Consider the following 56,481-nt stretch of genomic DNA (forward strand, 5'->3'; position numbering starts at 1 on the left):
GTTCCGTCAAAAACAGAGACTTAAGCTGCAGGTGCGCGCCAATCGTCAGCACCAGAGGTGCCGGAGACTGTGTGTTCCCACATAATTTTGCGGTAAGACAGTTCAATGGTGATCAGCTGAGTGAAGTCAGCATTCTTCGGATCCTGACAATGTGGCAGGCCGCACTCGATGTTGGTGATCAGCGCATCTTCAAAGGAGGTGGTGAAGAAATGCTCCTGCTTGCCGGAAGAATTGGTGCGGTACCATTTAACTTCACATTTAGGCAGCATCTCACCAGAGACCAGCGCATTATATAGCAGCGGGATGGACTTGTTCATGGAGCAGGTGAACTTGAACGGTGTGTGCACACGCTGACCAGCTGGCTGGCCGGACTGGATATCACGAGGAATGATGACGGTGTGATCAATGGCCTGCACCATGATCTCGTCTTCATGGCCTTCCTGCCACACGTTACCGACGGAATCTTCAGTAAACGCGCCCTGAGTGATTGGTCCCTGAGTTGACCCTTCAATGGTGATATAGGCTGGTGTTGGCATAAGCCGCTCCTTTAAAAAGACATAAATGAAACCCACTCAACGAGGGGCAGCACCAGCAAGCTCCCCTTGCCCGGCACTCGCCCAAACAAAAGCAAATCCTGTACCAGACAGGATAATTCTGAAAGAAAAACAGTGCCAAAAACGCCAAATCTTTGAAAGTGCAAGTGAAATAAAAATTCGAAAGGCGTGCTGCACTTACTATCAAAAGTTGATAAGGACACATAACGCAGCAGGAGATCTGGCCAAAAATGGCCAGATAAAACCGGAGCACTTTAAGAAATCACAGATAACCTATTGAAAAAAAACAATTAACAGGCTAGCCAAAAACAACCAACCTCAAGCCATTTTTGGCAAACCGTTGCAATATGAGGGATATTTCGAATATGCATCACACATACCCAGCAATCTAGAGCGGTAATTTTAAGGGTTTTCGGATTCCCTTCCTAGGCTCCAGGAAGGACAGCTTACAGCATACTTGAATCCACTTCACCGATTTGTGTGTGGGGGGCGGCGGGACAGAAGCATCATCAGCTGAAAAATACTGCTCAGCGGGTCTGATCCCCTGTTTTCATCAGCCTGCAAGTGCTTTCATGTGCAGCACCACACGTAATATATTGAAAACAACCGTAAGGCGTGGCTGTGAGAGGAGGTAAGAGATCCACAGAGAATGAATGTTCAGTAATGCTCTTCTTACTCATCTGAGTTCTCGCAGTCCAGCGTACGCATTCTCCGTCGAAGCTGTATGGACAGATCGGTTGATATGAGTGACTTCACTATGCCATTCCAGCTGCAGGAACACGGAAAGTTCGAGCTCAGACAGAAGGTGATGGGTTCTCTTCGATTTATGACCGAAGGCGCCATTTACTCTACCAAGAGACGGCAAGTCCCGAACAGTCAGCCAGGGTTTGTATTCAGAATACGCTCCGCTCCCTCGCCCTTCTTTGACCATTTTTGCAAACTTGGCGTCAGAAAACGCTATATTCTTACCTACCATGGAAAAACCGCCAGTCTACTGCTCGCAAAGCAAACAGTAGACTGGCGGTTTCAGTAGGCAACTTTATTACTCGCCGACAAAAACTGTGGGATGAAAATAAAGTATCATACTGAAACACAAAGAAGTTGGCACAAATCCGCCAACTCAAAATATGCTACAAATAATAAAGTATCATACTGAGGATCACTAAGTTCACACTCACTACCAAATTACGAGGAATAAAGTATCATACTCAACTGCATAGTATTTGTGTTTTTGATCTTAAATTTAGAGCACCATTGCATGTGGCTCAACGTACAGCCTTACGGGGTACAATCAGTCCTTGCGATGAATTTCAAAACTTCACCGCAAGCAGCTCCTCCCTCAAAAAAATCGCTTACGTACTTCCTTCAGTAAGCTCAAAAATCAAACCAGATCCCTGATGTTGGCTTGGGTCACTAAAGGTTTTGGCAGCTGAGTCATTAAAGATAACTTTTCCAACTTCAACATCTTTGTCTTCACCAGGTACCGTACAAGGTTTTGGTTTCTTGTCTGGCTTATACACAATACCTTTTGTAAAAAGAGTATCTAAAGCTTGCGGTTCAATGGCACGCGTCAGCTTATCCTTACTCGATTGATAGGCTTCATCAATTGCAGCTCGCACTTCCTTTAAAAACTCAAATCGGTGAACTGCATCAAATGCCAAGCGTGCTGATTTTTCCACTACAAGCACGCCATCCAGCTTGGTTCCCAACTCGACTAGCTCACGTTTGGAATTTGTGTAGTAAACCACGCATTTTATCGGAAACATTGTGGGCATAGTTTTTAACTCACCAACCCGCCCCAAGTCACTAAGTAATTTTTGCTGCAATGCAATCGCAGCATGTTCTTTCATCCGCGCCGGTAAGAAACACGGACCATCATCTGCTAACAATTTAGATAGGCTTTCTAAATCAATAGTTTCAATGTGTTTGAAGTCCCACTCAACGACCCCTCGTTTTGTCTCACCAAGATCCAAGACCGGTGTATTTTCTCCACCAGCAACTTGTTTAAAGTTCTGAACGTCAAGATCATAAAAAAGTCCTGCGAGTAACAGAACACGTTTAGCTTTTGGAGGTTCTCGGACAAGATCACAGGCAGGCGTCAACACTAGAAAGACACGCTCTCCATCCGCCTCAAAAATCGTGCCTTTTATAGCATTATCATCACCAGCTGCTGGCGATTTTGCAATCACATCGCCTAAGGAAACAGGATAACCTTCAACTGGATCAAGTTGTCGTCTTTTGTTGTGTGTGAAAAGTGTCTTACGAACCACCTCGAGTGTGTTCTTGCTTCCTGTGATGGTGTTCGGGGGAAATGTTGTTGCTCTAACGGAGTTAAGTGCAATTGCTGCATCTATCACACCTTGGTCAGCTTCCAGTTCGTGTGTCAGTACATCATCCATAATGTCGACCATGTAACCACCAAGCGGAACCCCTTCCGATGACAGCATTTGCTTTACATGAGACAGGTCTTCAAGATCCAATTTTCTCACTTGTTTTTGAGCCCTGTTTAGCGCATCAACAATTCCAGTTTCCCAAGATTTTAAAAATGCCCAAAGTTTCAGCGCATCTTCACGATGCTCAGTCAACTCAAAGAGTAATTGCTCTAAACGTCCTTCATCTACGATCTCGGACTTACGTATTGTTCTAAAACCTGACGCCAAAAGCCCAGTACCATCCCGAAATTCTTCACGAAGCACTAGTAGGTTATTATGCGCCGAGGTTAGGAGAACCAGAGGAGGTTTCTCTGGTCGGCGCCCTAAAACTTCTTTCAGACCTTCAATCGAACGTTTCTTATCTATATCTGCCTGTTCAGATCCAAGAAATAGATCAATGACAATCAAATCGGCATCACTTGCTGTGCTTACGAAATCTCGCCCAGATTCATTAACTTCCAAACCAAATGTAGTCAGTTTTTCCGATAACGCATCTATAAATTTTCGCACTTGCTCTTGATTTGCAAGAAACGCCTCAAATAATTTACCTATAGCTGCTTCCGAAAACTTCTCTCTATTCTCGAATATTAAAGTGACAAATGCTTGATCTTGCATGAGATCCTCGGCATCTTTAGACACATACTCTGGATAGATTTCGTTTAAAATCTCCTTGCGCCGGAAGCTTCCTAAGCGGGTATTTACCCACAGTGCAGCCGTACCTGTCTTCTAGCAACGTAAGCATTTCAAAGTAGCTCTTAAACTTGTTTAAATATAAGTGGGTATCGTCTGTTTGCTCTTTTAGGCTATCCCACTCCGCGCTGGGTAATGTGCCAAATGGCCCTTGCTCCTCGGTACTCACATTCGTGGAAGTATTTCCTAGTTGACTGTTATGCTCCCGACTTTCCCGCGCAAGTCTTGACTTCTTCGCAATCCTCGAAGTTGCCACCGCCCCTGCAAATTCAAACTCTGTCTTACTTACATTGAGGGTGATTGGTTTATTCTCCCGGCTCCCCTCTGCATTATCTTCTACATTATATTGCAGAGGCTCAGACATTGGTGAGGTAGGCTGTCCTCCTGCTCCATTGCCATTGGCGTAAAACTTGGGGCTAAAGAATTCGACCTGATCTGGAATGTTAGCGGGAATGTTCCTTACGCCAGTCACCTCGTAGACAAGCAATGTCTGGCTTTCCGGTTCAAAATTGCCCTTCACCGTTAAGCTAACATTTGTCAGCGGCGGCGGCTCAAAGTGAAAGGTCCATCGCCGATACTGCCCTATCTCACGACCACTGAGCAATTGGGATTGGCTTATGCTTTCATAGGAGCGCCTGGCCTCCTTATCCAGTAGCAACCAGGCAAGCATCCTGCGATATCCTGAGTCATTAAACACCTCCAAGGGACAATTGCAGGTTTGCAGCACATGGACGGTTGCCACACTTTTGAGCTCATCATACTTAACGGCAAACTCATTGCTGAGCACGTCATGAACCACAGATGAGCGAGCAAAATACCCATTATGGAAGAACAGAGCCCGCGCCAGTTCGAAGTGTGGAAGGAAAACCTGAATGCCATCATGTAGTTCAAAGACAAAGCAGTATTGCCGAAGCTCCTTTGATAAGCGCCGTTCAAGAGCCGGGCAACTTTCCAAGCGATCAATCCGCCATTCATTTGCTCTTTGAACTGTAAAAGTTTTTTCAAGCCTCTTGCGATAATTGCCCTTGGTTTGATTAATGAGTGTTTTGCGCACCAGCAAAGGCGCATTTGAAAGCGAAGTTGCGTCAGCCCCGTTTTGCCTGCTTGGGAATACACTCAGGCTTACGGCCCACCTAACCCCACCCTTTCGGCAAAACAGCTCTCCTATACCGTTGATCCAGGTATCTTCCTCAAACCCCTTGAGATGCACAATTCCATTCAATTTCTTAGCTCCCTCATAAGAAAACAACGAGCAGGTTCTGTGAGGCGTTCCTCACTTAATCCCGCTTCCCTTAGAACTCTCCATCGCTTCACTGAGGCGCCTTGATGTTTTAGCCCTAGGACGGTGCTTCTAATTCTTCTCATTTGATAGTCAGAAATGCTTTCACTATGACGCGCTAGAAAAGTCCGGCACTGTGGGAGTTGGTCTAAGTGCTTTTCAACGCTTGCCGCATGGTCTATTTTCCTTAGATACCAGTTCCGTGAGCGCCTTGGCCCATTCTGCTGGTTTTCAAACTGATTACGCAATCGGACCAAAGCCCGAAGGGTTTTGCTATCCCGCTTCGGCCACTCCACACGTGCTTTCCGCGTGGCCTCCGGTTTATGGTGCTTCTGATTTACCTTCATCAACCAGTCTTTGTCGTGACGATAGAGCCACGCATAGACGGCCCCAAAGCCAGAAAGCCTGGCCTGCCTTGCGCCATACTCATCAAGAGCAACAAGCCACTTGCCCCGGTGTGCGTTGATCTTATCCTGGCTCTGGACTGGCAAGCTCTTAACAGTAACCTTTGCTTCCTTGATCCGCGCAGCTTCAGTAACAATATCCTGCAACTTCCAACCAGGTTTTAAAAATGCATGAAGGACAATCAGATGTTCCAGGTAACTAAAAGCCTTGCGGTGTTTTCGAAACATGCTTTTTAGCCAGCTTTCACCGTCCCTAGCTGGCAAAAGAGAGTGTCCAGCAAGCCATTCTGCACCCCAGTACTCAATGACCCTTTCTTCGATACTCTGATGACGCACCTGCACTCCCCGATTGAAGTGCTTGTCAGCCGCCAAGTTTTTATAATAAATCCCCCACTGAGTTAGCTCAGGGATATGCCTCACACGAAGGCTCAGTAGCTCGTCTACACTCAAGGCCATCACTACGCTTTGCCAACTTCCAAGCTGCGCCTTTGCCAGCGGGCAAGTATCTGGGCCAGCAGCCTTAAACGAATGGCGTTGCACGTCGTGACGGAATATTTTTGCGTCAATTAGCTTGCCATGAACACGGCAACTATCTGCTCCTGCGACTTGCCAGGCCCGCCGCCAGTAACATTCTCCATACCTTTTAAATTGCTCGATTACACAATCAGGGCAATACCGAAGGTACTTCGGCTGCTTGACGCGCGATGCTGCAACGCCAGCCATCAGATGCACGGAGCTTTTTCGGCTCCCAGTAAGCTCATGAGTAAGAGCCTTACGTCGGGCTTTGCCGATAAAAGGTGCGTATAAGGGAAAGAGCGTATGCTTGTAGAGAAGATCCAATGGCGTAATGCCGAGCAGTTCAGGATAAAGCTCTGCTATCTTTTCTAAATGTCCAGGCAGGTCTGAAACTGCAATTATTTTGGTGTCGCCGAATACCTCAAACAGGAGTTCTTTGTGTGAAGTAATGCCGCTATGGACCCCATGCCTTGCAATCGTGCTGTAGATCAGTTCATCGCAATAAGGTAAAGGGAAGCCCAACATATCATCCCACGCTCTTTAACCAGCCAGAAACGTCGAACAGCTCCCTACCTGCTGCCAACTCATCATAAAGACGTCCCTGTTCCGCCTGAGAAAACTTATACCTAAAGTCATCCGAGGGCAGCGAGTGCCAGTTTGAAGGTCTGATTGTCTCAACTTTAGTTGTTTTCGGCTGTACCGGGTCAGAGTACCAGCCCAGAACGATCTGGACCAAGTCAGGTAAGGAAAGATTCGGATGTTTCTTGAAGGCACTTATTATTAAAGGCTGTAGCAACTTTGAATCGCATCCCATTGCCTGCAAAAAAGTAGACAGCTTCTTGGCCTTTTCATTGCCGTTGAATGCGTCTTCACTTTTTCTTTCTTCTTGCCGCTCATCGATCAACTTTCGCAACTCAAGAAGGCGCTTATCTATCGCAGGCATCTGTAAGTCAGAGTATTTGATAATTGCGTCAGGATCTCCCCTGCGCAGTGCATCTAACATCGGATGCACTGGCTTGAGTTCCTGCTCGTAGACTGTGCGGAGCAGCTTTACGGTTATTCGCTCCAAACCCGTGGAAATCGCCCGCAACTGAGCAAGGACAAACAGCTTAACCACGATATCAATCACACCCTGAGATAGCTCAAACCAGCAGTCGCGGATTTCCTCACTTATGATCTCATCGCGTTGAGAAAGCCATTGGAATCGCCACAGTTTGTCAGTAAAGGCCTGCCATTCTGTCCTTCTCTGCTTGCCTGTATTGGGATCTACTCTGACAGGGCCGCGCTGCATCGGTTCCCAAAACAGAGACCCAAAGCCTGCGCTGCGCCTGCCTGCCTGCAACTCCATTTCAAATATGGGTCTCGCCTTGGGAGTGCCGACCATGACCACAGGCACGCCAACCACGTTTACCAGCGCAACAAAAAATTCCAGCATGGCCTCCTTACTGATGGATCTCTTAAGCGTTAATCGCTGGATTTCATCAATGACCAGCACACCGACAGCCCTTTGCGTCGCAACTTGTCCCATCAGAGACAAAAGCACTTCGGTACTGTGGCGCTTGCGGGCATATTTTTCCTCATAGGCGGTACTCAGCGTGCGATCCACCTCACGGAAAAAATTCAGGCACAAGCTCTTTAAAGAGCCATCGGACGGGCATTCGATCCGAAGATAAGGCAGCTGAATGAAATTATATTGCTTGTGGTAGATGACCTACGGATAGGTTGCCAAAATCCGATTTATTGTCGAGCTTTTGCCGCTGCCAGAGCACCCGATCAGCGAGAAGCATTTAGCCGTGGACTTCGATTGAGCAAACTGAAAGTCATCTGCGGCGCCCGACATTATCCTCTGGTAGCCTTCCTGCATCCTCCTGTTCAGGGAACCATCCGCTATATTACGCCCGACATAGCCACCCCGGATCATAATCGAAATCTTTTCTTCCAACTGTTTATGCATAGACAAAGGCTGAAAGAAATCATCCAGAAGACCACTAATCTGATGGGCACGAATATGCCCTTTTTCGAAACAATCTTGCGGCCTGAAGGCGACCTTTCCAGCTAACTTCTTCTTAAGTGCTGAAAGGTCCATGATCGGCGGCAGCGCTTCAATCAATGGATTACCGCGATAGCGTTCCAGACCCGGGTCAGCATATACAGCCTCGACAAAGTTTTCCGGCAACCCCATCAGTCATCATCCTCAAACAATTCGTCAATGAAATCGGGATAATCCAGGTCCGTTTCGGGCTGAGCAAGGTGGACTATCTCACCTGACTTACGCTCACTTTCAGCTTCAGGACGATGTGCCTTCCTTGCGCGCTCCCTTGCCTTTTCATGACGCTTGTTCTCATTAATGGCACGGATCCTCTGCACTTTGGGCTCCGCCGCAGTATCGGACGCAGACTTTTCAGCATGCGAAATTTTCTCAATCACGAACTCTTCATGCTGGCGTTTTTTGGTTTTTAACTGCACCTTGGCAGTTGCTGACGTTTTCTTTTGCTCATCTCGAGCCTGCCACACATCCCAGAACGAACACCCGCGGAACTCGCGAGAGCGCTCTGAGAGATTACAGACCCAATATTTGTTGCTGCCTCTTTCTGGAAACAGGTAAATCCGGTCTGCAACCAACGGATCGTAAGCTGCTTCAATGCTCGCTGGACGTTTTACATTCCGACCACGGTGCGTCCATCCAAGTCGGAGGAACTCTGTTGATGTATAATAGACACCAAACAAGCAGGCCCCAAGCTCTGAAAGAGTCGCCTTTTTTCTGGGCAGTAAAGCGATGCGAAGTGCGTCTGGATCAGCCTGATGCAGGCGACCAGTCCTGTGCTGCAGTCCCCAGTTCCACAGATGGATTGGCGTGGCAGGAAGATCCGTCGGCATATCAGCGTCCCTGTCGTATTTCTCAAGTACAGCGTATTGGTTATGGCAGAGCACGGACGACAGGATAATTTGAGAAAAGTCCCTCACTGATAACTTAGCATCCAGCCGGTAATCCTTCCCGCCACGTTTCTTAACTGTGGTGCCGGATACATGGCCTGGCACAAAGGGGCCGAAAGAACTCTGAATTGTCTTGAAATTTCGTTCAACAATGCCTTTCGCATCACCTCTGTAGGGCGGCGTGTTCTCAATCCTGACTGAAAAGTTACTCTCTAGGTTTTCTATCTGGTGCCCAAGCAGTTCGCCCCTGTCAGCTAAGACAGCGTCGGGAACACCAACGCTTGGCCAATCATTGATATCAACATCGAACTCCATTTCCCTGCAGTAACTTGTCTTATCGGTTACCGCCATAAACAGAGCCTGTATCGCCGCCGCGTAGGAAGGTGTCTCGAAGCCGATATAGAAGCCAGCAACCATGCGGCTGAAGACATCAATCACCATGTACACCACGGGCCGGCCGACGATGTTGCCGCGCTCACTGTCGGAAACCAGATAAATGTCCGCTATAGTTGCGTCAATCTCGTAGCGGGAACCAGGCCCCAGCACCTGTGTATTGGCCGTGCCGCGTAAAGGTCTGACATCCTTATTATACTCGATGGCAGACACCCGTTTCCTCAGTGTCTCAGCCTGCCGGTACTCGCGCTTATAGAAATGCATCATCTGCCAGTTAGACGGCAGTTCTTCTGAGGGCGTATCTGGGAAGTAGTTCAGATACATATTCTCAAAGCGGCGGTGAGCATAAGGAAATGAGTGTCCCTTATCCTTGAGAAGATAACGATCAATGGCTATGCGGAACAAGCGTTCGGTAAATTCGTCTACCTTGGCACCAACACCTGGAGTGTATTTGCGCGGGCGCCCTAACTTCTTGTCCTTCGCAAGTCTGCGCTGCCCCTTTCCTCCCGAGTTCTTATAATCAGGCAACAAAGCGTTTGGAACCTGTCCCCGTTGCCAGTATCGCCGAGCTAACCTGTAGAGGGTTTGCTTGGTAGATCCGTTACTGGCAAGAATGGTGTTTATAGCAGCACCGCGGCTTTCCGGATCATAAAAGTCTGGCAAATCCACCAAGAGCTTGATGAGAGCGTAGTTGCTATCCCGTTTCGCTTTCACTGTGCTTCCTTCTGCCGGGTTCAGGAAAGTAAGCTCGCTAAAAGGATCTTGTACCCGATCAAGAACTTCGTCTTCGATGGCAGATCTGAGCTCATCAGTCGATGCGATCTCGGGAAAAGCCGACTTGTCATCTATATCGATCTACACCAAGTGCTCGCCCATCAGCTGCAAATGCGATAGCGGCGTTGATCAAAACTCAGCACTTCATTGATTTGAAACAAGATACACCTCCCGGATAAAACCCAGATCTCCTGCTTCCAGCTCTTTCGCCTTGAGCCTGGTGATTGGAACGAAGATGTCGAAGGTGAAGTATCGCTTAGCTAAAAGCTGTCTCATCTCTTGAAGGGACTGGCCAAGCGGCAGCCCATAGGCCACATCCAATTCCTTACAGATACTGATGAGCGTCTTATTTGGGTTCTTTTTAAAGTGGTGACCGTAGAGTTCCATCTGCTCTAGCGTTAGCTCAATACGGCCTTCTTCCTCCCGCATTGCCGGGTGGAGCCACTTTATGTTCTTGGTAACGACAGCTGGCACTTCGCGTTCCGTGATAAGGTACCACGGCAAACCCTTTGCCTGCCAGTATCGCCGCTCTAGCTCCAGCTTTTCAACCGTGCGAGCATCCTGCAGCGCATCTTTATACTTCGCTTGCAATACGAACTTAGGCCGCTGCTCATCGCTCGTGTCCACCAAGAAGTCGGAGGACATATACTGGTCAACACCAGCTAGACTAGGATGCTTGATCCCAGCTTCAAGCGCAAGCTTGCGGGTATCATCTCTTTCAAGGGGGAACTGCTCACGGATTTGAATAACTTCGCTATTCCATTCAAGCAGCAGGAACACGGAAAGTTCGAGATCAGACAGCAGGTGATGGGTTCTCTTCGATTTATGACCGAAGGCGCCATTTACTCTCCCAAGAGACGGCAAATCCCGAACGGTTAGCCAGGGCATGTATTCAGAATACTCACCACTGCCCCGTCCCTCTTTAATCATCTTTGCAAACTTGGCGTCAGAAAACGCTTTACTCTTACCTACCATGGAAAAACCGCCAGTCTACAGTTCGCAAAGCAAGCAGTAGACTGGCGGTTTCAGTAGGCAACTTCATTACTCGCCGACAACAGACCATCAGCGTATCTAAGTACTTATTCGACCGTAACAGACTTGGCTAGATTCCGTGGCTGATCCACGTCTGTGCCCATGAACACGGCGGTGTGGTAGGAAAGCATCTGCAGCGGCAGGGCGTAGATGAGTGGCGCGACGATTTCAGGGAGTTCTGGCAGAATAATCATCTGGTCAGCAGCAACACCTGCAGCCTCAGCGCCCTTTTCATCCGTAAACAGAGCAATCTCACCGCCACGAGCTGCTACTTCTTGCATATTGGAAACAGTCTTCTCGTAAACGCCATCAAACGGCGCCACAACCAGTACTGGCATATTCTCATCAATCAGTGCAATTGGACCATGCTTCAGCTCACCTGCTGCATAGCCTTCTGCATGAATGTAAGAAAGCTCCTTCAGCTTCAGCGCACCTTCTAGTGCCAATGGGAAGCTCGTCCCACGACCAAGGAACAACGCATGATGCTTCTTGGACATCCATGGTGCCAGCTTCTCAATCTCAGGCTCTAGCTTCAAAGCCTGCATCGCATGTGCTGGAAGCTCGGAAAGAGCACCAACCAGCTCTTTTTCCTGTGCCTCACTCAAGCTTCCACGCTGACGACCAGCAAGTACGGCAAGGCTGGCAAGCACAGCCAGCTGACACGTGAAGGCTTTCGTAGACGCGACGCCAATTTCAGGTCCTGCAAAGATTGGGAATACCAGATCAGCTTCACGTGCAATCGTGCTCTCTGGCACGTTAACCACCGCACCGATGGTCATGCCCTGCTCTTTACAATAGCGCAGCGATGCCAGCGTATCTGCCGTCTCACCAGACTGGGAAATGAACAGCGCCAGATCACCTTCTCCAAGCGGCATTTCGCGATAACGGAATTCCGAAGCGATATCGATATCTACCGGAAGGCGTGCATACTTTTCAAACCAATACTTCGCAGTCAGACCAGCGTAATACGCAGTACCACACGCTGAGATCACCAGTCGATTGATCTTGGAGAAGTCAAAATCATTGCCCTCAGGCAGGGTCACTTTACCTTCATTAAACTTCAGGTACTGGGAAATCGCATGACCCAGAACCTCTGGCTGCTCGTGGATTTCTTTTGCCATGAAGTGACGATAGTTGCCCTTGTCCATCATGGTTGAGCTGACGCTGGACGTCTGAACCACACGCTCAGCAGCAGAGTTGTTCTCGTCAAAGATCTGCGCCCCAGCGCGTGTCAAAACAACCCAGTCGCCCTCTTCAAGGTAGCTGATGCGGTCAGTAAACGGAGACAGGGCAATTGCGTCAGATCCGAGGAACATTTCGCCCTCGCCATATCCAACAGCAAGTGGTGACCCACGACGTGCACCAATCATCAGATCATCCTGATCGGCAAACACAATCGCAAGAGAAAAGGCACCTTTCAGGCGACCAAGAACGGCAGCAACAGCATCCTGCGGAGCTTTACCGCTTTTAACTTCGAGTGAAATCAGGTGTGCAACAACTTCAGAATCCGTTTCAGTGGAAAGTTTCACACCTGCACCGCGCACCTCTTCGCGCAGTTCAAGGAAGTTCTCGATGATACCATTGTGGACGACCATGACGCCATCAGAGGCGTGTGGATGCGCATTCTCAACAGTCGGAGCACCATGCGTCGCCCAACGGGTATGACCAATGCCGCTCACACCCCCAAGAGGGTTGTCTTCCAGCACAGCTTCCAGATTGCGCAGTTTCCCTTTCGCACGGCGGCGAACCAGCGCACCATCTTGGACAGTTGCAATACCAGCAGAGTCATATCCGCGATACTCAAGCCGTTTCAGCGCATCTACCAGCAATGGTGCAACAGGTGTCTGCCCCAAAATTCCGACAATACCGCACATATATGTTCTCCTTGAATTCCCACCTCGCAACTGGTGCGAGCATCAACTTTAGGCCAAGTCTTTAGCCCGATGCTCCTATGCGAGGGAAATCAATCCGTGTTTCGTTTCGTTACAGCTTGAGGATAATTGGCAAGCGCACCGCTAGCCTCAGCAGTGTGCACCAATATTACTCAGCCCTTTCTTGAAGCTTTAGCCGCAGCAAGCTTTTCACGCATTGCAGCGGCACGACCTTCTTTGTTGACCTGCTGACCTCGGCCAATCGCCAGTGCGTCCGCTGGCACATCAAAGGTCACCACAGACCCAGCAGCAACAAAAGCGCCGTCTCCCAGCGTCACAGGCGCAACAAGCACACTGTCTGAGCCAACAAAACTGCCTGCACCGATATCTGTGTGATGCTTCAGATAACCATCATAGTTGCAGGTGATTGTACCCGCTCCGATATTGGACTTCGCACCAATGCGTGCATCACCAATGTAGGAAAGATGATTGACTTTGGCACCAGCCTCGATCGTCGCGTTCTTGATCTCAACAAAGTTGCCGATGTGAGCCCCCTCGCCAATCTCAGCGCCAGGACGCAGCCGAGCATATGGCCCCACAGTTGCATCAACACCCACATGCGCATTCTCCAGATGGGAGAACGCGCGGACGCGGGCTCCACCGTCAACATGCACGCCCGGACCAAACACCACGTTTGGCTCCACAATCACATCCGGTTCAATCTCAGTATCAAATGAGAAATAGACCGTCTCTGGTGCACGCAATGTCACACCGTTTTCCATAAAGGTTTCGCGCTGCACTTGCTGGAAGACAGCTTCACAGGAAGCAAGTTGGGCCCGGTTATTGATACCCTGAACTTCCTTCTCATCAGCAAGTTCAGAAACAACCTTCATCCCTTTGCTGCGCGCAACCTCGACAGCATCGGTCAGATAGTACTCGCCCTTCGCATTGTCGTTTTTGATTTCCGCAATCAAATCAGGCAGAGCCTTGCCCTTGAACGCCATGATACCCGCATTGCAAAGAGTGACTCTGCGTTCTTCATCTGTTGCTTCTTTTTCTTCACGGATCGCAACAAGTTCGCCATCACTCTCAAGCAAGCGACCATAACCAAATGGATCGTCAGCCTCAAAGCCAAGCACGACAACATCCGCACCGCCAGACAAACGCGCCCGTAGACGATGCAGCGTATCAGCCTTCACAAGCGGGGTATCTCCGAAAAGAACGAGAACGTGATCAGAGGCATCTTTATAAGCTTCCTCGGCGGCCTTTACAGCATGCGCAGTACCCAATCGGTCCACCTGAACGTGACACGTTGCGCCAGGAACGCGCAGGGCAACATGCTCCTCCAGCTTCGCCATCTCAGGACCGACCACAACGGCGACATTGTCAGCCCCAGCATGCATAACGGAGTTGAGGACGTGCCCGACAAGCGGCAGCCCACCGATCTCATGCATCACCTTTGGCAGGGCCGAACGCATACGCGTTCCTAATCCAGCAGCCAGAACAATTGCCAAACAAGAACTATTGGACATGCAAACCCCTTGGGAGACTTAGAATTAAAAACTGACAGGCAAATTGCACGAGTGCTTTGACATTTCAAAGGACATCCCCGTGCTTTCACCAAGAAAATCAAAGCACCCATTAGAAGTAGCAGATAGTGTTTAATGCATCTTTTTCAGATTGCATTTGCACTTTGTTAACCATAAAAAACCAAGGTAATACATATAGTTAGGATTAGATTCGAATACGAGGCGACTGGAAGCTTTGAGACTTCCTCATAAAATCAACGAGTTACGACAGAAACCGGAAGTCCTGCGAGAACGTATTACCGTTCTTGCATGGGGTATTGCTGCGCTCTCGTGTGTCGCCCTCGCCGCCTCTGCTGTGCAGATGCCTGGCAAACTTGCCTCACAACAAGCACTTTACACGCAAGTAACGCTCCCTCTCCCTGCGCCCGGACCCGTTACAACAACCGCCTCTATTGGCAGTCAAACAGCACAAAACGCCTTTCAGGTATATAGCGATGCCCCCAGAAACGAATCACAACAGGGCCTGCAAAACTCAAAAGAGCTGCGCATTGTAAGGGAAGAAATTATATCTCTGCGCCGTTCCGTGCTGCGCCTTACCGAGCAAAATCGCAGACTATCCAGTCATGTAAACGCGCTTGATGAAGCAACCGCCCAAGAAACATCAAAAGCGGAAACCACCTCGGCTCCAGCCAAAATCTCAGTCAAGCCGAAGCAAGAGCCGACCACACCAATAGAAACCCTGCCAGCACCTGAACTCTTACAAATTTCAGCGCCAATCGCCACAGTAAGCCCGCTGCCAGACATCAAACTCTCTGAAGTCGGTACACTTGCCACCATCGCTTTGCCAACAACCACCGATCCAGAGACTGTTGCATCCATTACCAAAAATGCAGTGCCTCTCGATATGCCAGAGTTTCAAAAAACCCCGGCAGCAGGCAAGCTTCGCCAGTCGGGCACCCGCAGAATTCTGCGCACGTCCTTTGCCATTGAACTAGGTAATTTCGAAGACACAAACCTGCTGGAGAGCAAGTGGCTAAAGCTAAAAGACAATAACCCGCTGCTGCTTGGTGATCTGAAGACGCGCATCTCTGCTGCAAAAGTAGACGGCGCTACAAAGTATACTCTGACAGCTGGCCCGTTTTACAATGCAGCAGACACCGCTGTTGTGTGCGCAAGACTGGCGCGAGAAAAAGTCAATTGCATGCCTACCATTTTCCAATAAATTGCTCTCATCTTTTTGCACCTGAGCATTGGGGCATTCATCAGCAATGATGTAAGGGCATCCTTATGCGTGACAGGTCTTTTCGGAATACCATGCGTGTCTAACTCATCAACGAGCTCAAGTTGGGCCTCAACCTACGCCCTGTTGTTTCTCATGCCCATTTTCATGAGCTCCAACATCATAATTGCCAAACCTGCCATTGCTCATACCGAGCCATGGACCCTTGCATTTTTTAGATGGGGTCTTGCCTCGCTTATTCTTTTGCCGTTCACATATCGTGAGCTGAAAGCCAACATGCCGCTGATCCGGAAAAACCTGAAGCTTCTTAGCTTCATGGCCTTCCTTGCAATGTGGATCTGCGGAGCTATTGTCTATCTGGCACTGAAAGAAACCTCCGCTACCAATGGAACATTGATCTATTCAGCAGCCCCAGCTCTTATTTTGGCGCTTGAATGGCTCTTCCGCGGACGAGCCGTCGCAACAAGAGAGCTTGCAGGTATCTCGCTTGCTATCATTGGTGTCTTTGTGATTGTGACCAAAGGCTCGCTCGGCAATCTACTCAGCTTGCAACTTAACAGCGGTGACTTGTTGTTTGCCCTGTGCACGCTGAGCTGGGCAATTTACTCCGTACTCATCAAGAAAAGCCAATTACAGGCAATCTCAACGGCGCCTCTGTTTGCGATCCTCGCCATTCTCGGAACCATCATCCTCGCGCCATTCGCAGTCGCTGAAATGGCAATCACAGCTTCCGTACCCAATACAGGCGAAGTCTGGATGTCTATCGCAGGTGTCGCGCTAATCGCTTCTGTGGCCTCTTTCCTGACCTACCAGTTCAGTATCCGTCTGGTTGGCCCATCGATTGCTGGCATGTTCATGTATCTGATGACGCCATACGGTGTTGGCATGGCAGTTCTGTTTCTGGGAGAACAGCTCCAGATGTTCCATTATTTGGGCTTCATCCCAATCATGGCAGGGCTTCTGCTGGCAACCTTGCCCGCAAGCTTATTCCGGCGAAAAGCCAGCGCTTAGTATCTAAAGCAGCACTCCAAACACAAAAAAGCAGGCCTGAAGCCTGCCTTTTTTATATCAAAATCTGGAGCTGCCATTAGCCGATCTGCGAAAAGACCGGGAATGTTTCCAGCAACCAGAAAGAAAGCGCTTGAATGTACCCGGTTAAGAAGCCAACACCGGTGAGCACAAGAAATGCCCCCATAACCTTCTCAACCATACCCATGTGCTTACGAAAGCGCGCCATAAAGCCCATAAACGGCCCTGCAAACATCGCAGCAATCATGAACGGCACACCAATACCCAGCGCATAGGCAGCAAGCAGAATAACGCCCTGGTTAACTGAAGCCTGGGTACCTGCAATCAATAGAATACTCGCCAGAACTGGACCAATACACGGCGTCCAGCCAAAACCAAAGGCAAGCCCCATCAGATAAGCACCACCAAATCCACCTGGCTGACGGTCAATCTGCACACGCGCCTCGCGGTAAAGGAACCCAATTTTAAAGGCGCCAAGGAAATGCAGCCCCATGACAATGATCATGCCGCCAGCAAGATAAGCAAGGTACTGCGAATACTGCAGAACAAACTGGCCAAGGAACGACGCGCTTGCACCAAGCAATACAAACACAGTTGAGAAGCCAGCGACGAAACACATCGCAGCAATCATAACCCGGTTGCTCTGAGCGGCGCTCTTTTCCTCGCTCGTCACTTCTTCAATGGACAAGCCAGCAATATACCCAAGATATGGCGGCACCAGCGGCAAAACGCAGGGAGAAACAAAAGACAAAATGCCTGCGAAAAAAGCGCCCCAAAGGGTGATGTCTTGCAACATATAGCTATCCTAATTCCACTTGGAATGCATCTATAGGACCTGACGCTTGCACGCGTGGGAGCGTGACATCATCATAGTCTATCAATAGATCACCAAGGCTTATATATACAATTTTGCTGAAAGTTGGATGTGTTTCGTCAAACAGGCAAGAAAATCTGCGACACATTTTGGTGAACGGTAGGCAGGAACCACTACCTACCGTCGACCGTAAATATCAACTGTGACCTTTAGTTGTCACGAACAACCAGTACAGACTGGTTGGCATGGCGCACAACACGCGCCGCATTCGGTCCAAGCAGGAAGTCCTTTAGCTCAGGACGATGCGAAGACAGAACAATCAGATCAGTACCCAGCTTATCCGCCGCGCTTGTGATCTCTTCGTAAATTGTTCCGTGGGCGATATGCCCTTTTACATCCAGCTCCTCATCAGGAAGCTGCGTATCGAGAAACTCCTCAAGAGCCTCACGCGTACGCTCCAAAGCCTCAGTTTCAAACTCGCGAGCGAAATAACCACCAACGATAGATTTGCCAAAGTCTGGCAGAACCGTCACCACATGAAGCTGTGCTTTGTAATGACGAGCCAGATCAACAGCCACGGGAAGCGCAGTTTTCCAGCTGCTTTCTTCGTTCAAATCCAAAGGCAGCAAGATATTGGAGTACATTTCCCAACTCCTCAAAAATTATAGTTTTATGGCACAGCCCGCTTAAAAAGCGGGCTGTGTTTGGCGTCGACGTTGAAGTGCAACAACCAGCAAAAGCAGAAGCAAAGCCGGAATATAGAACAACTGTTTTGGCAGTCGCTCTGCATCCACCTGAGAGCTTACAATCACAACCGGAACATCTCCGTAAAAGTCAAAGCCCTGCAGTTTCTCAGCAAATGTCGTGCCTGGGAATGGTTCATCAAGCACCACAGCTCCATCATCCTGCATGGTAACCAGGCCAGATGCGTCAAGTCGTGCGTCAGCCCCCTGCTCCTCACCAATAGATAGAGGCAATGTCAGTGTCAGGATTTTATCCATGTCATCAAAATCCGGACCTGCGAGGTTAAGACGCACCATATCACCCGGCTGCGCATCACCAACCATCTCCATGATTTGCGGACCTGTGGCAGTTACGTACGGATCCTGCACCTGGTCGAGCCAGAAGCCCGGGCGGAACAGTGTAAACGCAATGAGAAGCAGCGTTACGGATTCCCACAGACGGGAGCGCGCAAAGAAGTACCCTTGCGTTGCCGCAGCAAACAACATCATCGCCACAACCGAGACGATAAAGACAAAGACAGCCTGAAGTGGCTCAACATCAATCAGAAGAAGATCAGTGTTGAAGATGAACAGGAACGGCAAAGCAGCAGTACGCAGAGAATAGATAAAGCCTTGAACACCGGTCTTGATCGGGTCACCACGACTGATCGCAGCTGCCGCAAAGGCGGCGAGTCCCACCGGAGGCGTCACATCCGCCATAATGCCGAAATAGAAGACAAAGAAGTGAACTGCGATCAACGGAACGATAAATCCGGTCTGCTCACCAAGGTCCACAACAACCAGTGCCATCAGAGAGGATACAACAAGGTAGTTCGCCGTCGTTGGCAGGCCCATACCCAGGATCAAACTCATCACCGCAACCAGCACCAGCATCAGCAACAGGTTACCGCCAGATAGGAACTCAACCAATGCAGCAATCATCTGGTGCATACCGGTCAGGGACACAGTACCCACGATGATACCCGCAGCAGCTGTCGCAACTGCAATGCCGATCATGTTGCGCGCGCCGCCGATCATACCTTCCACGAAGTCCACAATACCCTGCCATGTACGGCCGACCTGAGATTCTTTGCGGAAGAAAGCTTTCAACTGATGCTGGGTCACAACGATAAAGGTCATCGCCATTGTCGCGTAGAACGCAGACAGGGACGGTGAGAACCGCTCGACGAGAATACACCAGATCAGAACAACAATCGGCAGGATGAAGTAATAACCGGTACGGCCAACATCACCAGCAGCAGGCAACTCACTCACCGGCGCGTTTGGATCATCCACTTCAAGGTCTGGAACCTGCGCGGCGATATACACCAACCACAAATAGCCAGCAGCAAACAACGCAAGCACAACAGGGAACGTGAGTGCCGGGAACGCAGTCTTCGTCCAGCCCAGACCGTAATACACGGCTGCACCAACAAGAGTGATCCCGATAAAGCCTGTCAGAACGCCAATCAGGCGCTGCAAAATGGTTACATGAACCGGAGGCTTAGGCAGACCTTTCAGGTTCATCTTCAAAGCTTCAAGGTGCACGATGTACACCAGCGCGATGTAAGAAATCACGGCAGGAATGAAAGCGTGAATAACAACCTGATGGTAGCTGGTGCCGGTAAACTCAGCGATCAGGAAGGCTGCAGCACCCATCACAGGCGGCATCAACTGACCATTCACAGAGGAAGCCACTTCAACAGCACCTGCCTTTTCAGCAGGAAAGCCAGTCCGCTTCATCAATGGGATGGTGAACGTACCAGTGGTCACAACATTCGCAATGGAAGAACCAGAATAAAGACCACTCATCGCAGAGGCAAGCACCGCAGCTTTTGCTGGTCCACCACGCAGGTGGCCAAGCAGCGCAAACGCCGCTTTAATGAAGTAGTTCCCTGCCCCAGCCTTTTCCAGCAGTGAGCCAAACAGAACGAACAGGAAGATCATGGAAGCTGAAACGCCAACAGCAACACCAAAGACGCCCTCCTCCTGAATCCAGTAATGCCACATGGCTTTACCATAGGAAGCACCACGCCACTGAATGACGTCTGGCAGCCATGGCGAGTTGCCAAACATCGCGTAGCCGACAAACACTGCAGCGACAATAACGAGTGGCAGACCGAGGCTCCGGTACACCGCAATCGCAAGCACAGTCAGGCCAGTGGTGGCCACAATCAGATCCATCTGAGTTGGAAGACCGGCGCGATTAGCGATTTCAGAGCGCATAATCACAAGGTAGAGACAAGCCGCAGCGCCTAAAAATGCAAGGATCCAATCGTACCACGGTATGGTATGTCGGGGGCTGCGGGAAAACAGAGGGTAGGCAAAAGCAGCAAGCACCAGGCCGAATGCCAAGTGAATGTTTCTGACAGCAGAGTTATTGAAAATGAGATTGATGCCAAAGGTATCATTCAACCAAAATGGAACGTTTGACGCCACATAGAGCTGAAACACGGACCAGATAAAGGCAATGGCAGCAATCATCACACCTAGCCCGCCAGCTAGGCTTCGTGCGCCGGTATCCGCCTGAGCGACCAATTCTTGCGCATCAACTTGCGCTTTGTGTCGTTCTGGACTCATTTGCACCCCCAAATACAGTTCCCCCTTTGCCTTAGCTGTAAAGGCAGAGCAAGAAACCTACTAAATCTCATAGAAAGCCAAAAAATGCGGGGCCAGAACAGCCCCGCATCGTAGAAAACTTGGTTAGATTACATCCAGCCACGTTCTTTGTAGTACTTCACCGCACCGTCATGCAGAGGAGCAGTCAAGGAAGCCTTGATCATCTCTTCTTCTTTCAGGTTTTTGAATGCAGGGTGCAGCTTTTTGAAGTCGTCGAAGTTTTCGAAGACAGATTTCACAATGGTGTAAACAACATCGTTAGGCACAGCAGCGGAAGAAACGAAGGTCGCGCCAACACCAAAGGTATTGATGTCTTCTGCGTTGTTGTACATGCCCGCTGGGATAGTTGCTTTACGGTAGAAGGAGTATTTGTCGACCAGATCGTCGATCGCTTTACCTTCAACGTTTACAAGCTGCGCATCACAGGTGCTTACAGTTTCCTGAGTAGATGCGGATGGGTGACCAACCAGCCAGTAGTAAGCATCGATCTTGCCGTCACAAAGTGCAGAACCAGCTTCAGCAGATTTCAACTCAGTTGCCAGAGCGAGATCAGCCTTGTTCACGATACCTTCTTTTTCAAGAAGCTGCCATGTTGCATACTGACCGGAACCTGGGTTGCCGATGTTGACTTTCTTACCCTTAAGGTCGGTGTAGTTGTTTACGCCGGAACCTTTAGAAGCAAGCATTGTCACTGGTTCAGGGTGCACGGAGAATACAGAGCGCAACTCGCCGAAAGGCTTGCCTTCCCACTGGGAGCGACCTTCGTATGCATTCGCCTGAACGTCAGACTGAGCAACACCGAACTCCAACTCACCATTCTGAATGGTGTTGATGTTGTAAACAGAACCACCAGTAGATTCTACAGAACAACGGATGCCGTGCTCTTTACGGGTCTTGTTTACAAGACGACAGATCGCACCACCGGTTGGGTAGTAAACACCGGTAACACCGCCGGTGCCGATGGATACAAAACGATTTTCTGCCGAAGCTCCAGTTGCAACGCTAACCGCAATCAGCGCAGCTCCAACTGCAACATTGCTAAGTTTCATACGAACCTCCACTTAAGTTGTAATTGCGCGACCCCGTTACTCACGGTATCGCGAATAGGAAATCTTGGCATTTTAACCATCAGACACGCCTATTTCCCACTGGCACAGAATGAAAGATGCCAAAAGCGGTGAAATACGTACACATCTATTGCTTGGATTACCAGTAAACTCTCAAGGCTGCTGGTAACAACCAAGCTGCATATCTATTCACCTAACAAACTGATTCAAATATATATTTTTAGATATATGAGCATTTCGCACACGCGAAAGCCCCACAGATATTTCACGAAAAACTGCCAAAAATCAGGTGATACACCAGCAAACTGCCGATTGCTTCCACAAAATAGTATACTAAGGTATTACAGATTTTGTGAAGTATCACGCCACATTTTGAGCAACACCTCTACGTTATTTCACCTAGAGAACTAATAATACCCCAAAAACCAAGGGATGAATGAAATGATTGCAGCAGTCTCCCGTCTTAGAGCAGATCATAGCCCCAGGCGCATTTTGTGCACCGCACCCTACACTCTGCCTGATGAGGAACGAGCCCCTTGTTAAACAAGAAAGTGAAATCTAACGTCATTTCACCACTCACATTTACATTGAGCTGATTTCAGCAATCTCATCACTTGGACAACATAAGAACGGTAAATAAGCATAAAAAACGCACTGTGTGGAAAATCGAAAAAACCGCTTGCGCTAAGCCCCTGCAATCCTTAGAAGACCCCTCACAGGCAGCGACCTAGCGGTCCCGCCCAAGAGCCCGTAGCTCAGCTGGTAGAGCAACTGACTTTTAATCAGTAGGTCCACGGTTCGAACCCGTGCGGGCTCACCATTTAACCTCATGGTATATAAAGAGGTTTAGCAAAGCTCCCTTCTGGGAGCTTTTTGCTTTTGAGCTTTGTGTCAGCACTATGTAAGCAAATGAGAGTGTTTGAAAGCGCAATTTCACCTCTCTTAGTTCCTACCAATACCCTTTCAAATTAATTCTGGAAAAGCTGTGAAAGTCGTCACTAGTCGTCAGAACACAGACTTATCATAAGGCTCAAGCTCTGAAGAGTTGTCAGAGAACTGTAACGTGTCGTCAGGGTGCAACTTTAATGCTTCTTGATAAAAGGCATGCCCGCTTCAAGCGAATACAAAAAATGGCCTGAGAAGCATCACGCTTCCCAAGCCAGAATATTCCATGAGAGGCGAAGCCTCTCTTCATTCCGTATTTTTAGTCTTTGGAGACTTCCAGCGCGCAAGGTTCGAGCAGCTCGGAGATTTTCTCGCTACTTCCCTGCACATCTTCAATGTGATTGCGCACAGTATCAAATAGCGTCAGCAACGCTTCATATTCCTGTGTGTGCTCCATGCGTTCACTCAGAACCACACTCATGGAATAAACCAGATTTTTGAGGTGGTTGGTTGCTAAGCTAAGCTGGTCCACTTCATTGCGAAGGGACGTATGGGCACATTTCTCTTTACCAGTTTCTGTCATTTCAAGCCCTCTACTTTGGGTGTTGAACAACCACTCAGCAGAAGGCTTCTGACGGCCCACTGGCGAGCGGGAGGTTCAGAACCTGCAAGTAGACAGGCGGGTTTATTCCCCCGCGAAGGGTATTGTATTCACCGCCCTCCCGCCCATAAGCGAGAGTTTGCGTTTGAAGGGCTAACTCCAGACACAAAAAGACCGCGGATTAACGGATGCGGTAACCGCTTCGTAGAGGTTTCGACGCCTCAAGATGAGCATGCGATGATTGAGACAAGGTGTCAATGCAAGGAAACTGAATTCCTCCACAAACCCATAGGATTAGCGGGGCTAAAAAGTGAGAACAACAACATGAACATAAACAACAAGCCCTTGCGAAAACCACATAGCCGCTTGCGCCGTGGTCCCGAACTACCCGTAGTCAAGGAAAAGCCTAGGAAGGACCCATGATGTTTTGAAGAAGAAGAGATTGGATCATATCCAGCCTAACGAGCATTTGCCGCCCTTTAAGATAGCTAAAGTCAATACCCGTTTTTACCGAAAAGGCCTAACAGCTTCTCGAGGTAAAGAAGTTATGAGCACTGCAATTCAGAGTGAACAAAAATTCGACCATCGGACGTTCCCATTATGGGTTGAATCGCGCTCACCTGTAGGCTTCTACAATAGCTCTTATTGGTGATCTGCAATTACTCATGACCAATTGCGGACATTCGACTTTGATCCAGTGCGGTCAAAATCCAGCTGCAAGTTCAACTTCTGAGCGATTTGGCCCAACTTACTGCTTAAGAAAGATCTGATGCATCAGAAAGGACTTCAGATCTTATGAGGGAGGTAACACTCATTAGAACCCTTCCCACTTAGTGAGTTTGAGAAAGAAAAAAGCACTAAGTACTAGCTAATTAAATCAACTTAAATGCATAATAACAACCGCCAAGATCACTCTCTTTACCCCATCTTGCATCAACGATTTTTAGTTTTGCAATCAAAGCAAAGTTGCCGCTGCTATTCTCTCTGATTAGGTGCATGATTTCGCGACGACATTTAAGTTGTGTACCGATATTGGGGCCTAGCTCACTCTTTCTTGCAGGGAACCATTGATGTAACCAATATTTCCATTGCGCTATTTCACTACCTTTTGCGTCAGCATAAATCACAGCATCTTCTTTGAAGTCTTGGGTAGGTGGAGGTACGCCGATAAAAAAAGCAGGCTGGAAATAGCCCCGGCCTAGCAGATCGGTTAGCCATCGACCGGTATGCTCAAAAAATATTTTTTTGGTGACATGTGCCCCGTGCGCTGTAGAATCTTTGTGAAACAGCTCTTCAATTTGAGCTTGATCCAACAGGGTGGTGCCACAGTTAATCAATGCTATCTCGAAATCAGCCTCTAATTTCTCATCATCACATTTTATCGGTCCTGAAGCGCGCAATACAAACTCATTATCCATTGAAGGGCTAATACTATTGAGAACAGCGTCGACATCGATACTGCCATTCTCAGTCTTAAATTGCGAGAAAATTGGCCAATTAGCAGGCTTTTGGGATGGCTCCAATCGTCCCAAAGAGTCCTCGAATGGGATTGTTAGTAGTGACAGCTCCCTTGCTTGGTCATTATTAATGATGCCTTCTCCTAGAGCAAATTCAACCGTCTTAAGAAATGCAGATAAATACCCAGCCTCAGCACGCCACGATAATGAGCATCCAATATTATCTATCCCATTGTATTTTTCGGAACAGAAATTGTGAGGATTAAAAGTAGGGATACTTGCTTGTTTTTTGATCTCATTCCATTCTATCGCAAGTTGACTTTGAAGCGTTTCTTTGTATTCGCAGCCACAATACTCTTCAAGTAGAGAAACATATATTTGAGGAATTCCGTTTTTATAGATTTGTTCAATCGGCGTAGCATCCTCTGAAGTGGTTTTTTGGAGGATATATTCAAACCGATCTGAACCAAAAATTTTAGCGATGTAATGCTCTGAGAGAAGCGATGGGCTTTTAATAGCTTCCCTGATTTCATTTTCTTCTATCCCCACGTCGCCAGAAAGAGTTAATATGGATAGGAAGTCACAAATCTCTATGTCCAAATCCAGCTTTGAAAGCTTATGGATGTAACGCTCTCTAAAACTACGTTTAGTTTTTAGTAACATTGCGATCTGTTTCGCCGACTTAAGCCGAGCTTGCTTATCTGGCCAGAAAAAATACTCCAATAAGATGTCATAGGATGCATTTTCGATTGAATAGCTCTTATCAGTCCATGCAAGAATAGGTAGCGGTAAATGGGAAATTTCTTGTTCTAATGAGCTAAGCATTACGTTGGTAACGGAAATAGCTAACTCCTTCTGACCAGCATTAAGAAGGAACAATACCAAAGAGCTTGTTGGCACAACTTTCCAAACATTCTCGTCGCTGAAATTTTGAACACCTTCTAAAGTTTGCGCAAGAATATCATTCCATCTGTTTTTGTAAATGCGGGCATATTTTACGATCTGTTCTTCAGATGTGGCGCCCGACCATTTTGACCAGTGATGGTTGTCATTTATATCGTTGATGCACCACTCCAAGGCTTGGTTCTTTCCTTGGAGTTTATGACTGATATCAAATACCGCTGGTAGGCATCTCTCTAAACCCCAAATTTTCTCACGCCCCTTTATGTAAGCCTTACGAAAAGCTTGAATGACATCTAATCCTTTTCCATGATTAGTCCAAACCTTTGCCCATTCTTCAACTTGCTTATGATTAAGAAAGCGATGTTCTTTTGTTAAGGCATCGATTAATTCTGAGAGATTATCTGGTGGGAAATGATCGTAGTTTAATTTCACGTAATCATTATCAAAAGGAGTGTTTTTTTCTTCAGGAACTAAATAATGTCCACCAATGAAAGTTAATTGAGCATCATAAATGGACTTTAAAGAAGTATCATTCTTTGACTGCTCTTTGAGAGTCTCTAACCAACTTCTATTCAACAGGCTATACAAGATCGAGTGATCTGCAGGTGCATTTAATGGGAAGTACTTAATATATGCTGAGATAACGCTATCAACCCACCCCCAATCTTGCTCGCGCAAATGGTATTCCAAAATTGCGGGCAATTTTTCCGGCATAAATTGGGCGATTAGGTTGATGAACTTTTCTGGCAGATGGCGTATCTCTCGCTCAGTGAAGTTAAACATCCCAACCGTAAATGGCGCGACTCTACTGAGCCATTCTCTGTGATAACCAACTTCAAATTCGGCACAATACTCAATGGCCTTATAGAGTTCATGAAACGTTGTATCCTTACGTTCACCATACCCTAAGGTGTATTGGCCGACAGTTTTCATGATTTTAGTCACTACTGAATTAAGTCGAAGACCGTTCGCAATTTTAGCGAGGTCAAGAGCATCGTTTGCTAGATATCCAGTGTTTTCGCGTCTTTGATAAAGATCATTATGGAGTTGTGTAACAAGCACCTCTAGAACTTCACTTTTTACCAAACTGTCAGCAGATCTCTCAGACAAACATGTGAGCCAAGCGTGAGCATTCCAATACTTGCAATTGTGAACTTGGTTGAACTGATGAATATCGAGTTCAATAGATTTATTACATGCGTGAGCGATTACATATAAATCTACTGAGATTTTGTTCAATACATGCTGCGCTGTATGCCATAACATAGACACGTCATGATCGATTTCTCGACGGTTAGGAAATTTAAGTTCATCAAAATAGGAGTAAATAGATAGTGGGTTAACCTTTTTCCGGCGATTAAGATCTATAGCCACTTCTTTGGCTAAGAATGAGAATGCAGCATTCATGGACTGTAGAAATGCATCTTTTCCACGACCAACGATGACTGGCTTTTCAACATTTTCACAAGATGAATTTGCGAACTTAGATAGCTCCCAAAAGAAAAAATCATAATGTGATATTAGATTACTAGATTCAATCGAATTGTTAAACTTCACATCTCCATAAACTAGAGAAAAGTAAAGTGCACCTAAAGCATCTAACTTTAGTTTTGGAGCTTCAGGGCGATGTGTAAGATTTATTCCTTCTAAGCAGCAAGAAATCACAAAACTTCTGTTGAACTTTTCCTTTGAATGAACTGGTATCGTCTGCTCTGAGAGGTTAAATATAACTTCGAAATTCCCAGCGGATATTAAATGATCTAAGAAATTATTAAAAAGATCAGAATGGTGTTTGCTATCTACTGGTGCTAGCAACTTAAAAAATTTATCTATGTGCTCTTCACCTGCATGGGAGAGTATTTCTATACAGCAGTTGATTAGATCATGAATACGGTCCTGCTGACCGTCAAATGAGAATTTGCTATAAACACGCAAACGCCTCATAACTTCATTATAGCAACTCAAAATAATTTCTGGATATTCTTCCTTTTTGGCCCATGAAAGTGCTACTAGTTCAGCGTCTGAAGCCGATCTTAAATTTTCTGTTTTAAGGACGTAGACGTGATCTTCAGACGAATGCCGTAAAGCAAGCGCTAATAAGCTAGGGTAACTTTGAATTTGAAATTCTGGACCATTGATCAACCGTATGCGAATTAGGCGCAGATCTACGAGCTTGGGATAGTTCTGATCATTGAATGCATACTCTTCGGCTTTGGAGATAATATGATCAATATGTGCCAACGAATAGCCTGAAGAGAAACTTTCTAGTACCCATTCCCTCGTCACGCCATTAATTAATGGTAAGGCATTGCCCAAACTGGCAGAATTAATCCAGTGCCAGCCCCATTGCCAATAACTAGGAGCATCCTTTTCGAGCCATTGATCAATTTTCTTGCGCAAAGAGAGATCAAGCGAGGAGAAGTATTTTTCTTTAACAACGAAAGCTTTCAAACTGTTGTGGTATGGTTGAACTCCAACTTTAGAAAAATCTATCAAGTGTTGAATTTCAGCAAATGCATTCTCAAAAGCTAAGGTATCTTCGTAACATATAGATAAATGATGTTTGCTTGGCCAGGCGAAATCCGTAGCCGCAATAAGACATAAGATACTCTTCGCTCCAGCACTTAGTCGCCCCCAAAGAGATCTATAGTAGTTATTTATATCCTCGCTACTTACCTCTTCCAACTGGGAAACAGCATATTGACTGATACAACGACCAATATAGATAAGTTGTTGAAGTGCATAGATAAGATATAGTGGATAGCCTTTAGTCTTCCGCACCAACTCAATTGCAATGCTCCCAATCTCATCTTGGTCCTCATTTGCCAATGAGAACTCGCCATTATCAAACAGGACTGATAGCCAAGTACGAACGCAGTCCTCATCCATGTTTGGAATCAGCGCCCAATCATCACGCTTTATCTCGGCGACCAGTTTATTCGGTAGTGCCTCGTCCCTAACTGGCTGAGTACTAATGAGAAGGCTTATTCGGTTTAAGAAAGGATGCAACCTATTGTATAAATGCTCCAACTGATCAATATTTGAACGCTCTCGATACACATGATCTAAGCCATCAATAACAACAATCAACTTCTGCTCAGTACGATCCAGATAATCTATAGTTTGCGTTATAGCTTTGGAGAACTGCTCATCAACTTTATTGGTGTCGTCTAAGCTTATCTGCTCTGCGACAGTCTTTGGTAGATATTGCTTTATTTGCAATATTAGAGACTTTAGAGCATTTTCGCTATTTAAGCGGTCAATAATATTGTCAGTTTGTAGCCAATAATGGTGTCGCACTACAAACTTGCCTTGTCCTTTCAAAATCTCAGTAAGGTAGGAAAGGTATGTACTTTTGCCCGTGCCGGGCAACCCTGATATGACCGTACACCCAACTCGGGAGGTAGCTTCTATGATCCCTGCATGAAATTGAGCGGAAGGAGGAATATAACCAGTTGGGACTTCAAATTCCTGTGAAAGCGGCTGCGTAATGTTGGTTTGGAATATGCGACGAAGATCTGAAAGGTAAAACGCGCCGTCATTACTTGGAAACTTTTTTCTAAGGGCTGATTTTTTGACAGCTTCTTTAAAGCGATACCATCCCTCGTTTGAAGTATGGTCGGGAACTACATTGCTTTTAAGTTCATCATCATATTTCTCTATCGTCTTCAGGCTGTGATGAAATTCAAAACAGGCAAAAAAGTGTCTAACTTTTTGCTCATCACCTATCTGAGCAATCAGCTCCTGTCGTCGGTTGTCTGGCAGCTTGTCGAATGAGATTCTATTATTCTCTAGGCTTCTAAGCAGTTCGTCGTCTGGAATTCTATTTGTTTTAAGGCATGCGCTGTATAATTCATTACGCTCTTGAATGGTAACAACATCATGAGACCACTTTTGAACTAGTGAAGTTCCTCTCTTTTTTTTACTTAAGAGCCAATCTAAGCTTAACGCCAAATCTTCTCGACTTGGATCAATAGTAAATTTGACTTGGGTGAGTTCATATCGGTCATCACTTCTACATGCGATGACATCATCTAGCCCTTCTAACTTATCTTTTAAAACCTCACCTTCAACTTTAATCCATCTATAGCGCTCTGGATCATGATACCAGTTGATGAGAATCTCGATACAAACGAGATCTTGATATTCGTAACCTGCTCTTGTCAGCTGAGTTGGTTTAATAGAGCTCGTCATTTTTCAATCACATATTGTAAATTTGAATAAGGATATCGCTTGGAGAGATTCATAGGAAGCTAAATCGAGAACCCTCACCTCAATACCTAAGCACCAACCGCATCAATTATCTACTGGCGTATAACAGAGCACGTACAAAGCACCTAGCAAACCCTCTAAGAATTTACATCAACCCATGATGGAAACGCCTCAATGGCGGCTTTTGGCCCTCTGCTAGCGGCTACTGCAACTTGCTTTTTCATTACCTTCAATTTGACTAGCTTTCGTATAAACAGATCTACTTCCATTTTATTGAACAGCCCATGCTCGGAATCTGATGCTTCGGTCCGCAGCCGGTTTTGGCAACCTGACGCATGGCATTGAGAAGTTCTGGTGTGCGGTTGGTTGGGTCGTCGAAGCCAGCATCATCCAAGCGGCCACGGTATTGCAGCTCACCCTTGTTGTTGAAGCCGAAGAAATCTGGCGTACAAACTGCGTTATATGCTCTGCCAACTTCTTGTGTCTCATCCAGCAAATACGGAAACTTGAAGCCAAATTCCTTGGCAAACTTTTTCATGAAGCTCGGTCCATCAGCAGGCACTGAGCGATAATCATTGGACATGACAGCAAGAACGCCGAAGCCTTCGGCTTTGAGCTGTTTCATGTCTTCTGCCAAGCGATCTGCAATGGCCTGCACATAAGGGCAATGATTGCAAATAAAGGCGATGAGCAAACCGCTTTCACCAATCTGGTCAGACATGGTGAAGCTGGTGCCATCAGCATCTTTGAGCGTAAATTCTGGCGCTTTCCAACCAAAATCGCAGATTGGTGTGTTCAAAAGCATGGGAGCCTCTCAATCTCTTGTATTTGATCTTAAATGTGCAAATGACGAGCTGTTTGAACCCGTCAGTCACATCCGTTTCTTTGAAACTTATTTGCCCGGAACCGGAAAACGCATCACGTAGAATGGAGCCTTTGAACCATTGACACCTTGATTGAAAGCCGGGTGCTTATGCAACTGGTTTTGCGTAACATAGACATATCCGTCTTGAGCAACATCAAAGCCATCCGGCCAGGAAAGCCGTTCGTCCTGAATGAGAACTTCGTACTTTCCAGCGGTGGTCAGGCCAATGGCTGAGTTCTCGATATCAGAAACGAAGAGACCACCATTGGAATAGAAAGTCATACCATCGCTAGGCTTTTTGGGACCGTATTCTTCAATGAAAGTATTCAGATCGGCAGAATTTACGGAGGGATCTGCAAGTTTTGCAGCCGGGATGCGGAAGATCTGCTCGCCATTCACAGTGCCGAAGTAGACCCATTTGCTGTCATCAGAGATGGCAATTGGGTTGAGGCCGAAGCGTAGATTATTGAGGGAGCCATCTTCTCCTTTGGCTGCCATCAGGCCACCGTCAATCACCACATCGCGGTCTGGGGAGATAAATTGCTCTGCCGCTTCCAGCAGGCGGCGGGCTTCGCCGGTCTTCAGGTCCACGATAACGATGGCTGGCTTGGATGGCCCCGCCAGATTGCCGAGGGTCATATCCGCGATATAAATCTGACCACGTTTTTCATCGATCGCAAAGTCCTGAAGGAAGGAGTTTGCTGTCAGAGCAGATTTGTCAATCTGCAAGTCTGCGTGAAGCGTGTTGGTCTCAGAGTTCCAGCCCAGCAGACGAGGTGCAGAAGTATCGCTTCCCATGTCCAGCATCCAGACCACGCCATTGGAGTCTGTGTCGATACCAATCACAGCAGACAAGCCGAGTTCGCCTACTTCCGGACCATCTGCCCAATCTTGAGTTGGGAACGGCGCCTTGCTGCCATCTTTCAGAACTTCAACCACCTTCAACGCCGGCCCATCCAACGGCTGCATGCTGACAATCATGCGTCCGTTTGGCGTTACGGTGATGTTACCCGGGCGGGTTTCAGAGAATTTTGCCACTTCTTCCAACTGAAGCGGCTCGCCAGCTACCGCTGCCAGAGAAATAAGAGAAAGTGCAGATGCTGCGAGCACAGATTTCAGCATGAATAAAAATTCCTTATTGATTGTTGATGTTCTATGAGACATATGGCTAAACACGATCGATTAGTAAAACTAGAAATATAAATAGGTCCTATGAGCAACGCCAATAGATCTCCCTTCCGACTTGATACGGACCTGACTGTGCTTCGCTCTTTGATCGCAGTCATTGAGGAGGGTAGTTTCTCCGCTGCGGCAGAAAAAGTGGGGCGGACGCAATCAGCAATCAGCCTGCAAATTGCCAAGCTGGAAGAGCGGTTGGATGTGAAACTATTTGAGCGTACGAGCCGTTCTCTTTCCCAAACCAGCGAAGGTGAGATTTTTATCGGCTATGCTCGAAAGATTTTGGAGTTGGCTGATGAGGCTGTGTTGAGCGTTTCTGCGCCCAAGGAGCAAAGCATGCTGCGCGTAGGGTTTGCAGAGTATCTGGTACCGCAGCACCTACATATTCATCTGGCCCGCTTCAAACGAGCACACCCCACTTGTGATCTCAACTTGATCCTCGGCGGTGGGGCTGACTTGTTGTGTCTTTTAGATGCCGGGGAGCTGGATGTGGTATTCGCCGGACCAGAGGCCTCTGGCGGCAAACAGTTATGGCAGGAGCCGCTGGTCTGGTGCGGGCAGCTGCCTGCGGCTGATAAACCACTGGAACTGATCTTGATGCAGGAACCATGCAGCTATCGCGCTATAGCAATCTCTGCCATGGAAGCCATGGCCTCAGACTGGAAGATCTCAATCACTGCGAACTCCATTCAGGCTGTACAGTCCGCCATAAAAGCTGGGCTTGGAGTTTCCATTCTACCGGCCTCTGCATTGCTGGAGGACATTCCTGTGATTGAGAGCGCCCTACCAGGGCTGCCAGTAACTAGCGTCTTAAGTTATTTGTCCGCACAGGAAGAAAATCCACTGGCGCAGCGCTTCATTGATTACTTGCTGTGTTATCTAGAAAAGACGGGTGCTCTACAAACTGCTTAGTTTGATGAGTGCGTTGACGAGATTTCATATGAGTGCTCCCTACTGTTGATCACATGTGCAATCTATGGTTCGCTTCGCACGATGCATTCCATATTAGTGTACTCAAGAGTTAAGAAGGTTTATCTATCAAGCTGCATGAGGGGACTTGCTGCCAACAATCTCAATCCTTGGTGGACCCAGCCGAATGGCCGGTAATTGCCCTCGTCGCTGGCAACAGCCTCTCACTTACACGAGTTCTCGCAGTGCAATGAACGGAAGCAAAGTCAGCTCTTCTACAGTTCATAATTAATGTGGATTCGGACTTATGACTGCAGGCTGGTTGCAAACAATGTGGATTAATTCGCAAATAATGCGGGTTTGAGCTTGCCGATAGTGTCAAATAATTTGAGCTCAAAATAGCGATGTTTGCAAGCCGAAGTGATCACGATTGCTGGTCGCCATAGGTACTGCCTTTTTATGAGGAGTACACTCTGCCGGTTCTGCGCATCCTGACCGACAGGGGCACGGAATATTGTGGCAGGCAGGACAAGCATGATTACCAGCTTTTTCTGGCCATCAATGATATCGACCACACCAAGACCAAGGTTAAGCACCCACAGACCAACGGCATCTGCGAGCGCTTCTACAAGACCATCCTACAGGAATTTTATCAGGTCACGTTCAGAAGAAAATTGTATCAAAGCATCGAACAGTTGCAGGCTGATCTGGATGTGTGGCTCCATCATTACAACACCGAACGCATCCATCAAGGCAAAATGTGTTGCGACAGAACGCCAATAGAAACTATGATTGATAGGCAGAAGATCTGGATAGAAAAATTCGTAGATCAAATCTGACCTGACAAATCGCTATCGTCAAAACGGTAACTGTCAGATCAAATCTGAGCTTCTACGCATGAGGGAGATTGGAGCCGATGCAGGTTGCGTTCATTTGCATTCACGTTCCCTGCTCAAAAGCTGATTAAACTTTGCGACAGAGCCACTCATACAAAACAAGTTTGCGATGCTAGCTGGTCTTTTACCAGTGCAGTCCAGAACTTAAGACCGATTGGCAAGAGATCATCATTGAAGTCGTATGTGGGCATATGCAATGCAACTCCACCTTTATGCCCTTTTGCACCATTTCCGATTAACAGATAGCAACTTGGGGCTTCCCGTTGCATGAATGAAAAGTCTTCAGAAATGCAGTAAGGTGAACATTGGCCGTTTACATTTTCAGCGCCAACAATTTTCTCAGCTATGCGCACGGCGACTGCGGCTTCCTGCTCTGAGTTCACTGTAGATAGAACGCAGTTTGAAAACTCGAAGCAATACTCCAAGCCCGCAGATTGACACTGCCCAGCAATAACACGTTCCATTGTCGTTTGGAGCTTGGCTTGAGCTTCATCGGTGAAACAACGCATATCACCAGAAAGAGTCACACGAGTTGGAATAACGTTTGCGCCACCATTGGTTTCAAAATTGGTAACGGAAAGGACAGCAGGTTCACCAATCGAGCTTAACTCGCGTGTAATGATGGTTTGTAGTGCTGTTACAATTGCCGCTCCCACTGGGATAGGATCACTACCTAGATGTGGCATAGCAGCATGACCACCGGCGGCCTTAATCTCAATCTTGAAATGGTTCTCAGCTGCCATAACAGAACTGGGACTTGTTTCGACATGCCCCAACGGCAAACCAGGCAAGTTATGCATTGCATAGACTGAATCGATTTGCCAACGCGTAAATAGACCATCGGCAATCATAGCCGGCGCGCCAGTGCCCTGCTCTTCTGCTGGCTGGAATATGAAGTAAACTGTTCCATCGAAGTCGCGGCTGCGGGATAACTCATAGGCAGCACCAAGAAGCATGGAGGTATGGCCGTCGTGACCACATCCATGCATCATTCCGGCATTTTGTGATCTATATTCGAACACGTTTTCTTCTTGAACCGGAATTGCATCAAAGTCTGCTCGTAGGCCAATTGACCGGTCATTGGATCCACATTTCAGCACACCAACAAGCCCAGTCTTCCCGATGTTGCGATGTACTTCAATTCCGAACTCATCCAGTTTTTTGGCAATAAAATCTGAAGTCAGATTTCCACTAAACTCAATCTCTGGGTTTTGATGAAGGTACTGCCGCCACTCTACCATCTTCTTTTCGATGTGCACGATTTGAGCTCCCAAACCACTGACCATAATTAGGTGTCAGCCAAATGTTTTTTACTTGTCTTTATCTTCGTTTGTGCAGCAGCACATGTGGGGTATTTGCCTCCACACATGCGCCAATGGGCTGGAACACTAAAAGCAGAACTTCAGAATTCCAGCATTGTCCTTGTCTATTTAATGATTATGAGTTCTGGTTCGGCGCGCTCACTAAGCCACTCAGAACCGTCCTCTGTGATCACGATATTTTCCTCGTGCAGCATCATTTTACCCGGAGCATAGTTCATACCTGGCTCCAAAGTCATGACCATACCAGGAACCAACAGAGTATTATCAGTTGCAGTATTTGACGGCCGTTCAGTTAGCTCCATGCCCAGGCCATGGCCAATGCGCCCTACGTCGTTACCAAGGGCCCCAGCTGCTTCCAATACTTGCCACATTGCATTGTAAATATCTGTTGTTGTGTTTCCAGGCTTCGCGGCTTCAAACCCCTTCGTAGTCGCCTCATAAGTGGCGCGATAAGCGGCTTTGGTTTGCTCGCTTGCATGACCAAACGCCCAGTTACGGTCGAAGTCTGAGAAGTAACCATCCCACACCGCCCCCGTATCTATCATAAGCAGGTCTCCTTCCTGCATAGCGCGGTCACTCGGTCCGGTTAGAATTTCTCCAATTGCATCTGGTCCAGAGCCAGCAATGATGAATGGTGTTTCGTCTGCTCCTGCTGCCAACATATTCATGCTGAAGCGTTTGCAGATCTCCCTCTCAGTCATACCAATGCAAGCATACCCTGGAATTTTATTGAACCCAATATTGGTAATGCGGCAAATTTCGCGCGTTTTGGCGATCTCTGCTTGGGATTTAATCTGACGAAGTGCGTGCATTTCCAATGCAATATCAACGAACTCTGAACTAACGCCTTGGCGTAGTTCGCTAAAGTTTGCATTAGGCATACGTAAATGGGATTCGATACCCAAAGTAGCGCCAATTCGCCCGAATTTCTTAGGTAGCTCATTGATAGTGGTGGCAAGCAGGCTAATGCCATCATCCTCTGGGCAAGGAGCAGCCCAACTGCGGATATCTTCAATCCAGGTTTGTTTCATACTGCTTACGCCAATCTCAGGAATAACCATAATTGGCTTACCTTCGGCAGGTACAACGACAAACCAAGGGCGAGTCGGACTATGCCAAAACTGAGATTTGAAACCAGTGAAGTAACGGAAATTGGGCTCTGTAGTTAGAAAAATGGCATCAAGTTTCTTTTCGGCCATCATGCGTTGAGCACGAGCTGTCCTGTTTTCAAATTCTGAAACTTCAAAACCACGCATTAAGAGTGACGACATCTGTTTCTCCCATTCTTGTATGTATTACCGTTGAGAATTACTTAATGAGCAATTAGATGAACTAAGAACATGCAGTAATTATTGGTTTATATTTGGGTAAATATCGATATAATAAATATATTAGTCAATTAATTTATGTAATAATAGATATTATATCATGCACATAAATTATAGTAATTTTCATTACACAGATATTGACTAATGTATTCACGAGCTAAAGTAAAAATCACCCTCGTGTAACTTGTTTTACTTTATGTTGCGGTACATTTACATCAGACCCACGCAGAGCACTGATGAGATCTTGAGCCTCTTGGCTCGTAGCTCGAAAACCTATGACTTCGTCCTACTTTTTGCCAAAGGTAGCAGAGGCAGCTTTTGGGCGAGCCGCCTCTACCGGTCTTGGGGGAGGAGTTATTCTGCCGCTTGTTGAACTGTAGTAGGTTCCTCAGCTACTGCAGTGTCAGTTTCAAATTCTTCGCGGAACATCTTGAATGTACTAATCAAAGCTACGAAGAGTACAAACATCAATGGCAGAGCGAAGATCAAGCTGATGGACTGAAGGAGGTCGATACCGGACTTGGTTGCCAGCATCAGTGTCAGAGCCATCGCACCTTGAGCAATGGTCCACAAAACTTTCTGCTTGTTGCTTGGGTTTTGCGAGCCATCTTCACTCATAGATGCCAAGGTAAAGGTTGAACTGTTCATGGAAGTGATGAAGCAGGTGAACAGAGCGATCACAACGCCGACAGAGATCACGGTACCGAGTGGGAAGTCTTCAAGCACGATAAACGTTGCAGCTTTAGAAGATGCAGCGGCGGCGGCAATGGTTTCTGGAGAAGATTCCAAACCGATTGTACCAAAGAAGGCAACCCAGACAAAAATTGCGAGGCAAGGCAAGATCATGGAGCCAAGAATGAACTCACGAACGGTACGGCCTTTAGATACACGAGCAATGAACGGACCTACAAACGGCGCCCATGCTACCCCCCACGCGTAGTAGTAGATAGGCCAGCCACCAACCCAGGAAGTTTCTTTTTCGGCATCAAAAGCAGGCAACAGCAACGCATCTGTAAAGAAGTCGTTCATGTAGTTGCCCATCGTGTCGAAGTACACGTTGATCATTTGGGTTGTCGGACCAAGCGCGCCAACCAGAACAATCAAACCAACCAAAAGATAGGCGTTGTAATCAGAAAGGATCTTAATACCCTTTTTAAGACCCGTAGTTGTACATAAGATGGTGATCAGGGTGATTGTACCAACAAGGATGATTTTGGCCATGGCACCATCTGGCGTGCCGATCAGGTAAGATGAACTGATGGACAGGGACAGACCGGTCTGACCGAGAGAAGTGGAGATACCAGCAATTGCGCCGAAGACACAGATCAGGTTGATCAGCTTACCCCAGCCACCATTGGCTTTATCACGACCCCAAGGCAATAGAATGTTACTGATCAGGCCGCTTTCACCCTTGCGGTACATCAGGTAACCAAGAATCAACCCAACCACCGAGAAGGAAGCCCAAGTTTGAATGCCTTGGTGAATGAAGCTCTGCTTCATTGCGTATTCAGCCGCTGCTGGCGTTTGTGCCGCAATGCCCGTTGTCTCAAGCGGGTTAATGTAGTGGTAAACTGGTTCTGCAACACCCCAGTAGAGCATCACGGTACCCATACCAGCGGAAAACAGCATCGCGATCCATGAAAATGTGCTGAATTCTGGTTTGGAGTCGTCCGGACCAAAGCGGATGTTACCGTATTTACTGAAGGCGAAGAAGAACATCAGCATAACAAAAGCGAAGGAGCCACCAATATAGATCCAACCGAACTTATCGGTTAGATAGTTCATGGTGCCTACACCAACATTGAACAGTTGGTCTGGATACAAAATGCCCGACAAAACAACCACAACAATGAATGTCATGGTGCTGCCGAAGAGCATCTTACCTTGTTTTAGTTCTTGTACAGGTTGGTTACTCATAATTCTCCCCTGAGTTAACCGCTGCAGTGTTCGAAGAACTGAAAGCTGGACCAGCTGTTCGTCACTGCCTTCGAGCAAAGCCGCTTCCCTGCAATAGGGGGACGGCTTATGTTTTTTTGTTTTGTTTAATGATGATCATTTTTGGGACAGCGCGCTCAGAGAGCCATTCAGCACCGTCTTCGGTGATGAGGATGTTTTCTCCATGAACCATCTGCTTGCCCGGCGCATAGTTCATGCCCGGCTCCAGCGTCAGCACCATGCCCAACAACGCCCCTCATCAACCTGATAATCCCCTCGCTTCTTATTTAGAAAACTGGAGACCTTCTCATTCATTACGCTGTCCCCCAAACTTGTTAGCGTGCGCCGTAGACGATTTCGTCGTACAGCTCAGGATCGGTATTGCCTTCCGTGCTGAACAAAAGAACGCGGGAGGTTGCATTTAGCTCTAGCGCTTTGCGCAACTCAGTAGCATGTTGATTGGTCATCAGGTGGTAGAGAATACCAGCACCCAGAGAGCCTGATTCACCGGACACAACCTTTGGATCATCTCCGACTGGTGCGGCCAAGAGCCGGGTGCCATTGCGGGACATTTGATCAGAGCAAGAAAGGTAACCAGTCAGAATACTTGGCAATATCTTGAAGGCTTCGGTGTTCATTTCCCCCACAGATAGACCAGCCATAATGGTTTCGAGGTCACCCATGATGCGAACAGCTTCACCTTTGCGCATAGAAGCAAAGTAGCAACTCGCATTTCTTGCCTCCATAAGAATGATCTTTGGCGGATTCTTGGAGAGCACATTGGTAAGGTAGGCGGCAAGACCGACAGCCATTGAACCTGCACCGGCTTGCAAGAACACGTGTGTCGGGGCTTTGTCACCGCTGAAGTACAGTTGGTTTAATGCTTCATAAGCGATGGTCATATAGCCTTGGGAAATCCAGTTTGGAATGTCCTCGTAGCCTTCCCAAGCCTGATCCTGCACATGCAACTGCTTACCATCTTTCGCAGCTTTATCGATTACAACACGCAGGGTATCATCGTAGTTTAAGTCGGTCACAAACACTTCTGCACCCAACTCTCGCAGCGCATTGACACGCGCCTCTGCAGAGCCTTTTGGCATATGGATCGCTACTTTGCAGCTCAGCTCTTTGCCAGCCCAGGCCAGGCCGCAACCGTGATTGCCGTCTGTAGCAGAAACAATAGTCACCGCATCTAGTTTCTCGCGATGCTCTGGGGCTTTCAGGTCTTCAAAATCAAGTGTCTCGAAGTCCAAGCCTAAGTATTTAGCCAGAACATTAGCAAGACCATAAACGCCACCAACCACTTTAAAAGCATTCAATCCAAAACGGTATGACTCATCTTTAACATGAAGGGAGCCAACACCAATCTTTTTTGCAAGACCTTTTAAGTTCGCCAGCGGGGTTGCCTTATACTGCTCCATGGACGCGTGGAACTTTACAACACGGCTGGCAGCTGCTTCATCAAATAGCGGCGACCGCATAGGAGAGGCTTGAGGTGTGACGATTGCCTCGATGTGCTCATCAAGTTCAATTTCCTGCATAGTGTTCTCTTTTGCTTATTCTAATACAACTACTGTTCTCACTGTTAAGACGCAGATAAAGTGGGTTTTGCCCTTCTTTATCGGTGATTTCACCTATTCCAGGGAGAGTTGTCATCGCTTTTATTTAGAGTTACATCGACTTTGTTTCATGATTAGAATAATCAATATTGAAGAATTTACTGCTCTATTTTGGTTGTTGTTGTGAGTTTAAAAATCACATCCGGCCATGTAATGATTAAATTATTCATGCGCTGTTTAAGGGTGTTGGAACAGCGGACGAGACAGCTTGCTTCACCGGCGAACTTCATGATGAGCATTGTTGCAAAAAATCGAACTCTGCTCACAGCTTACCCCCTTACGTTTGACGTCATGAAACGCGCTCGAACGCTGGTCGCCCGAGGACTGTCATTGCGTTAAGGACACAGACGCCGACCTTTGCTTCGGTGCTGTGGTTTTCAAACGTCTGCGATTTGAGTTTTTTCCAATCACATACTTACAGCGCCCCATCAGAGCTACAGGAAGAGGTGGCTCAACCGCGATGGCATGCTGCACATGATGTTCAAACTCGGCCAACTCGCTCAGGGGAGCTGCAGAAAACTACGTGGTTTTGCAGGCCTTGGCAAAGTCATCACAGGTATCAATGTCAAGGGTGGAATTGAACAACCAAGACCCGATAAAAAAGCTACTTATGCAAAAGCTCTTACACAAAATTTGACAATATCTCTTTTTCGTCTCAAATCAATTTAATAGCCCTTACACATGACCGCATCTGATCACTAGTTTGAACGGCTCAAAACTCTTGCATTCAACAGGGGAACTACACATGACAATAGCGCCTAATGAAACCCCGGTTAGTGCAGATTAACTACACCATTTTAGAACAGCGCAGACAAAATGATGAACGAACAGAAAATTGAGTTGGACAGCTTTGATTTTGCAATCCTACGAATTTTGCAAAAAGACAATACTCTTCCTCACCGAGTAATCGCGGAAGAAGTCAATTTATCGGCACCTTCGGTGCAACGGCGGATTAAACGATTGAATGAAACCGGGATTATAGAAAGTAATGTCTCAATCATTTCCGGCGAGCAGATAGGATATGCGCTTACTGTCATCGTTACTGTAGAACTCAGTAATGATGCGATTGAACTTATGGACCATGCTCGAGAAGCGTTTCTTAAAGCCCCAGAAGTTCAACAATGCTATTTTGTATCTGGTCAGATAGACATTGTCTTAGTGATTGTTGTGCAAAGCATGTCGGAGTTTAGCGAGCTTACAAGACAGCTGTTCTTCAAAAACAAAAATGTAAAAAAGTTCAATACTTATGTCTGTATGAGTAAGGTTAAGGCAGGAGCCGAGTTGCCAATATAGACGCAAAAGGCCTCAAGTTACAAAAAGTGACCAGGGCATTATCAACTAAAAACAGCTATCTCGGATCTGACGAAAATACCACCTTACTGGGTCCACCGCATTTGATGCCCAACAGCATTGCGCAGCAGTTTTGCAATTTGCAGGGCAGGAGGAACACGTGACCATATGGTTCTAAGTTTTTTCTTATCATTGCGGGTTTGTCTAACAGCTTGCCCCTTTACAACGCATTGTGACCAGCGAAAGCCAATTTCATGCATATCAAGATTAGCATGGGTTGTGCTGATATGATGAAAAACACCGGAAACGGTTCGCTTGACTTTGGAGCGGAAACCCTCGCTGGAGTTTATATGCACACGGTCCGTGAACTGTTCCCCGCCGAAGCCATATGGACAGGTGGGTGGGTTTGAGTAAGGGAGTGTTTTGACCCAGGATCCCGCTGACTGGAGTGAGAAATAAGGTAGAACGGCATGCTGCATGAATGCCTGTTTGGAGAATTTCAGGCCCTTCATGAAGATAACTGAAGACGCTTCTGGATGAATTAGATCAACTCTTGATAGATTAGCTCGAATGACGGCTGTTGGCCCACTTTGCCAAATCCCCGACGATCTCAGTGCGTTGCATTCATTCTCAGAAATCTGAGCCTGTCTCAACTAATTCGAGCCCAGTCTCAAATAATCTGAGCCCAAAATCGCGATGATCTCAAGCCGAGCCATCGATAATATCAAGCCGCTACACTTAGCCTCCCTGACCCTCAAGGTGGATTATCAAGCTACTGATCCGTTTCCTGGAACTGTTTTTCACGCGCGGCAATCTCCGGATAGGCATCCGTCAGCAGTTTTCCGCCGACCCCGATATTGTCGTAGGAATGCTCTTCGATATGGATGGTCAGGAGGTTGGCGTCCAGCCCTGTGCTTTCTTCAAAAGCTTTTGTCAATGCGGCGACGCAAGCGACCTTTTTCTCTCTGGGAAGGCGCGGTGAATAAACAACGATGTGTGGCATGGCATTTTCCATTTCTGTCGTGAGTTTGATTTTATTAAGAAGCTCAAGCGCTCAGTCTATCATGTATGAGCCAGCAGTAAGGGTCCTCTGCCATCATATCTTGGTCCACCGCCCAGGCGGCGGCTCTGCACCCGCCGCATTGCCATTTGAAAGAGCAAGAGGCGCATCCACCCTTAACATCGCGTTGGTGTAGTGCCTTGATGTGAGGGGAGTTTGACCAGATCTCGCCAAAGGAAGTATCCTTCAGGTTTCCCAATGACAACGGGAACATAACGCAAGGTGTCACATCACCCTCAGCGGTGACACATGCAATGCTGATCCCCGCCTGACAGCCTCCCCGGCACGCATCAGCATCGGGTGCAAGTGAAGCCAGTCCTGACGAATGGGCGGACAGATATATATCGGGGTAATCAGCCTTGGCTGCCAGCCATGTCTGCAATAAGGCGCGCGCTGTATCAGGCTTCAACCCTTCGCTCAATGCACCGCGTCCGGTGGGTATGAACTGGGAGAGGTTGAACCCATCAACTTTGAGCTGTGCGCACAACTCCAGCATATCAGGCAATAGGTGCGCATTGCGGCGCATCGCCGTGAAGCAGATGTGTGTTTTCAGCCCTGCCTCAAGGGCAGTTTCAACCGCCTCTAACGCCTTTTGAAAGGAGCCAAGCCCGCGAACGGCATCGTGCACTTCTTTGGTGCCGTCAATGCTCACCTGTAACCGTGAGAGACTAGCTTGTTTCAATTTTTCGGCTGTCTTTTCCGTAAGAGGGTACCCGTTAGTACTGGTGCCCACAGTCATGTTGAGGCTGCGGGCATACGTCACCAGTTCTGGTAGGTCCCGGCGCAGCAGTGGTTCTCCGCCGGAAAATGCAACGTCCACAACGCCAACATCATTCATTTGCTGCAAAATCTCTTTTGCGCGGCTGGTGGAATAGCCTTTATCGCCTTCCTTGTCCGCATTAGAAGAGCAGTGAATGCAGGACAGGTTGCAATGATTGCTTAAAATGAAAACCACGTGCAAAGGATAGGAGGGTCTGAACATGACCACCTCTCAGAAAAAGGATTGCAGGATACGGCTTTCGACAGATTTCAAATCCGGTTGCATGCCGCTGGTTTCATAAAACTCTTCAACAAGATGCAGATTTTGGGCGATAAACTTGCGCAACCGCTGCGAGGCATTGCAAATATCTTCATAACTGGAGCCGATGCTTTTGTGAGTGATGGTGTCTGAAAACAAGACAGCCTCTGCCAGCGTCGCCTGAGAGAATTTCGAGTAATCTTCAAAGTCCCTAAAGCGTGGCTCTACGCCAAAGCGGGCGGGATCTTCATGAATAGACGTGTGCGGAAACAGGATCATCGGGCTTACCCAGCGCGGAATGCCGCCAATCTTCATGGTTTCAAGGATCAGCTTCTCCGTATCGCGTAGCGCAGTTTCATCCTCACCGGGAAGGCCCGCCATCCACCATGTAAACGGTTCCACCTTAGCCTGCACCGCCTCGGAAATACTGAGCACCACCTCTTCGTGGTCGAGATGGCGGTTGTTTATCCGCGCCACGTCGTAAGAGCCGGTTTCGACGCCAAAATCCACGCTGGCCAGCTCACAACATGCAGCAAGGGCAGCGTACCCCTCATATCCATAGCTTTCCGGATGGGCAAAGATGTTGAGATGGTCGGGGCGAATATCGCGCCGCATCAATTCCTCACTCAGCTCAATGAGTTTGACATTCCCGCCTACAAAAAAGTTGTCTTGAATGGTAAAGCGCGTAATGCCCTCGCTCATCAGCGCTGCAATCTGGTCTACGATACGTCTTGCGGAATGAAACATCAGCTTACGCCGACCCTGAAGGCGGCCAATGACGGGTTCCACACACCAGGCGCATTTGAATGGACATGCGCCGCGTGTGGTGGAGATTGCCCCTGCATCTGGTCGCAGTGAGCGGGGTTTGAGCACCGAGTAGCGATAAACTGGAAGATCATCCATTTCTTCCAGCACCTGCGGCGCCCCGCCGTCACCTGTGCTTGTCACCAGTCCCGACACCTCTTCAGTGACTCTTCCAGACCGGGCAACCTGCTGGCAAATAGAAAGCAGCGCATGTTCGGCCTCACCCCTGATGACCCCATCTACATAGGGTGCATTGGTACTGGCGATTTCTTCAGCAAACATCGTGGCGTGTTGTCCGCCAACATAGACAGGGACATGAGGTAGCAAAGCCTTTACAAGACAGGCCACCTCAAGTGCACCAGAGCTGAAATGAACCCAGTTGAGACCAATGGCGATAACTATTGGGTCCTCTTTGAGGATGAAAGCTTTCACATCCTCCTCCTCAAACCCATAGTGCAGCGCTAAGGGCACGTGCAGACCACGTACCTCAAAGCCATGCGCTTCCAGCCACGCGGCATTGGCCAGCAAACCAAGTCCAAATTGCTTGTCATCCAGACACGGTGAAGTTTGACTAAAGGAGGTTGGCGGCTGGATAAATAAAACCCGATCACGCTGCCCCATAACCTCACCCGAACTCAATGAGATTACGCTTGTTCAGCTCTTGTAAAAAGGAAAGGACTGAGCCTCTCAGCACTTCTTCCTCCATGTCGCTTTCCTGCAAGAGCAGTTTACCACCCAGATGAACGACTTCATCGATTTCCTTGCCATCACACTGATCAAAGATTGCCTTACCGCTGCTGGTGACAATGTGAAGCTGGTCGGTTTTGGGGTGATAGAGCAGAAAGTTGCCTTCCTCCTCGGTTCGGCAGCGCACGCCCTCGGTGTGGCGCACTGTTGTAAAATGCTCGCTCAACCTCTTGCCTCCCTTTTACAACTGGTACCGGAGCCGAACTCTGGCATATCGGGTTTGATCCAACAGGTTGGGTCGCCAGCATAAACATCACCGTACCAAGCATAACTGGCTGCGCGGCACCCTCCACATTTCGCCTTGTGCTCACACACAGAACAGTTGCCTGAGCTGATGTTATCCCGGGAGCGGATCTTGTGAAGCTCGGGCGCGCTGCGCCAGATGTCCGCAAAGCTCTGTTCTTTGAGGTTACCAACAGCAACAGGCAGAACAACGCAAGGGGTTACATCTCGGTCTACGGTTATGCGGCAGTGAGTATATCCAGCCCCACACCCCTTGTAGGGGTCTGCTTCAGCTTCTGGGAGCAGCAAGCCAACCCGACAATCGTGCCAGTCGATTTCCAGCTTACCTTTCCACGTCTCACCAGCCTTGATCCAAGCTTCCAAAAGCGTACCAAGCTCTTGAGGAGAGGGCATCAGGTCAACACCACCCCGTGTGGTATAAACATACTCCGTGAGGTTGATTTTTTCCGCGCCAAGGCGATGCGCCAGTGCAATCATATCCTGAGCCTCGCCCAAGTTGGGTTTCATTGGGGTGTAATTTATGGTTACCCGCACACCAGCCTCAGTCAGGTATTGTGCTGCTGCACAGGCCTTGTCAAAAATACCCGACAGCCCGCGGATTGCATCATGAGTTTCGGCTGTCGCACCATCCAAACTGACGCTCACATTAGAAACCCCGAGCTCCTTCAGTCGTCTTGCGACCTCCGGAGTTACCAATATTCCATTGGTCGCAAACGTGACCCGCATACCTAGGGAGGTAGCATGGTCTATCAGTTGCTCCCAATCCGAACGTAACAGCACCTCACCACCAGAAAGCGCAAGAATGAAGACACCGGCCTCTGCAAGCTGATCAATCAACTCCAGTGCATCCTCAAGGGGCCAATAGTCAGGCCCTCTGCCAAACAAAGCGTCGGAATAGCAATGCACGCAGCGGGCATTGCAATCCAGTGTTGTTTCCCAAACAACATAAAGGGGAGAAGATAGCTTCATCGCGACACCTCAATTAAGGGGTGCAACGGCGCCGAAACGCCGTTGTCCTCAACCAATTTTTAAAGATAGGTTTGGCAGATTAGGCAACCATCCACGCCATGGCAGAGAGAGATCCAAGATCGTCGATTGATAGTGCGCCGACAGGAGCTACTTCAGTTTTACCTGGCGTTCCCACATGAATGTCGAGAGAGCTGATACGACCATCCTGGAGGCGGAAGTTATGGGTAAAGGGCGCCTGAAGGCCTTCTCCCTTTTTGTTGATGATGTAGCGCAGGCCACTTACAACGATGTGCTCATCATTCTTGGCGTTGGCTACATTTACCTTAGACAAGTTGGTTGCCAACATGCCATCCACGCCTCTGGCGCGGTTTTGGTAGAACCCTGCAATTTCATCATGTTTCGTATAGCTTTTTTCGCCGATCGACTCTTTGCCGTGAATGGAAAGCGTTCCGCCTGAGTGCCACAGCTCCATAATGGTGTCAGTATTAAACTTTTCACCCTTCACTGCATGAGCATCCATTTCCTTCACCGCGGCAAAGTACTTTTCAATGACACTCATGTTACTTAAAGGCGTCAAGCTAGTTTTATTAAGCTCGCGTATATCCATAACTGTATTCCTCTCTTTCACTTATTTCGCTAATAAAAGGAAGTTGCCATGAAAATAAAGCACGACATTCAGTAGACCAACTTGATGTAAATCAACTATCCTTCTGCTGATTTTACATTTGATGCCTGCTATTCATCAATATATTTCGCGCTAATATGGCATTATTCATAATAACTAAATTTATGTAGTACTTAGCAAGAGGGCGAATTAATCAGGTGCGCGTAAATGTGTAATTTGAATATGCTCTGATGAGAAAATATACTTTCTTCAGCATAAATTGAATGAGATCGACTTGAAGTTGTGTCTTACTCCGACGGGTGAGTTTGCAAAGCCGGATTGACTGGCGGGTATGGTCACTCAGCAACGAGCTGACCGATATCTAGGTCCAACTGGACCGAGCGTGTATATTTGGTCGTTACGAAGAACAACAAGGGAACATTGAAATACATTTACCCACGTTTAGTGATTTTGAACTGGTAAGATGCGGACTAGGCTGACCTTTGCTGCACTGCAGGAACTCAGGTAAATGAGTAGCGGTTGCCAGCGACCAGGGCCAGAAGTTGACATTCAGTCGTTTCTATCAAGGGTTGAGACCAACTTGGATTGATGATGCAGTGGCCTCTGCTTAGTACGGCCCAATCATCGATTGTGGTTCTCATCAAGCTTAAGCAAGTTCCAACACGCCTCTTCTCTCTTTTGATGGGCCTGCGCACTGCGATAGAGCATTTTTTCTGGTCTAGAGGGCCACAATTTCTGGAAACTTCCTCACATATCTTATCAAAGGCAAATACTTAGTCCCGAGCAAGCTAATCAAGACTTTTAGAAGAGAGGTTGCAATGAGCATCTGATTGGAGATTACGTAAGGCTTACTTTAGCAACTTATCAGTTCTGGAATGTATACCCCTTCCCCCACTCAGTCAGGATGTGCATTGGATTTGAAGGTTCAATTTCGATCTTTCGCCGCAAGCGCTTGATTAGCGTGTCAACAGAACGATCATCCTTGCCAGCGTGCTGTCGAGTTCTGGCAACGGCAAGTATGTCTTCGCGGGAGAAAACAACGCCAGGGCTTTGCGCAAAAAAACGAAGGACTGCAGCTTCACTTTGAGTGAGCGGTACGGTAAGGCCTTTAATGTTGGAAATGCGCCGCAGCTGAAGATCAAATGTCCAATCTCCAATCTGTATTGCAGAAGCCGTATATTGTTGAGTGTGATCTTTACGACGACGTAGCACGGCTCGTGCGCGGGCTAACATCTCCGGAAAAGTGAATGGTTTGACGATGTAGTCATCAGCACCAATGTCAAGCAACGCAATGATCGTGTCCTGGTCGCTGAGTGAGCTCATCATAATGATAGCGGCGTCAGAACGCTCTCTGATTTCGCGACAAAACACTTTACCAGAAGGGCCAGGCATTACGATATCGACTAAGCAGAGGTCAATCTTCGCCTTGTTCCAAACCTGCCGAGCCTCGGGGACATTCGTCGTGTAATGGGTTGTATATCCAGCATTGGTCAAAGCTTTTACCAGCTCTTCCCCAAGAGTGTGATCGTCGTCCACGATCAAAATGCTCTCGCCCATCAAGTATAAACCTCAGGTGATCAATTGACTTTGCAGCACGCATATATTGTAACATCGTTGCGTCAACATGTCCCAATGCCGAGATAGATATATGAAATCAATGAGGTTTTTAGCCCGTTTTACGCTTGGTCAACAACTAATATTACTGGTTATTGGGCTGGTAATGGCAGTTCAGTTCGTAAATGTAATTGTAGCGCGTATAGCTGACGTGCAATTTGTTTCAGCTAGTCAGAAAAGCCTTCACCTTACATTCGCAGGTCGGTCTTTTCGTGGAGTTCTAGCGCTACCAGAAAACCAACGTGGCAGATATGCGCAAACTCTATCTAATTTGGCTATTCATGTAGAATGGGGAACTCCACGAGATATACTCGATGGCGATAAACGGCGCCCTGATGTCGAGGCTGAAGCACTTTCTTGGTACAGTCGCGCAGGGCTACCTGTCTCAGAAGTCGTTGTCACAGAACGTGGCTTTCCAACTCCTCCTCCGCCCCGTGGAATGGTGGCAAATCAGGCACCTATGTTAGGCCTCGGTGAGCCACCACGCACTCTTTTGACGCATGAGTTAGATTGGACAACAGTCCCAAGATGGGTCTTTGAGGAGAAACCGACTTCACCTGAAAGTTTTCTTGACTTTTTTCGACCTCAACCACGCGCAGAAGTGCACCGGATTGCGTTACGCCATGATGCAACTGGCGAATGGCTGACGGTCTATCAGCTTAGGCGTTTTCCACCCGTCAACGTCGCCTTCACAAATCTCATCATATCGAGCCTCATCTCCCTATTTATCGCAGTGATCATCTTCTTGATCAGTCGGCGTGTCATGAGGCCATTTTGGCGTCTTTCCCATGAAGCAGAACGACTTGGTCGTGGCGAGAGTACGACCTCTTTAGCTGTAGAAGGACCGCGTGATACCCGAGAAATCATCAAGTCCTTCAATCGTATGAATGAGCGCGTTTCATTGGCTGTCGATTATCAAATTGGCCTTTTACGCAGTCTTGCTCATGATCTAAAGGGGCCTTTATCTGGGGTCAAAAGGCTTAGTAAAACAATCAAACCAGATACAGCACGAGATCAGATTTCAGCTCGTTTGGATCAAGTACAAAACACCTTAGATTCAATAATGACTTTTTCACGCGCGGTGATGCGAGATGGAGATTTTCAGCGTGTAGACCTCGCACTTCTGCTGGACGTGGTGATTGAGGAGCGCTGTGAGCTGGGGGATGCCGCTGAAATGGCAGATGCAGCACCTGTCATCGTGTCATGTCGCGTGAACGCCATCCAGCGCTGCTTATCCAACCTCGTTGAAAATGCTTGCAAATACGGCGAGGCAGCTCAAGCAACCGTTTCTAAGGATGGTGATGAGGCTGTTATCACCATCGATGATAATGGCCCTGGCATTCCAGAGGATGAGCTGGAACTCGTATTCCAGCCGTTTGAGCGCTTGGCGACAGACGTACCTGGCAGTGGCTTGGGGCTAGCAATTGTGAAGACAATTGTAACTGACCAAGGTGGATCTATACGTCTGTTAAACCGCGCTGAAGGTGGGTTGCGAGCTGAGCTTCGTCTTCCACTCCATCGGCAGGATTAATCAGCCTTTCAAACAGTGACAGATGTTTGTCACAGTTTGTCACGAGACCCGAAAACAGACCCACAGTATCCATGTAGGAGTTGGACAATTCCGTCCTTAGAAACTCGGCGTTGCGCTCACCTGAGGTTTGCTTAGGTAGAAGAGCGTGCGCCCGACATGTGGGTATTCAAATGGCACGAAGCATCGACAATAAGAACGAACATGTTACCGGTAGCGTGACGTTCGACAAGATCGCAAAAAGACAGAAGAACTTCGATATTTTCGGCACTAACGAGAACGAACAAGTAACGCTGGAATCGTTGTCAAAATCTAAAGGGGAGGTAAGGAAGAACCCGGACCTCGATTACTATGGTTATGGTGGTGTAGATTCTTTAATCTATAGCGGAGATGAAACAAAGTCGATCGATCTCGTGGTTCTCGATGGAGATACTGTCCGTATAGAAGGGGGGCATCAAAAAGGTGGCGACTACCCTCTCGGTAGCCTGACCGTTAAAGCACACAATGTTGAGATCTTCGACTTCACCAATGAAGACGACAAAGCCAACTTTTACGGCCTTTCATATGGTATTACGGCCTACGGGGGGAAGGGTAATGACACACTGAAAGGCACAAAGGACCACGCTGACACGCTTTATGGGGGCGGCGGCAATGACGAGCTGATCGGTTATTATGGAGATGACCACATTGATGGGGGAGAAGACGCAGATAGGATCTTTGGTGGCTCGGGGGCTGACTTACTCATAGGTGGCAAAGGAAATGACACAATTTGGGGGGGCGCATCTGGGGATACTTTAGATAGCGCCAACGAAATGCATGGTGGTGAAGGTGATGACATCATTTATGGAGCAGTTTGGGAGCTGACAACAGACAATATCGACATAGCCTACGGTGGTTCGGGCGACGACGAAATCAGAGGTTATGATGGGAATGATATTCTTGATGGCGGTACTGGTGCCGATGTGATCTATGGGGGAACAGGGAACGATATTATTTCCTCAGGCTCGCTAAAGGACCAAGCCGTAAGTGACCAGCTTTGGGGTGGCTCTGGTGCGGATATGTTCATCATTGGTGATGGCAGCACCGATTACACCAGTGATCTTGTTATTGATATTTCTGCAGCTTTTCCTGACAAGGGCAATGATTGGACATCTATTCTGGATGCGGCTGGCAGCGCAGCGGGGATCATACCGGGCGTAAAAGTACTCGGCACAGTCGCGAAAGCAATAGCCTCTGGCTTCGATGCTTATTACACAGCAACCAACTCATCACAGACAATCTTTACCATTGATGCTAGTTGGGGCAAAACTGCCGAAGTTCAGATTAAAGACTTCAATCCATTTGAAGATCACGTCATGATTCCGGTTGCAGTCACTGAGGGAGATTTTAACTCCAACTACTCCTTCGCATGGAATCCAGCAGGCAATTTAGCATTTGCGGTAACAGACACACGTCAGGGTGAAAGCCAGCAAATCGTTGTTGCCCAATGGGCTGAAGATCTCATTGATTATGTTCCCGACTATATGACGGAAAATGGCCTAGGTGAATTGATTAATGATGAAGTTCTTAAAGCTATCGGGTTCAGTATGCGAGAGAGCTACTCCATGTATGATGGGGAGAACTTCTACTATGGAACCGATAAACAGAATTTGGGCGATTGGGTCGGAGAAATGCAAGACTCCAATCTGGGTTACATAGATATCGGTGCCTACTCAGGTCGGACAATTTATGACGACGTAACTGATAACTACCGTTGGGCCGGAACCAATTTCGGAGATGTTCTTGGTGGTTTTGTACCATCAGCTATCAACTCCACCACAACTGCGAAAGCAAATAAAGCTCAGGACGTAGTATTGTGGGGCATGGGAGGAGATGACCTGCTGTTTGGTGGTAAAGGTAATGATCTCATTTTTGGTGGTGAAAATCGTGATGGCTCATCTGACAGCGATACCGTGGCCTTTTATGATGCGACTTCTGTTATCGTTGATTTGGGCGCAAAGAAATGGGATGACGAATACAAAATCTACTACGCAAACTCCCAAGCTACCTATCTTATTGAGTCTGCAACAGAGTACTCAGCTGAAATAACAAAGACAGATTCAGACCGTTTGTATGAAATTGAAAACGTGATCGGATCAGACGGAGACGATATCATTAAAGGTGATGACGAGCGAAACATCCTTTCAGGTGCTGGTGGAGATGACAACTTAACTGGAGGGGCTGGTGCCGACACCTTTGTCTTTACAGCCAACTCTGGGAAAGACACGATAACCGATCTGGACAAAGCCGATGTACTCGTTTTCGAAGGATTGACCGCCTCTGAACGCGATGCACTGATCAGCTCTTTATCTGGTTCAGGCAATAGCCTTTTGATTGATAGCGACAATTCAGTAAGCTGGACTGGTCTGGATAAATCTTCATTCCAAACAAGTATCTCCACCAATGAAGGCGATACGGTAACTTATGATGTGACGGTTGCAGCAGCCCAAGCAGCTGAACGAGCGTATCATGCAGGGCTCTCAAACCTGACAGACACTCTGAACGCCAGTGCTGCAACACAGTCAAGCAACTATAACGACAATGCGTACCTCGCACACAACGTTCTTGATGGTGACATCGATACAATTAACCACACGGGCAAAAACGATCCAGCTCCATGGCTAAGTATTAATCTTGGTGAAGATGCATTGATTGAGTTCATCGATCTGGAAAACCGTCAGGACAATTGGACAAGCTCGCGTCTGAGCGGCGCTCACATCGAAGTGTGGGATGATGGTGCAGTGGTCTGGTCATCTTCAGATCTGACTTCAGCGCACAACCAGCTGATCGAAGTTGGCGGTATTGTTGGCGATGAAGTCCGCATCGATCATGCAGGTGGGCATTATCTGCACATTGCTGAGATTGATATTTATGGTGATTTCATAGCCTAAGACGGCACAAAGACACGGGCCGAATAAGGTCCGTGTCTCACTTATCTCGGGTGAAGTTGTCATCTATCATTACGCCTAGGGCAACTGCCGCCTATCTGACCTGTCTTTATGGGTTTCTTGCTTACTGATCGTGAGTGAAACATGTCTTCGCAACAATCTAGTTCACCAAAGCGCCCTATGGTGGCTGAGGCGTTTGCGGCGTCTCGGTCCGGGTATGCGGGCGTCGGGGTTTTGAGTCTGGTCATCAACCTGTTGATGCTGACGGGTCCGATGTTCATGCTGCAGATCTATGATCGCGTGCTCGCCAGCCACAGCGTGCCAACACTGGTGATCATCGCCAGCTTCGCCGGTATCCTCTACCTGTTCTTCGCGCTGCTGGAAGGCATCCGTGCCCGTGGCCTGTCGCGTATTTCTCAGGAAATTGATGCCCGTCTGTCGCGCACCGCGTTTCTTGCCAACCTGCGCGTGCCACTGCGCATGGGCAACAGCGGCAAAAACGTAGATCCTATCCGCGATCTGGAGACCATGCGCCAGTTCTGGGGTGGTCAGGGTCCAGCCGCGCTCTTTGATATTCCATGGATGCCGATCTATCTGGGTCTGGTGTTCGTGCTGCACTTCTGGCTTGGCATGCTGGCACTGGCCGGTGCAGTGATCATCCTCTCGCTGGTGCTTGCCAACGAGTTCATGAGCCGCGATCCCTCCAAAGAGCTGGCCTCGCAAAACGCACAGCGCAGCAACACCCGCTCTGGTGCTCGGCGCAATGCGGAAGTGGTGCGCGCCCTTGGCATGAGCTCAACGCTCACCAACAAGTGGGATGAAGCCAACGCCCGCTTTTATGATGCGCAGACCAAAGCAGGCGACCGCGCCTCGCTGTTCGCCACCGCCATCAAAGCCTTCCGCTTCCTGCTTGGTTCTGCCGTTCTGGCGGTTGGTGCATGGCTTGCGATCCTTCAGGAAGTCTCTCCTGGTGTTATGATCGCAGCGTCCATCATCACCTCCCGTGCTCTGTCTCCAGTGGAGCAAGCTGTTGGCCAGTGGCGCGTGTTCATCGCCGCCCGTCAGGCCCGAGCTCGTTTGGAGAAATCGCTGGAAGGTCTGGATGAGACCCCGCCAGAAACCGAACTGCCACTGCCAAGCAAGGCCCTCAATGTACAACAGATCGCAACAGCCCCTCCCGGTGCACGCGCTGTCACTCTGGCTGGTGTCAACTTTGAGCTCAAAGCGGGCGATGGCATGGGCATTATTGGCCCATCCGGGTCCGGTAAAACCAGTTTGGTGCGCGCGCTTGTGGGCGTCTGGCCAATCCTGCGCGGTGCCGTTCGTCTGGATGGGGCTGAGCTAAGCCAGTGGTCAGAAGATCGTCTGGGCACTGCCGTTGGCTACCTGCCGCAGGATGTGGAACTGTTTGACGGTACCATTGCTGAAAACATCTCCCGCTTTGCAGCAGAACGTGATGACGAGAAGATTTTGGAAGCCGCCCAGCTCGCCAATGTGCATGAGCTGGTCACCAGTCTGGCTGACGGTTATGACACGCAAGTTGGTGAAGGCGGGGCTCTGCTTTCTGCCGGACAGCGCCAGCGTGTGGGTCTGGCCCGTGCGCTTTATGACAGCCCGTTCCTGATTGTGCTGGATGAACCGAACTCTAATCTGGATTCAGAAGGCGAAGCAGCCCTGACCCGTGCTATCAAACTGATGCGTGAGACCGGCAGCATCGTCATTGTCGTTGCCCACCGTCCAAGCGCGATCTCAGCTGTTGATCTGCTGCTTGTTGTGAAGGATGGCCAACAGGCCGCCTTTGGCCCGAAAGACGAAGTCCTGCCAAAAATCAGCGCTCCTGCTGGCGTGCCAGCCCCCGGAGCGGTTCCAGCTCCCGGCGCAAAACCAGCCCCAGCTGCTGCAAAAACAGGACCATTGAGCGTGGTGCCACATGCCTGAGCAAACAACCCTTTCCACCATTCAGACCTCTCGTAAGAAACACATGCGCTGGGGCCTCGTCCTTGTGGGCGTTCTTGTTCTTGGCCTTGGCGGCTGGTCCTCCGTTGCCAAGATCAACAGCGCGGTGATCACCTCTGGCGCCATCGCAGTCGATGGACAGGCCAAGAAGGTACAGCATCAGGAAGGCGGCATCGTCGGCGAAATCCTCGTCAAAGACGGCGATGAAGTCAAAGCCGGTGATGTGCTGTTCCGTCTGGATGAGACCGTGGTGAAAGCAAACCTTGCCATCACCCGCAAGCGCCTTCACCAGATGCAGGCTCAGGAAGCCCGTCTTTCTGCCGAATGGCGCAACGACGATCAGGTCGCCTTCCCGGACTATCTGGTCGAACTGGCAAAGACTGACAAGATTGCCGCCACCGCACTGGATGGTGAGCAGGCTCTGTTCGCTGCCCGTCAGCAGGGCATCAAAGGCCGCAAAAAGCAACTTGGCGAGCAGATTGCTCAGCTGGAGCAGCAGATTGAAGGCCTGCAGGTGCAGCGCGACGCCAAGGCCGAAAGCATTGATCTGGTCACCCAGCAGCTCGCCGACTTCGCCTCTCTATTGGAAAAACGCCTGATCAACGCCTCTCAGGTCACCGCTATCAAGCGGGAACGGGCCGAGCTGGTTGGTGATCGCGGCGGATTGATCTCGCAAGTCGCCCAGACCAAGGAAGCCATCAGCGAAAAGCGCGTACAGATCCTGCAGCTGGACGAAGAGTTTTTGGAGAAGGTCCTATCCGACCTGCAAAACATCCGCTCGCAGATTGCCGAACTGGAAGAGCAGGAAGTGGCTGCACAGGATCGCCTGAAGCGCATCGACATTCGCGCCCCACAATCCGGGTATGTGCACCAGCTCAACGTTCATACCGTTGGCGGCGTGATCGCACCGGGTGATACCCTCATGCTGGTGGTGCCGGAAGACAGTGATCTGGTGATTGAAAGCCGCGTTCAGCCCGTTGATGTGGATCAGCTTCAAGTGGGACAGGACGCCTATGTGCGCCTTGCCGCCTTCGACCAGCGCACCACACCAGAGCTGGGTGCAGCTGTGCTCAACGTCTCCCCGGATCTGACCCGCGATGAGGTCACCGGCGAGCCGTTCTATCTGGCACGCCTGAAGATCCTGGATAGCGAAATGCCGAAGCTGAACGGCCAGACCCTCGTCCCGGGCATGCCCGTCGAAGGCTTCATCCAAACCGGTGAACGCACCGTCCTCTCCTACTTCATAAAACCCCTCCAGGATCAGATTGCACATGCGCTGAAGGAGAAGTGAGGCGATAGGCTGGCAACAGCTGAAATAAGCAGAGAGAGAAGGAGCATCTTGTGGCAGTAGTCAGAAGAGGTCTCAGGAACAGCGCCTTCTCACACCTACACGCACCCCTTGATGATCCTGTGTGAGTGTCTGTTTATCGCTCGGCAAGTCAGCCATTGAGGGAGTGCCTTTCACACCTCAAGTCTCTTGGAAATGCACACAACCAGAAATAGCAGGATTAGAAATACGATGTGGGCCTAACATTAAGGCGAATGACAGCTATTGGTCAAAAGCTTCATGTGGTGCTCGCAAGTATCCAAATAATTACCTCCAAATGCCTGTAGCGGAGTTCTCATTCTCGTCCTTCCAATCCAGCCTCAATCCGTTCACCAATCGTCTCTGACAGCACCCGGATTGGAT

Annotated in this window: 40 protein-coding genes, 1 tRNA gene and 2 pseudogenes; 12 read left to right on the top strand and 31 right to left on the bottom strand. The window is 48.4% G+C overall.

Annotation, left to right across the window (positions count from 1 at the left end; translation table 11 throughout):
• Positions 1-20: 20 nt before the first annotated feature.
• On the bottom strand, positions 21-536 hold the full coding sequence (locus BM231_RS25200) for an Hcp family type VI secretion system effector (RefSeq protein WP_057465969.1): 516 nt from the start codon (positions 534-536) through the stop codon (positions 21-23).
• A gap of 25 nt (positions 537-561) precedes the next feature.
• Here BM231_RS25200 and BM231_RS25205 point away from each other — a divergent pair, with 25 nt between their 5' ends.
• Positions 562-834, top strand: coding sequence for a hypothetical protein (locus BM231_RS25205; RefSeq protein ID WP_093523973.1), 273 nt, complete (start codon positions 562-564; stop codon positions 832-834).
• Positions 835-1,230: 396 nt separating this feature from the next.
• Here BM231_RS25205 and BM231_RS25210 read toward each other — a convergent pair whose 3' ends face one another.
• From BM231_RS25210 to glmU, 10 genes are all read right to left on the bottom strand, one after another.
• Positions 1,231-1,530: a PDDEXK family nuclease gene (locus tag BM231_RS25210; protein WP_208860647.1), complete on the bottom strand. Its 300-nt coding sequence runs from the start codon at positions 1,528-1,530 to the stop codon at positions 1,231-1,233.
• A 376-nt stretch (positions 1,531-1,906) separates the two neighbouring features.
• A complete protein-coding gene (locus BM231_RS25215) occupies positions 1,907-3,601 on the bottom strand; it encodes a hypothetical protein (protein WP_139226402.1) in 1,695 nt (564 codons plus the stop codon).
• A gap of 16 nt (positions 3,602-3,617) precedes the next feature.
• Positions 3,618-4,898 (bottom strand): hypothetical protein, encoded by a 1,281-nt coding sequence (locus BM231_RS25220; protein ID WP_093523977.1) that lies wholly within the window; start codon positions 4,896-4,898, stop codon positions 3,618-3,620.
• Positions 4,895-6,400 carry a TnsD family Tn7-like transposition protein gene (locus BM231_RS25225; RefSeq protein WP_093523979.1) on the bottom strand — a complete coding sequence of 502 codons (1,506 nt, stop codon included), beginning with the start codon at positions 6,398-6,400 and terminating at the stop codon, positions 4,895-4,897. Before BM231_RS25225 ends, BM231_RS25220 begins: the two co-directional genes overlap by 4 nt.
• Before the next feature lies 1 nt (position 6,401).
• Positions 6,402-7,583, bottom strand: coding sequence for an AAA family ATPase (locus BM231_RS25230; protein ID WP_342029956.1), 1,182 nt, complete (start codon positions 7,581-7,583; stop codon positions 6,402-6,404).
• 3 nt (positions 7,584-7,586) lie between these two features.
• Positions 7,587-8,057: a P-loop NTPase family protein gene (locus BM231_RS27250; RefSeq protein WP_208860649.1), complete on the bottom strand. Its 471-nt coding sequence runs from the start codon at positions 8,055-8,057 to the stop codon at positions 7,587-7,589.
• Positions 8,057-9,916 (bottom strand): DDE-type integrase/transposase/recombinase, encoded by a 1,860-nt coding sequence (locus BM231_RS25235; RefSeq protein ID WP_208860650.1) that lies wholly within the window; start codon positions 9,914-9,916, stop codon positions 8,057-8,059. The genes BM231_RS27250 and BM231_RS25235 overlap by 1 nt, the downstream gene beginning before the upstream one ends.
• A gap of 204 nt (positions 9,917-10,120) precedes the next feature.
• The gene (locus BM231_RS25240) at positions 10,121-10,951 is read right to left on the bottom strand and encodes a TnsA endonuclease C-terminal domain-containing protein (RefSeq protein ID WP_093523981.1); all 831 of its coding nucleotides are present in this window, start codon (positions 10,949-10,951) and stop codon (positions 10,121-10,123) included.
• Between the two features lie 104 nt (positions 10,952-11,055).
• Positions 11,056-12,882 carry a glutamine--fructose-6-phosphate transaminase (isomerizing) gene (glmS, locus tag BM231_RS25245; RefSeq protein WP_093523983.1) on the bottom strand — a complete coding sequence of 609 codons (1,827 nt, stop codon included), beginning with the start codon at positions 12,880-12,882 and terminating at the stop codon, positions 11,056-11,058.
• A gap of 170 nt (positions 12,883-13,052) precedes the next feature.
• Positions 13,053-14,411, bottom strand: coding sequence for a bifunctional UDP-N-acetylglucosamine diphosphorylase/glucosamine-1-phosphate N-acetyltransferase GlmU (gene glmU, locus BM231_RS25250; protein ID WP_093523985.1), 1,359 nt, complete (start codon positions 14,409-14,411; stop codon positions 13,053-13,055).
• Between the two features lie 232 nt (positions 14,412-14,643).
• Here glmU and BM231_RS25255 point away from each other — a divergent pair, with 232 nt between their 5' ends.
• Positions 14,644-15,630, top strand: a complete 987-nt coding sequence (locus BM231_RS25255; protein ID WP_208860651.1) for a hypothetical protein — start codon at positions 14,644-14,646, stop codon at positions 15,628-15,630.
• Between the two features lie 96 nt (positions 15,631-15,726).
• On the top strand, positions 15,727-16,659 hold the full coding sequence (locus tag BM231_RS25260; protein ID WP_208860652.1) for a DMT family transporter: 933 nt from the start codon (positions 15,727-15,729) through the stop codon (positions 16,657-16,659).
• Between the two features lie 76 nt (positions 16,660-16,735).
• Here the strand turns inward: BM231_RS25260 and BM231_RS25265 are convergent, their stop codons facing one another.
• From BM231_RS25265 to BM231_RS25280, 4 genes are all read right to left on the bottom strand, one after another.
• Positions 16,736-17,473: a cytochrome c biogenesis CcdA family protein gene (locus BM231_RS25265; protein WP_093523987.1), complete on the bottom strand. Its 738-nt coding sequence runs from the start codon at positions 17,471-17,473 to the stop codon at positions 16,736-16,738.
• A 227-nt stretch (positions 17,474-17,700) separates the two neighbouring features.
• Positions 17,701-18,135, bottom strand: a complete 435-nt coding sequence (locus BM231_RS25270) for a universal stress protein (RefSeq protein WP_057462369.1) — start codon at positions 18,133-18,135, stop codon at positions 17,701-17,703.
• A 42-nt stretch (positions 18,136-18,177) separates the two neighbouring features.
• Complete coding sequence (locus tag BM231_RS25275; protein ID WP_093523989.1) at positions 18,178-20,793, bottom strand: TRAP transporter permease; 2,616 nt, start codon at positions 20,791-20,793, stop codon at positions 18,178-18,180.
• Positions 20,794-20,921: 128 nt separating this feature from the next.
• Positions 20,922-21,881, bottom strand: coding sequence for a TAXI family TRAP transporter solute-binding subunit (locus BM231_RS25280; RefSeq protein ID WP_093523991.1), 960 nt, complete (start codon positions 21,879-21,881; stop codon positions 20,922-20,924).
• Positions 21,882-22,643: 762 nt separating this feature from the next.
• Here BM231_RS25280 and BM231_RS25285 point away from each other — a divergent pair.
• Positions 22,644-22,719: transfer RNA gene (locus BM231_RS25285), tRNA-Lys, on the top strand.
• A 384-nt stretch (positions 22,720-23,103) separates the two neighbouring features.
• Here the strand turns inward: BM231_RS25285 and BM231_RS25295 are convergent.
• The 4 genes from BM231_RS25295 to BM231_RS25310 all read right to left on the bottom strand — a co-directional run bounded on the left by BM231_RS25295 (position 23,104) and on the right by BM231_RS25310 (position 31,944).
• Positions 23,104-23,367, bottom strand: coding sequence for a hypothetical protein (locus tag BM231_RS25295; protein ID WP_063294981.1), 264 nt, complete (start codon positions 23,365-23,367; stop codon positions 23,104-23,106).
• A gap of 890 nt (positions 23,368-24,257) precedes the next feature.
• Positions 24,258-29,939 carry an ATP-binding protein gene (locus tag BM231_RS25300; RefSeq protein WP_093523993.1) on the bottom strand — a complete coding sequence of 1,894 codons (5,682 nt, stop codon included), beginning with the start codon at positions 29,937-29,939 and terminating at the stop codon, positions 24,258-24,260.
• A gap of 277 nt (positions 29,940-30,216) precedes the next feature.
• Complete coding sequence (locus tag BM231_RS25305; RefSeq protein WP_093523995.1) at positions 30,217-30,762, bottom strand: thioredoxin family protein; 546 nt, start codon at positions 30,760-30,762, stop codon at positions 30,217-30,219.
• Positions 30,763-30,849: 87 nt separating this feature from the next.
• Positions 30,850-31,944 (bottom strand): L-dopachrome tautomerase-related protein, encoded by a 1,095-nt coding sequence (locus BM231_RS25310; protein WP_093523997.1) that lies wholly within the window; start codon positions 31,942-31,944, stop codon positions 30,850-30,852.
• A gap of 90 nt (positions 31,945-32,034) precedes the next feature.
• Here BM231_RS25310 and BM231_RS25315 point away from each other — a divergent pair, with 90 nt between their 5' ends.
• Together BM231_RS25315 and BM231_RS25320 are read left to right on the top strand one after the other, a co-directional pair.
• Positions 32,035-32,913, top strand: coding sequence for a LysR family transcriptional regulator (locus tag BM231_RS25315; protein ID WP_093523999.1), 879 nt, complete (start codon positions 32,035-32,037; stop codon positions 32,911-32,913).
• Between the two features lie 443 nt (positions 32,914-33,356).
• Positions 33,357-33,749 (top strand): annotated as a pseudogene (locus BM231_RS25320) (integrase core domain-containing protein); the annotation flags it as partial.
• Positions 33,750-33,895: 146 nt separating this feature from the next.
• Here the strand turns inward: BM231_RS25320 and BM231_RS25325 are convergent.
• The 5 genes from BM231_RS25325 to BM231_RS25340 form a co-directional block, all read right to left on the bottom strand.
• A complete protein-coding gene (locus tag BM231_RS25325; RefSeq protein ID WP_093524033.1) occupies positions 33,896-35,065 on the bottom strand; it encodes an amidohydrolase in 1,170 nt (389 codons plus the stop codon).
• Between the two features lie 167 nt (positions 35,066-35,232).
• Positions 35,233-36,399, bottom strand: coding sequence for a M24 family metallopeptidase (locus BM231_RS25330; protein WP_093524001.1), 1,167 nt, complete (start codon positions 36,397-36,399; stop codon positions 35,233-35,235).
• A gap of 411 nt (positions 36,400-36,810) precedes the next feature.
• Complete coding sequence (locus BM231_RS25335) at positions 36,811-38,373, bottom strand: BCCT family transporter (protein ID WP_208860653.1); 1,563 nt, start codon at positions 38,371-38,373, stop codon at positions 36,811-36,813.
• A 106-nt stretch (positions 38,374-38,479) separates the two neighbouring features.
• The gene (locus BM231_RS27095) at positions 38,480-38,632 is read right to left on the bottom strand and encodes a hypothetical protein (RefSeq protein ID WP_167550334.1); all 153 of its coding nucleotides are present in this window, start codon (positions 38,630-38,632) and stop codon (positions 38,480-38,482) included.
• Positions 38,633-38,726: 94 nt separating this feature from the next.
• Positions 38,727-39,932: a diaminopropionate ammonia-lyase gene (locus BM231_RS25340; protein WP_093524003.1), complete on the bottom strand. Its 1,206-nt coding sequence runs from the start codon at positions 39,930-39,932 to the stop codon at positions 38,727-38,729.
• A gap of 495 nt (positions 39,933-40,427) precedes the next feature.
• Here BM231_RS25340 and BM231_RS27410 point away from each other — a divergent pair.
• Together BM231_RS27410 and BM231_RS25350 are read left to right on the top strand one after the other, a co-directional pair.
• Positions 40,428-40,610 (top strand): annotated as a pseudogene (locus tag BM231_RS27410) (IS256 family transposase); the annotation flags it as partial.
• Between the two features lie 219 nt (positions 40,611-40,829).
• Positions 40,830-41,303, top strand: a complete 474-nt coding sequence (locus BM231_RS25350; RefSeq protein ID WP_244527213.1) for an Lrp/AsnC family transcriptional regulator — start codon at positions 40,830-40,832, stop codon at positions 41,301-41,303.
• A gap of 769 nt (positions 41,304-42,072) precedes the next feature.
• Here the strand turns inward: BM231_RS25350 and BM231_RS25360 are convergent.
• From BM231_RS25360 to BM231_RS25390, 7 genes are all read right to left on the bottom strand, one after another.
• Positions 42,073-42,303, bottom strand: coding sequence for a tautomerase family protein (locus tag BM231_RS25360; RefSeq protein WP_093524037.1), 231 nt, complete (start codon positions 42,301-42,303; stop codon positions 42,073-42,075).
• A 43-nt stretch (positions 42,304-42,346) separates the two neighbouring features.
• A complete protein-coding gene (locus BM231_RS25365) occupies positions 42,347-43,342 on the bottom strand; it encodes a radical SAM/SPASM domain-containing protein (RefSeq protein ID WP_093524011.1) in 996 nt (331 codons plus the stop codon).
• A gap of 9 nt (positions 43,343-43,351) precedes the next feature.
• Complete coding sequence (locus BM231_RS25370; RefSeq protein ID WP_093524013.1) at positions 43,352-44,803, bottom strand: B12-binding domain-containing radical SAM protein; 1,452 nt, start codon at positions 44,801-44,803, stop codon at positions 43,352-43,354.
• Positions 44,804-44,807: 4 nt separating this feature from the next.
• Positions 44,808-45,095, bottom strand: coding sequence for a PqqD family protein (locus BM231_RS25375; protein WP_063291584.1), 288 nt, complete (start codon positions 45,093-45,095; stop codon positions 44,808-44,810).
• Positions 45,092-46,141 carry a radical SAM/SPASM domain-containing protein gene (locus tag BM231_RS25380; RefSeq protein ID WP_093524015.1) on the bottom strand — a complete coding sequence of 350 codons (1,050 nt, stop codon included), beginning with the start codon at positions 46,139-46,141 and terminating at the stop codon, positions 45,092-45,094. Before BM231_RS25380 ends, BM231_RS25375 begins: the two co-directional genes overlap by 4 nt.
• Before the next feature lie 79 nt (positions 46,142-46,220).
• Positions 46,221-46,748 carry a nuclear transport factor 2 family protein gene (locus BM231_RS25385; RefSeq protein ID WP_139226404.1) on the bottom strand — a complete coding sequence of 176 codons (528 nt, stop codon included), beginning with the start codon at positions 46,746-46,748 and terminating at the stop codon, positions 46,221-46,223.
• A gap of 882 nt (positions 46,749-47,630) precedes the next feature.
• On the bottom strand, positions 47,631-48,323 hold the full coding sequence (locus tag BM231_RS25390) for a response regulator transcription factor (RefSeq protein WP_093524019.1): 693 nt from the start codon (positions 48,321-48,323) through the stop codon (positions 47,631-47,633).
• A 517-nt stretch (positions 48,324-48,840) separates the two neighbouring features.
• On the opposite strand from BM231_RS25390, the gene BM231_RS25395 reads away from it, so the two are divergent.
• The 4 genes from BM231_RS25395 (at position 48,841) to BM231_RS25410 (ending at position 56,082) form a co-directional block, all read left to right on the top strand.
• On the top strand, positions 48,841-49,911 hold the full coding sequence (locus tag BM231_RS25395) for an ATP-binding protein (RefSeq protein ID WP_159437996.1): 1,071 nt from the start codon (positions 48,841-48,843) through the stop codon (positions 49,909-49,911).
• Positions 49,912-50,081: 170 nt separating this feature from the next.
• Positions 50,082-52,838: a discoidin domain-containing protein gene (locus BM231_RS25400; protein WP_093524023.1), complete on the top strand. Its 2,757-nt coding sequence runs from the start codon at positions 50,082-50,084 to the stop codon at positions 52,836-52,838.
• 141 nt (positions 52,839-52,979) lie between these two features.
• A complete protein-coding gene (locus BM231_RS25405) occupies positions 52,980-54,773 on the top strand; it encodes a type I secretion system permease/ATPase (RefSeq protein WP_093524025.1) in 1,794 nt (597 codons plus the stop codon).
• Positions 54,766-56,082, top strand: coding sequence for an HlyD family type I secretion periplasmic adaptor subunit (locus BM231_RS25410; RefSeq protein WP_093524027.1), 1,317 nt, complete (start codon positions 54,766-54,768; stop codon positions 56,080-56,082). The genes BM231_RS25405 and BM231_RS25410 overlap by 8 nt, the downstream gene beginning before the upstream one ends.
• Positions 56,083-56,481: the final 399 nt, after the last annotated feature.

Origin of the sequence: Pseudovibrio ascidiaceicola (genome assembly GCF_900114245.1) — a bacterium.
Classification (GTDB): domain Bacteria; phylum Pseudomonadota; class Alphaproteobacteria; order Rhizobiales; family Stappiaceae; genus Pseudovibrio; species Pseudovibrio ascidiaceicola.

What these genes read in the sequence shown, in the direction of transcription:
- BM231_RS25200 (WP_057465969.1), bottom strand. Translation starts at nt 536, where the DNA reads ATGCCAACACCAGCCTATATCACCATTGAAGGGTCAACTCAGGGACCA.
- BM231_RS25205 (WP_093523973.1), top strand. Translation starts at nt 562, where the DNA reads ATGAAACCCACTCAACGAGGGGCAGCACCAGCAAGCTCCCCTTGCCCG.
- BM231_RS25210 (WP_208860647.1), bottom strand. Translation starts at nt 1,530, where the DNA reads ATGGTAGGTAAGAATATAGCGTTTTCTGACGCCAAGTTTGCAAAAATG.
- BM231_RS25215 (WP_139226402.1), bottom strand. Translation starts at nt 3,601, where the DNA reads ATGCAAGATCAAGCATTTGTCACTTTAATATTCGAGAATAGAGAGAAG.
- BM231_RS25225 (WP_093523979.1), bottom strand. Translation starts at nt 6,400, where the DNA reads ATGTTGGGCTTCCCTTTACCTTATTGCGATGAACTGATCTACAGCACG.
- BM231_RS27250 (WP_208860649.1), bottom strand. Translation starts at nt 8,057, where the DNA reads ATGGGGTTGCCGGAAAACTTTGTCGAGGCTGTATATGCTGACCCGGGT.
- BM231_RS25240 (WP_093523981.1), bottom strand. Translation starts at nt 10,951, where the DNA reads ATGGTAGGTAAGAGTAAAGCGTTTTCTGACGCCAAGTTTGCAAAGATG.
- glmS (WP_093523983.1), bottom strand. Translation starts at nt 12,882, where the DNA reads ATGTGCGGTATTGTCGGAATTTTGGGGCAGACACCTGTTGCACCATTG.
- glmU (WP_093523985.1), bottom strand. Translation starts at nt 14,411, where the DNA reads ATGTCCAATAGTTCTTGTTTGGCAATTGTTCTGGCTGCTGGATTAGGA.
- BM231_RS25265 (WP_093523987.1), bottom strand. Translation starts at nt 17,473, where the DNA reads ATGTTGCAAGACATCACCCTTTGGGGCGCTTTTTTCGCAGGCATTTTG.
- BM231_RS25270 (WP_057462369.1), bottom strand. Translation starts at nt 18,135, where the DNA reads ATGTACTCCAATATCTTGCTGCCTTTGGATTTGAACGAAGAAAGCAGC.
- BM231_RS25275 (WP_093523989.1), bottom strand. Translation starts at nt 20,793, where the DNA reads ATGAGTCCAGAACGACACAAAGCGCAAGTTGATGCGCAAGAATTGGTC.
- BM231_RS25280 (WP_093523991.1), bottom strand. Translation starts at nt 21,881, where the DNA reads ATGAAACTTAGCAATGTTGCAGTTGGAGCTGCGCTGATTGCGGTTAGC.
- BM231_RS25295 (WP_063294981.1), bottom strand. Translation starts at nt 23,367, where the DNA reads ATGACAGAAACTGGTAAAGAGAAATGTGCCCATACGTCCCTTCGCAAT.
- BM231_RS25300 (WP_093523993.1), bottom strand. Translation starts at nt 29,939, where the DNA reads ATGACGAGCTCTATTAAACCAACTCAGCTGACAAGAGCAGGTTACGAA.
- BM231_RS25305 (WP_093523995.1), bottom strand. Translation starts at nt 30,762, where the DNA reads ATGCTTTTGAACACACCAATCTGCGATTTTGGTTGGAAAGCGCCAGAA.
- BM231_RS25310 (WP_093523997.1), bottom strand. Translation starts at nt 31,944, where the DNA reads ATGCTGAAATCTGTGCTCGCAGCATCTGCACTTTCTCTTATTTCTCTG.
- BM231_RS25315 (WP_093523999.1), top strand. Translation starts at nt 32,035, where the DNA reads ATGAGCAACGCCAATAGATCTCCCTTCCGACTTGATACGGACCTGACT.
- BM231_RS25330 (WP_093524001.1), bottom strand. Translation starts at nt 36,399, where the DNA reads ATGTCGTCACTCTTAATGCGTGGTTTTGAAGTTTCAGAATTTGAAAAC.
- BM231_RS25335 (WP_208860653.1), bottom strand. Translation starts at nt 38,373, where the DNA reads ATGAGTAACCAACCTGTACAAGAACTAAAACAAGGTAAGATGCTCTTC.
- BM231_RS27095 (WP_167550334.1), bottom strand. Translation starts at nt 38,632, where the DNA reads ATGGTGCTGACGCTGGAGCCGGGCATGAACTATGCGCCGGGCAAGCAG.
- BM231_RS25340 (WP_093524003.1), bottom strand. Translation starts at nt 39,932, where the DNA reads ATGCAGGAAATTGAACTTGATGAGCACATCGAGGCAATCGTCACACCT.
- BM231_RS25350 (WP_244527213.1), top strand. Translation starts at nt 40,830, where the DNA reads ATGAACGAACAGAAAATTGAGTTGGACAGCTTTGATTTTGCAATCCTA.
- BM231_RS25360 (WP_093524037.1), bottom strand. Translation starts at nt 42,303, where the DNA reads ATGCCACACATCGTTGTTTATTCACCGCGCCTTCCCAGAGAGAAAAAG.
- BM231_RS25365 (WP_093524011.1), bottom strand. Translation starts at nt 43,342, where the DNA reads ATGTTCAGACCCTCCTATCCTTTGCACGTGGTTTTCATTTTAAGCAAT.
- BM231_RS25370 (WP_093524013.1), bottom strand. Translation starts at nt 44,803, where the DNA reads ATGGGGCAGCGTGATCGGGTTTTATTTATCCAGCCGCCAACCTCCTTT.
- BM231_RS25380 (WP_093524015.1), bottom strand. Translation starts at nt 46,141, where the DNA reads ATGAAGCTATCTTCTCCCCTTTATGTTGTTTGGGAAACAACACTGGAT.
- BM231_RS25385 (WP_139226404.1), bottom strand. Translation starts at nt 46,748, where the DNA reads ATGGATATACGCGAGCTTAATAAAACTAGCTTGACGCCTTTAAGTAAC.
- BM231_RS25390 (WP_093524019.1), bottom strand. Translation starts at nt 48,323, where the DNA reads ATGGGCGAGAGCATTTTGATCGTGGACGACGATCACACTCTTGGGGAA.
- BM231_RS25395 (WP_159437996.1), top strand. Translation starts at nt 48,841, where the DNA reads ATGTTAGGCCTCGGTGAGCCACCACGCACTCTTTTGACGCATGAGTTA.
- BM231_RS25400 (WP_093524023.1), top strand. Translation starts at nt 50,082, where the DNA reads ATGGCACGAAGCATCGACAATAAGAACGAACATGTTACCGGTAGCGTG.
- BM231_RS25405 (WP_093524025.1), top strand. Translation starts at nt 52,980, where the DNA reads ATGTCTTCGCAACAATCTAGTTCACCAAAGCGCCCTATGGTGGCTGAG.
- BM231_RS25410 (WP_093524027.1), top strand. Translation starts at nt 54,766, where the DNA reads ATGCCTGAGCAAACAACCCTTTCCACCATTCAGACCTCTCGTAAGAAA.